Origin of the sequence: Acinetobacter sp. C13 (assembly GCF_016809775.1) — a bacterium.
GTDB lineage: Bacteria > Pseudomonadota > Gammaproteobacteria > Pseudomonadales > Moraxellaceae > Acinetobacter > Acinetobacter pittii.
The window spans coordinates 922,743-973,713 of sequence record NZ_JAFBJL010000002.1 but is presented as its reverse complement, the minus strand read 5'-3'; the positions used below and the strand labels follow the sequence as shown (position 1 = coordinate 973,713).

Genomic DNA, 50,971 nt, shown 5'->3' with positions numbered 1-50,971 from the left:
TAGGAAAAACATATAAATAGTCATTTTTTATGAAAAAAGAGTGGCTCATCAATCAATTCATCAAAACATGCGATGAATTCGACAAATCACTCTTTCATCAAACTTATTACAGAAATAAGTTGCGATATTAATGGTAGTTAATAAGCACGACTTTGTGATTAGAACTTATGCTCTCAATACTTGTGTCCATTTTCTCAGTATGTTGAGCTAATTTAAAAAGACTATCTTTATTTAAATATTCACTATCAAGCTTAATATTTAAATTATTTACCTCAACACATTCTATCTCACTATGTTCTCTTGAACATGTATCTTCAACAACATTTCCTCTTATCATTATCGTGTTACTTGCATAACAAAATAGTGGGGAAGTGGAAAGCACCATCAAAACAAGAAGCTTAAATATATTATTTTTCATTTTATATATACCTATTTATTAAATAGTTAATATAAGAGATACAATATTTTTTATTTAAAAACAATATAAAGATTTACTTTAATAATAAATAAATAAATAACATGTGACCTGTATCTCACTAATTATTTCATTTATATAAATAGTTATTGCTTTACAGGTCTTTAATTAAAAATGATAATTAAATCACACTTTTATACCAATAATGAATCTTGGTTGATATAAAATTAAATTACTGATAATAAATACATTAATTGAAATATCTTTAATTTTTAAAAAACAATTAGGAAGGTTGCAATAATTTAACAATTAATATTATTTAATATAACAATATATGATTGTTAAAAGTTAATTGTATAATTACAATTCCAGCATCAATATTTATGATAATTATATAAATTAAAATAAAAGGCTTTAATTAATTAAAACAACTTTGAATGCATTTTAAACAATAAATAAAAATATTTAGCATTATTAAATAAATTGTCATCATATAGTGTTAAGCTATAATACTGCCTGAAGTCACAATTTGATTCTTAAATAAGTAACTTAAGTGAAATTAAGACCTGATTAGTGTAATGATACTCAAAAAAATAAAGATTATTCAGTTGTCAATAATTTTTTTATTTAATTGTGTTATAGTAAAACTCTATACACTTTACAAGAACTTATAAATGAAACGAATAATAATTAGCTTGATTGGTCTATCATTATTTAACTTGGCTCAAGCGCAGGATTATCCAAATTATGAGGATGAAAAGAAATATCTGCAAATGTTAGAAAAAGTTTATCCACGATTATCTGTGATCGTACATGGAAAACTGATACTAAATAGTGTAGAAAACGACATAAAAAGCCTTTCAGAAAAAGACAAAAAATATGTTTGTGATATGGCAAATGCAGCTATAACTATTGATAGAATAGTTATGAATACGCCAGTTCATGAATATTATTTTGAATCAACAAACTATCTGCAAAATTTCATTACAACTGATTCAGCAAAAATTCTTAAAGCAGAATTACAACTAACGGGATATAACTGTGTTTAAATTAAAATCATTGCATGACTAGATGTAAATCTAATCATGAAATGATTTTACATGGTTACTTCAGGGCAAAGGCGTTAAATACATTGTTGTAGATGTAAAGCCACCGCAACCAAACAAAATTGTTTAAATAAAAAAGCTTTGCGTATGTTTAACTCAACTTATTACTTTTTAGTCTTATAAAATTCAATAGCTTAACTTTATGAGGTAATAAGTACAGTTAAACGTACGGCAACAGAATCAAGGACTTAATAATGAATTATATAACTGTTCGTATAATGTATATTATGTTAAATAAAAGATTTGGAAACCTACGATATATCAGACTTCGCTTCTCTATGTTGTTGTTGCTTCACTACTAATTCTTTACTGTGATGAATACTTAGCTTGGTTAACTGTATGTGTTGTTCTAGCAAATTACTAAACGCCTAAGCTGGTTCTATTGGATGCTTATGTATTAAACCCTATTTCTAATCTTAACCAGAATAATTTTCTAGACAACTTCCTGTAAGTTGTCATTACACTTTTATATTTACCCTAGTGAGCTGAGCTACTTACAAGATGTATTTGCGACTACTGGCTGCTATACAGATTTCTTTTTCTAAATCTCCTTTTAAGCCTCAAAACTTTTAGCCTGTTAAAATTAAAGACCGAAACTTAAATTATTGTGTATGTTATTGAAATTTAAATAAAATATATTAAAAACCTCTTTGCATGCTTGAAAAAAAGGTATAGTACGTGTATACAGCTGTTCTTTAAATTTAGCTCACTGGTAGATCTCAATTCATATACAACATAGCCATACAATTAAAAAAAATAAGGTGCTAATTAAGGCTACCTTTTGACCTTTTCTCTTTAAATTCTTATTGAAATGTCATATCTAATCTAAGCAAGATTCATAAAATAATTTTTATAATTTAAATAATGGATAATTAAATATGGATCGTTTTAAAACTATTTTACTCATTGCAAGCACATGTTTAACAACAACTATTTATGCAAAACAAGTCGTTTGTGTGTATGACCCCATTGGTAAATCGGGAAATGCTTTCGCTTTAGCCAAAGACTATGCACTTGAAGCTAAAAACTGGGGAGCTGATCTATCTTTAAAAGCATATGTAGATGAACGCATTGCGGCTGAAGATTTAAAAGTCGGTAAGTGTGATGGCGCTATTATTAGTGGTTTACGTGGCCGTCAGTTTAATAAATACACAGGATCTTTAGATGCGGTCGGCGCATTAACAAATATGAAAACGGCAATTAATGCCTATAAGCTGTTGTCTTCACCGATGGCCGCAAAAAACATGGTGGCAGGTCCTTATGAAATTGCAGGTTTAGGCACAATTGGCCCTGCCTATTTATTTGTAAATGATAGAAGTATAAATACTCTCGCGAAGGCTGCCGGTAAAAAAATTGGGGTATTTAAATATGATGAAGCCCAACCAAAGCTTGTTCAACATGTTGGAGGTCAGGCTGTATCTGTAGACGTGACCAATGCTGGTGCGAAGTTTAATAATCATGAAATTGATATTGTGCCCGCTCCTATTGTGGCATTTAAACCTTTTGAACTACACAAAGGTTTAGGTGAGAAAGGAGCAATCATTCGTTTCCCTTTAACTCAAATTTCAGCAAACTTCATTATTCGTAAAGACCAGTTTCCAGCAGGTTTTGGGCAAAAGTCTCGAACTTGGGTAGCCAGCCAATTAAATAGAACCTTTGGTATTATTGCTAAATATGAAAGTGATATTCCTTCAAAGTACTGGATGGATATTCCTAAAAATGAACAATTAAACTATATGAAAATGATGCGCGAGGCACGTATACAGCTAACCAAGGCTGGTATTTACGACCCTAAAATGATGAATTTTTTAAAGAAAGTAAGATGTAAAGAAAACCCAAGTAATTTTGAATGTGCGTTAAATGATGAATAAACACTCAAAACATATGCACATCTCATTTTAAGAGGCTCTACCCTCAGTTATTCATTTCCTCTCGGGCTTGTTGTGGTGTTTTACCCGACCACTCTTTATAAGCCCGTGTAAATGGACTGTGCTCGGCATAACCTAACAGCTCAACATATCACTAACTAATATCATTTCAATATTAAGAGAAGTTAACTTAGCGCTATCTTTGACTTAAAGCTATTATGATGAAAAGTGTTGTGCTTTTAATACCTAATTTCTAATAGAGAAAGCGTTTTATGAATGTTTCGCCAATCATTGTACTTGATTTCGAGACCACAGGAGTCAGCCCTGAGGCTGGCGATCGCATTACAGAAGTCGCGGCTTTACGTATTGTAGAAGGTGAAATCACAGAGCGTTTTGTTTCATTAATAAACTGTGGTGTAAATGTTCCATACTACATCACAAAGTTGACTGGTATTACTCAAGATATGGTTAATCATGCTCCTTTAGTGGAAGAAGTTATTCCCTCTCTATTGGACTTTATTGGAACAGATCCTTTACTTGCTCATAATGCAGGATTTGATGAGAAATTCCTAAAAGCAGAAAGTATTCGACAGGAGTTAAGTCCATCACACAATGGACTCATTTGTTCTTTGAAACTTGCTCGCCGTATTTTACCTCATCAACCCAGTTATCGACTTGGGGCAATGGCAGACTTATTTAATATTAAGTTTAATGGCACAGCTCATCGTGCAGAAGCAGATGCTGAAGTTACGGCTCAATTATTCAACTATCTTTGTACGAATATTTGTCACACATATGGCTTCAATAGCATTGATCAAGATTTATTGTTAGCCATTAATAAACTTACGATATCTAGAGTACCGAAATACCTAAAAAATATAGCTGCCCAATCCTTACTTCTTAAATAGTAATCCATAGGCGACATTCCCTGCTAATTTACAGGTGTCCTCATAAATTTAAGATCTCTTTTTTCGACGTAAATCATGAATAGAAAATTAATCAGTACTATTGTTCTCATTTCTCTATTTGGAGTTACTGCTTGTAGCAAGGCATCAAATGAACAAACAAAAGTAGATGCTACTGCGAAAAGCAGTTCTCAAAACGTAAAAACGGAATTATCAGCAAGTGATAAAGCGATTTTAGATAGATATGAAACAATCACAAATGAAGTTGTGATTTCTGGTGAAGATGAAAAGATAAAACAAACTTTAGCACCTTTAATACCTGAAATTAAGAAAGTTACTGCCAAGAAACAAAGAGAAATGGCATTGATGAATATTTATATGCTGTCTGGTATGTACAAAGAGGCTTATGAGTTAAATGAGCAACAAATCAAAGAGAACCCCTTGCCTCAACGGGTAATGTTTAGATGTACATTGCTTGAAAAATTAAATGAGGCCAAAGTAAAAATTCAACTGTGTCACGAAGCTTCAGCCCGACTCATACAAACCGAATTAACTAAATCATCTAACAAAAATGATCCCCAGTACAGAGACGCCGAATTTGTATATTTAACTGAAATGTATAAAGCTGGTCACACTGACTATAAAACAAAAATACAGAAATTTATTGATGAAACTAAAGATGTCACTTCAAAAGATAGATATAAGTCTTTGTATGATGCAGATGTTGAATCATTTTATGGTACTGATTCGCCAAATTATGTACCAGAATCATTAAAGTAAAACTTAAATGAAAAGCCCGAATATTCAGGGCTTTTTTAAATTTTTACTAAATAGAGACATTTACTTTGCACATCACCCCATCCCACTAAAAAATACCTCCAAAACCATCTCATCAACTTCATCCGAGCTTATGGGCCATATTCTATATTTCAGGGTACTTGTATATGCATTTGGATAGTTATTTCTATTTTCAAACAAGCTTTTTATAATAAATCGCTGTGCCGTCATAGTTTCCATTTGAGCTTTATGATATTAGTTTTTCCTCATAATTAGTTTTTAACTCTGCTAAAGCATCCATCAACTCCTCTATTTTAGAAATATTATTTTTAATATTTCTAACTTCTTTATCTTCATCGGACTGGTCGCTATAAAATCTACCTAATAAATTTTCATAAGAATCTAACTCGTCAAACTCTTTGATGAGATCAGAAATTTCTTTATTATCAGCTTCAGTTATAGCATATCCTTTGAGAATACAATTCCTTATCAAGAACCTTGATGCTTTATCAAGTTTGAGTGCATAACTATACCAATAATCTGGACTACTCTGATCTATAGTACTTTCTACATTTCTGAAATCTCTTAAACCTGAGTAGAAAGCATTATCATTATCTAAATTTAATTTTTTTAAAGTTGAGACCAGTGATTCTATATTTTTAAAACTACTTTGAGAGTGAGCGTATTCGTAGCGAAATTTCCACAGCTTGAAAATAGTATCTTTGATCTCTAGAGTTGCTATACGCTTTTCGTCAGGAGACATGGATAGATTATATACTTCAAATAATTCTGCTAAATAATGAAGCATCCATTGAGATAATGTATCGTTTTTATCCTCTAGTTTAAATTCTTGTACTAGCCTTTTTCCTAGTTCAATAAGATTTTCAGTAGACATACATATCTCCATTTTTTTTCAGTAAATAAACACGTTTACTACTTGGTAAATACTCATTAAGTCCTTTTGCATCTTCTTTTGACTGGTAACTACCATATTTATATCTACGATCAATATCTACAGAAATAATCATATCCATGTTAATTTTATGAAGAAGATCTAGAATAAATTCTTTATTTACTTCTAGCTTATAACCATTTGAGTACTCATAATTTTCATTTTTATATTCCCCCCAAATAGTAAGGTTCATAACTTTTTTCTCGTTACAAAACCAATTTTTACCTAATGAATCAGAATCTAAATTCATTAAGGAAATAATCTCTTTTGATGGTTTAGTTGCATCATATCTCAAAGAGGCTCCCCATAAATCATCATCAAAATTTGATAAATCAATTTCTGACTCGGTAATCCATCCTTTTAATATGAATTTATCTTCTTTAATTTCACAGTGTTCATCATTAGCACTAGGTAAATGATAGGAGTAGCTTGATTCGGCACATTGTAAACTTCTCCAAAGAGCATTAGATGTTTCTGGACTCACCAAACTTGAACGGATATGAATATCTTTTGTTTGATCAGAGTTATGTACTTCTGACCATCCCCCCCATAAACAAAACTCTAAATCGCTGTGATAAATCGCATCCTCATAATCAACCAGACCACAACTGTAAGACCAGTTTAAAGAATTTTTTCTATCGTCTTTAGGCCATTCTGTAGTTATTCGAGGAGATGGATCTCTAAAATCACTTAACCAATTGGGTTCTAGACAGGATAAATCATGTCTTTTAATCCATTCATCAAAATCTCTCCAGCAATCTTCATTTACAAGTAATGGTCTTGTTTGCAGTAACTTATCAGCTGTAATCATCATTGCATGGTAAGACAGATAAAAATCTAAATCTTCGACTTTAGGACTAGATCCATGATCATGATTTGTTTGCTTCCAGTCATAAATTTCCATTTTATGACGTGCATCATTGGCTTTACGCTTATCCGTAAATCCAATTTCATTTTTTAATGTTTGAGTTGTTTCAAAGTATATGTGTGTAGGGTGTAACCCAAACATTGAGCCTAATGGATCAAGCCAGTAAGGACCAAAATCAATACCAAATGAATCAATTTCATCTTGATTCATATCTGAATATTTTGAAAGATCAATAGCTTCTCTTTCTACTTTACTAAAATTAGATTTACCAACTCCCTGATAGGCTTTAATTTCTTCTTCATTTAGGGTTATAAGTTTTAAACTAAATAGATTTAGAAGAATTTTTGAAGCAAGAAGTCGAATCATCAAATGTGGTCGATTTGGATCTACTAGCTGTTTAAATATTTCAACATATTCAGCCAAAAATTTATTAGGGCTATATGACACTTTTAATAAAGCATTAAGTAGCCATTGAGTAGCAGAGTATTGATAAAATTCAAATTTGTGATCATAAAAACTTCGGTAATTTTTATCACTAATAAAATTAATTAAATTAGACAATAATTCTCTTTGCTCAAAATCACAAAGTAACTTAACAGTATGCGCCGCTTGCCATTTAACAGTATTGAAAGGAGATGCTAGGCCAGACCAAATATAACCTGATATAGATTTTATTATATTCTCTGGTGGTGCCAATTCCTCACGCCATTGCCCATCTGCGATATCTGATCCCAAATCACTTTCCAGTAAGCCTAGACCATATTCCAAAACCTCACAGGATTGATTAGGTGCAATCATAGGTGTAAGTAAATGAGCTATCCTAAATAAGCTTTCACTTTCTAAAGTAATAGAGCTTTCACTCATACCTTCTAAGAGAGATTGAATATAATCAGTCTTAGATTTCCCTGTTAACTCACTTAAAATATGTAATTTCAGATTGCTTCCATAAGTATCTATATAAAAATCAGCATGATGTGTTTTGAGAAATTTTCTTAATCTTGTATCTAAAACATTTATAAATGACATTCTTTGTTTAAATCGAAGAGGTATAGCCTTTAAGAGATCACTTAAGTCATACATTCCATTTCTAGGATTATCAAACCACCAATTGATCAATGGTAACGCTTGTGAAGCACTTATTCTTTGAAAAAGCTGTAAATAGAAATCTTTTCTAATCCAATATTTATTTTCCAACTTCTCAAAATCATTAAAAGCTGAATCGAAATCGACACTTTGGACTGAATTGGTATATTTTTCAAAAAATGTATCCCAATCAAACACTTCTTGATCGTAGGTTGAGGAATTAGATACTTTCTCTAATTGAATATAAACTTTTGAATTACTGAGAGATAAGAGAAAATCCTGAACAGTTTGAACTGTTATATGAAATGCCTCGACCAAATCCTTAAGGCGACTAATATGTTTTTCTGATGGATTAGGTACAACAATGTAAAGATAGAAGCATTGTAAAACCTTTCTTTTTAGTTCATCACTTAAAGCTAGTGATCTAATAGAGCTTAATAGGTTATTTAAGTCATATGTAGCTCCCATCGCTTTGAAAGCCAATAGTATCAAGGGTGAAATAAGTTGTTCATTAAGCAATTTATCTACCAAACCACCCAATATTCTATCTTCATCTCCAAATCTACGATCACGCCAACGACTAGCAATGGCAAATGCGGAATTAGGATCTAAATCATAAATTGCATCAACTGTGTAATCCCATGGAAAATGTTTATCTCTATATACATATTTATATGTCAATTCAGCACATTGACTAAAGCGATAGCATAACTGTGGTTTCCTATCTTGCTCTTGACCAGCCCTTGTAGCATAACAAAGTAGCGCATTCCATCGTTGTAGATTTTCTTCACCTAGTTTACTACTCACCTCAATCGCTTTACTTAATATTGCAGAAGCTTCTTCTTGATCTAGAGGAAAAATTGATTGTGCAATTGACATATAATCACTAACCAATATTTCTGCATGATCATCACTAGTTTCAAGTGTTTCTAAATTTTTTTCTATATTTTGATAACAATAATCTTCCAATCCATATTGTTTCTGCAAAGCCAAAATAAACGTGAAATGATTACGGGTTTGAGGATAAATTTTTTCTTTGAAATTGTTTTCTATCTGCGGGTAAGTTTCTTGGCTAAGATGATTATTTAAAATTAAAATATCGAACCAAATTTTTGCAATTTCATTCTCAAGATGATTTCCATATTCTCTATAAGAATATCCTTGAGCCTTATTTGAATCTAATTTAGCTTGTTCAATCAATGAATCAAGTTTTTCAGGCAAGATTGGCTCAATGATTGAATGAGCATATAATTTGTACCATGGCAAAACTGCTGCAACATCTCGTTTTAATGTAGTAATTTCCTCTGATGAGCTATAAGAAGCGTCCTTTAAAAACTCATCTTTTACTCTGTCAGGTACTAAATCAATTAATTCTAGTGACTTATTATCCCATGCTTTATGTAAAGCATAAGCTTTCATGTAGGTAGCTCTATCTGAGTTTCCAAAACGATCTGTAATTTCATATGGTATTTGAGCAGGTAGATATTTTGATAAAATTTGATATGCTTCAGTGGAAGAACAAAGTTGTTGCTTAAATGCTACTTCTAAAAAACAAAGAATGGGAGTTAGACCAATATCAAGTTTTACTTTGGCGTAACTCAGTAATTTTAAAATTCGTGAAAAATTTTCAGAATGGATAACATAGTGATTTAATTTAAGTATCTGTACAGCACCCAAAGTTAAAAATAGGTTATTACCTGATTTATCTAATATTTCCTGTATGATTCCATTTTTATTGAGTTTAATTAGCTCTATAGTTGTAAGCTTAGCTACTTCATAACTTATACTTTTTGGACGCCATCTACGAAGCCAATTAATAGCATAGTCAACTCCCTCTAAAGTAATTAAGGTAATAAAATAATCACTAATCTCTTTATATTCTATTTTTTGATTATGTTTTTGATCTTTTGGAAGTTTAAACCAACTAATTAACCATTCATTAGCTATACGAAGTTTACTGCGAGATTCTCCATGGAACTCTTCTCGATATGAGAGAAGTTTAGCCTCAGTAATGTATTTCGAGCCGTGCCATGAACCACCTTTAAATACTTTTTCAGAGATTAATTCTAAAATTTGATTATCATTAAAAGTTGTACCAACTAGATCAATATTTTCTTCCAGTAATTGATGTTGCCTAGTCTCTGCTGCAACCTCTCCACCAGCTTTTAATGACAACTTAGCAACTTCTGTATATTTACCAAGTTTTAGGCCAGCTTTAATTGCAAATTGTAGACGTTGCAATTCGACCTTTCTTTTTTCTAGAGTAGAATTAGTTGGTAACATTTCAGAATTCAAAGATAGTTCAACTAATTCCTCAAAATTACCTGCATCCATCAAGATTTGAGGTAGTACAGAAGCAGCATATACAGAATTTACAGCGAGCGGTTTAAGCTTATGAATAAACTCATTCAGTAAGCCAATATCTTTTGGTTTGTAAATTTCACGGAACCAAGACTCAGTTGGCTCATCAACAAATTGAATATTATTGTCGCTAAGACGAATTGGATGACCACCTATATCAGCAATAATACTTCTTATTTGATCAGCCCTGATATCAGTTAAATCCGATAAAGTTTGAAGTGGAATTAATGGACGTAAAATAGCAATTGAAGTGAGCAGTAAATCAATTTCTTTTGATTCAGAATGATTTTGTTCTTTGAATGTAGAAATTGCCTTATCTAATAAATCTTTGATCGTATCTTCTACACTTTTTGGGGTTCCACCGAAGAATGAAAGAATCTCATACAAACTTAAGTTCTGTTCTAAAGCAATGCTTTGGACGCGTGGGTTTCCACTAGTAAGTCGATGAAATTCTATGGCATCTTGTGTTGAAACCTCAGTGTAGTAGTTAATTAAATGTTGTTTAGTTTCATCTTCTGAAAAGCCTATTAGATCAAGAATTTCAACATCTTGCTTAGGCATCAAAAGATTAACTCTGTAAGGCCTTGATAAAGCAATTATTTTAATGTTTTTTGGTAAAATTTCTTGCAGAAGGTCAGTTATGAAAGATCGACCATAATTGAATTCATCTGCTGCCATTTGTGAATTATCGGCAGCATCAATCACTATAAATAACTGAGCTTTATCAAGAGTGATCCTTTCAGATACTTGTTTTAATCTAAACAAAAATGCCTTGATATATTCAGTAGGACCTGCATTTGTAGTTGGTATTAATGGATGACATAAGCCCAATCCAGCTAACTCATTAGCAATTTGAACTAAAGCAACTTTATGAGAATGTCTAGCTGATGAAGATTGTCTGTAATCTCCGTTACCAAAACAATCATAGATAATTGATAAAGATCCAGATGGGATATAGTTGTGAATTTGCGTACTTAATATCGATTTACCTACGCCACCTTCGGCTTGAATAATAAATTTTTGACCACGTGATTCAGTGATAGTGTCTACTAACGTTTTTACAATAGGTCTATCTACAATTTTTTCTAACTGTTTTATTAAGTTCTTTACAGGAAATAAATCATCTGGGTTAGTTTTGAGTGCACGAAGTACATCGTATCGTGTAATTTCTGGTGATTCTTTATTTTCGCTAAGTGCTTTTCGATGAATAAGATCTTTTAGTTCATTAGGAGCATTAACATCGTCCCCAGGTAAGTAATAAGCAACGTCTTGAGCAAGAATCTCCCGTTGAGCTATATAATTAGGCTCCTGTGATGGAAATTTTACTAACTTAATAAACTCTTCTAAATCCGTGCCCTTCAAATTAGTGTACAGCTCTAATTTTTCCAAATTAGTTGTTTTAGTAACTTTTCCAGTTTCTTGCAGTTCACAAATTGACTTATAAAAGTCTTTACTTATTGCTCTATTAGAAATGAAATGGAATTCTAATTTTTTTAAAACTTCTAACTTAGGCTCAATAGTTAAAAACTTTTGATATCTTTTTGCAAAGCCTTTAAGAGTCTTCTTTAAGTCACTTGGTTGAAAACTATCCTCCTCATGTACAGTAGTATGTTTGAGTTGTGAGTAAATAATCTTAGAAGCATCTGAAAACTTATTAGATCCATAGTATTCACCTACATCGACGATTTCTTCACCATCCTCAATTTCTTTTTGGAATTCAGATTTACTGGGACCTTCAATAGTTAGAACATCTAATCCTGATAAAGGATTTAAAAGTAGAAGAGCTTTTCTTGCCGCCCATAAGTAATGAAAATAGTCCCCATCTCTACTTGCTCTAACTAAATCTGTATTTCCCATAGCTATACCTATTTTTCAGAATACTAAAATTTCTTAATTAATATATTTTTATAATTTTATCATACGTTTAATTTTTATAAAGTTCTAAGAAATTTTGCTTATTTAATTAGAATAGTTGGTTCCTAACTCTTACTTACAAAGTGCTTGCGTCAATTTATGACGCAATACTGACCTTTCTATATAGATACTTTTTAACTTTATTGTTTAGATAAAGACCAGTTAATAAAGAGGATGTTACAGATGGAATGGTTTAAAATAATATTAGAAGCTTTAGTAGGGCTTGGTTTTTTAGGAACAGTTATTAAATGGTTTTTTTTACCAAGATTTCGCATTGAACTGAGGAAGAAAAATTTCGAAAAAGATAAGATAGAGTTGGATAATTATTTAGATTTATGTAAAAAATTCAACGAAAAGCTATTGCAACCGATACAGTTCCAATATGCGACTAATCATTTTTTAGGAACTACTAGATATCACTATAACTTGTTCAATGAGCGAATTAATAATTTATGGAACTTCAATAAGACTTTTTCAAATTTAAATCATGGCTATTTTTTTCTAAAACAAGTAGTAGAAAATAATCAAGCACATTTAGAGTATATATTTAAAGAAAAAACGATCAAGAAAATCAGATCAATTTCAATAACTATACTTATTTGTGCTGCATTTATTTATTTGGGGTTAGTAATATTTGAAGTGTTTTTCCTTAAAGAATTAATTTCAAGTAAAAGTATAAATAAGGACACATATGCATTTTATAAAATTATTTCATGTGTAATATATGTTGTTCTGGTTTTAGGAGCATCATACTTTGGTGGTAAAGCAAGTACAGCCTTATCATTAAAAGATATTTTTGATATTAGGGATAAAGATACCAAAATTGAACAATCCAAGATTAACACTAAGTTTAAATTTTTAATTAAATTATTCAATTTTAGATATTTCATTAGATTATTTAAGAAACTTAATAAATACTAACAATAGTGTTTACAACTTATATTAACTATTGATCAGAATTAAATTTTGACAATAGTTAATATTATAAAATTACAGAACCGAATTTCCATTTCACCCCATCCCCCTCAAAAACACCTCCAACACCCTTTCATCAACTTCCCCCAAACTTAACCGCTGAATAATTGTGCCTTCGATTAGATATAAAAATAGTTTGGCATCGGTAAAAGAAACATCAGGGTTAAGTGCTCTAAGCAGGCTATATATTTCGTTGGTGAGCCATGTTCTATATCGCACGGCGGTTATGTACGCTTTTGGATGGGTCAGTTTTGTTTCAAAAATGGCTTTAAATAATAAGTAATACAGCCCGTCTAGGTCTGTGTGTAAAAGATAGAGCTTTTTGAGTTTGTCGATTGCGTTTGTGCTGCAGTCATATTCAACCACTGAAACCACTTTTTCTTTTAGGCGCTCTTTTTGCACAATCAGACAGATTTCAATCAACCGTTCTTTAGAGTGAAAGTAGTTATAAAAAGTCGCTTTGGTCACTTCACACTCTTTCACAAGTCTGTCGATGCCGACCAGATGAAAACCGTTGTAGTGAAATAACTCTATTGATTTATTTACGACTTGTACTGCACGTGTTGGGAGAACTATTTTTGGCATATTTTTACCATTATAAAAAATTATTGTTGTATATAAATGAGATATAAAAACCGCTGCCTTTTGGGAGAAAAAAAGGCATAGCAAAGCCGTAAAGACTATGCGCAGCACATCTCAAGGTTTAATTGTCTAGGTTGTAAGTAATAACGAGCTAAAGCCTGAAAAAGCCTTACGGCGATCAAGCTGCGTTAAAAGTTTTAAGCTGTGTTGTTATAGCTTTTGGCAAGGGTTGCCAAGAAATAATGGATGTACAAAGCCAACTCCTTATATATGGAGTTCTGCCAAGACATTAGAATTATGGTGGCAGAACGAAAGGGGTTCGCAGACTGGCTTCAAGACCCAGCACACCCGAAGGTGTCCCCCTCCGTTCCGCCATAGAGGGGGCACGAGGGTATACACACTAAAAGAATAATCTTTTAATGCTCTTGAAGAACGGTCTGCGACAACCGACTGACAATGTAGGCCAGCCCGCAAATGGTAATCTCCAATATTTAAGGTGTCAATGTGAAATTGACTAGAAATTATTTAATTAATTATTATTTTTCATTTAATTACATAATTAAGGAAATTCTTAAGTAATATTTATAATCTATTTTTATATCATTAAGTTAAAGTTTAAAATTTCAAAAACTTAAGGTCTGGATTAGTTCATATCAACGAAGAATGAATAAATAAAAAGAGACACTACTATTATTAAGAGATATTTTTAAGAGTCGCTATCCAGTATAAAATTATGACTTAAGCGTCCCATCTCACAAATTAGGCCGCATCATATACTTAAAGTGATAAGAGCAAAAAATGACTCAAAATCAAGTTGAACTCGCAGAGAAATTGTCAAAAGAATCGCATCAAGGTCAAAAGTATGGTCCTCATGATTACTTTGAGTACCATATTAAAGGTGTGGTCAACTCACTAATTGAGCACCGATTTTCAGAAGTCTATATTATTACCGCCCTTCTACACGATAGCGTTGAAGACACGCCTCTTACCCTAGACAAAATCGAAAGTTTATTCGGCAAAGAAGTCCGTGATGCCGTTGATGGATTAACTAAACGCGAAGATGAAACACGCGACGAATATTTAATTCGTTGTAGTTTAAATCCGATTGCTCGAGTCGTGAAACTTCATGATGCAGCTTTTAACGCTCATAACTCACATAAGGACAATAATCACTCACGTGTCGATTATTACCTTCAAACCATGTTAGCTGTTTCAACGGCGCAAGATAGGTTGGGCTAAAGGGTCAAATTCACTAGGTTTATTAAATCCAAAACGATTCACTTTGATTTTGTAACGTAATCAAAATCACCATGAGAAAAGACTCTTGCTCTAGCGAACATTCACCATTTTGCGCATATGTTTGCTCAATCCTATTTAACTTTCCCAAGAATTGAGCAAATTTTTGCGCATTCATGACCTATGGCGAAGCTATATAAGTGTTAAATACGTCCAACTTCTAAGTACGGAATTAGGTTTTTATCAAAATGTAGTCTTGGGTCGCCCTCATAACTAATAAAACCATGCATTCCTGTTAAGCGTTCGCCTTTATAAAACTGGTTTAACTGATAGCGCGGGTCTTTGTGTGAAAGCGTAAAGCTCACCACACCAACACCCTGCTGTTTTGACTTGTTATAGGCATCTTCAAGCATTTTATGATGCAAAGCCAAATCTTGTGGATGGCACATAAGCGTATGCAGCACATGGTACTGAATCGAGTCACCCAGCTTAGGCAAGCGCATGCCTTTAGTAATTGGAGTCAGCAAGTTATAAACGGGTCTAAGCACAGCTATGGCCGAGCTATAATTTAGAATCTTAGTTTGCTTAATACTGTGCTGATCCCACAAGCCAAACATGCCCACTAGTTTTTCACCTCTAAAATAAAGTGAAAAGTCTGAGAGTTTTATTCCTGAAAAATACCGATGACCTTGGGCAAGTTCTTCAAAGTTATAGGCAGGAATAAAGTTATAAAACTCTGCCATGTCGGCAATAAACTGATTCATGGCTTCCACATGCTGAGCTTCGGCAACACATATACGGATTTCTTGAATGTCACTCTGCTGAGAAGTCTGCTTTAAAAAAGCCGTGATTTTCCGTTTTGCGCCAGTGCTCGTCAGGCTAAGTGTCTCTATAAGCCCTTCATCATAATAATCGGGCATTCCCGTTTTGCCCGTTTGTATAGCGGCGCGTGCGGCATGGTTATCATCAAAAATAATCATTTGGCTATAGTTCGGTTCATGCATGGTTTGTTTTACATGCTTTGCCAAAACCTTTACCAGTGATTTACCACGGTAGTTGTGATCTACCCGTAAATCCCCCGCGTACCGTAAGTTTTGAATGTTCCGATCGACATAACACGGGCGGTAACCATTGCTATAACAAGCGACATTCTTTTGACTCTCGGTGTTTTCAATCACAACATGTAGTTTATGTCGATAGACAATGTCAGACGCTTTAAAATAACTCGGTTCGCGCTGAAAGCTAATTTGTATGCCTTTGGTGGTCATCGGTACGGCGATTAAGTCTCTTAGAGCCTGATCATCTGCCAAAGTTGCTTCACGGGTAATCAGCGTATTGTCAGCCAATGGTGGATTTGTTTTATTCATTATTCACCTGTTGTGCGGTCTGCATAGGAACCAAACTGTTTAAACGCCCCATCTGGTCGAGTAGCTGATAGACAAACACCACTTCGTCTTGATCATTCACGGTTTTTTGGGTTTGGACATCGAGTAGCTTTTGCTCGGTATTAAGCAAATCAAATGTCGTTTTGGTGCCGACATCAAACTCTTTACGCGTGTATACAAAGGCAATAGACGCAGCCTCAATGGCATTTGCCAGTGCTTCTTTATTTTGTCGAATGGTTTGAAGCTGTGCATAAGTCGTGCGTGTACGCTTATTTAAATCTAGTTCAAGACTTCGCGTTTTTTGGTTAGCTAAATCGATATCGGCCTGTGCTTTTTTGACGTTAGCGCGATTTAATCCATCGTCATAGAGCGGTACATTGAGCTGCACCCCAACCATGTAGTTATTACTTTCAGAACCAATATAACTCGCTTCATCTTGCTTTCCGGCACGACTCGTCAGCATAACTGTTGGCCAAAGTTCCCGTTTAGTTAAGGCATATTGTTTTTCTGCAGCCTGCTTTTCGTATTTACTGCGCATTAAAGCCGGATGGTTTTTGGTTTGCGTCAAAATTTCATCCAAGCTCGCGGGAATAGCGGGTAGCTGTTTAATCGCAACAAGGTTATCAGGTGTTGTACCCGTTACCTGATAAAACTGTGCTTCGCTTACGGTCAAGTTAGATTGGGCTTGTGTAATATCGGCTTGACCTTGTGCAACTTGCGCCAAAACCTGAGCCAAGTCTGCACGGGTAATCATTCCCACGTCAAAACGGCGCTTAGATTCATATAAAGACCGTTGCAGATTTGCCATGGTCTTTTGTCTAAGCTCTAAAATGGCTTTCTTTTTTAATACGTCGGTATACACCATGACGGTATTTAAAATGGTTTCCGATCTTTGATCTGACAAACCCTGGTTTTGGGCAGAAAGCTGACTCTCGGCAACATCTATTCCTAAACGGTGTCGTCCAGAGGTATAGATCGGATAATCTGCCTGCAATTGCAAACTTCGTCCTTTACGGTTTCCTTCGGTTGGAAACAGGACGTGTGAAGGCGTATCTATTCTTTCATAGTCCAGTTGGCCGACTAAATTGACTTTAAGTCCATCACGCTGTTTAGCCTGTTCAAGCACTGCGGTGGACTGGTTCACGCTTAAACGGCTGACTTCAAGCTGACTTTCATGCCTTAAACTGGCAGATAAAGCCTCATCTAAAGTCATGGCATGCGTATGCGACACCAACAACACGCCTAAATACAAGGCGTGTCGAAGTGTTAAAAACCGAGTATTAAATGGCTTCATCCCTTTCATAGTTGTTCCAAACTATTGAGGGTGACTTTTTTAAGTGGCTCAGGTTTGATATTGCCTTCGATAATGCCATCAAACATGACCAGTTTTTTGTAGGCATTCCAGCCATTATTGGCTTGGCGAATTTGAGGCTGGTCGAGCTGCCCCAAGTTTCGTGCAAGTTCGTAGTGGAAGTTTTGGCGCAAGATACTGTCGATATATTCATTACTAATGCTGTGATGAATATCACCTTCAAAAAGCACGCAGTAAAATGGTTTAACCTGTTGCTGCGTATCAATCGCAAGTAAAGAAATCGCTTTCGATTCGGTTTCATTTAACTGTGACAATAATTGCTGAGCGGTTTCAGGTGCGAGTTTTTCACCGACCAGATCTACCCCAAAACGGCGGCCTTGAAATTCAAAACACGGAATTTGCTCTATAAAGCCAGTCACCCGTAAGCAATCATCCAAACAGTAGCGAAGTAAGCCATTGCCCGAAGTAATGAGCGGGCTGACCACATCGCCTTGTTTAAGCCGCCACGACGGAATAATTTGTCCTTGTTTATCGCCTTCTAAATATTCAAATTCATAGAAGTGACTTTGATATGCGAGTGGGTATTGGTCGTTATAGGGAATAGTCACTACACCTTCAGTCGCCCATAGACCTTTTCCTTCAAACTGAACACTGGGCAATTTCTCTTTTAATTTTTCGGCCCAAGCTTTTGAACCCGCAGTATCCCAACTCGACACCAGACTTAACTTTGGCCAGAGCTTTTTAAAGTCGATCTGTGTGCCGTTTGAACTTGCAATTAAGGCTTGAGCACTTTCAGAGCTACGCGGTGCAGTCACTTCTTTTAATGAAGCCTGACGGTTACCCCATGAACCACTTTGTAAAACCTCAAGCACGTCTTGTTGTAGCAACTCCAAACGTTCCAGCAATTGCAGCGCAAACGTTGGGCTCCACACCGAAATCATGGCTAAATTACGGTTTGCGACCAAATAGCAAATGGTGGCAAAGAGTGCATCATCGGCATTGGCGGCAAAGGCAACATTACTTGGAACCGCTTGGGTAAACTTAGACAAAATGCGCTTACCTACACCAAGTAGCGCACTGTCATCATTTAGGTTTTTGTCTTTTAAAACTTCACGTTGGCTTTCAGGTAACCACGACACCGACCAATAATGCGTACCCGAACTCAAATGTGGGCATTTACGATATAAACTTGCCATCCACGGCGCAATCGCATGGTCAAGCTCATCTAAAAACAGCTTGGTGTATGGAATGAACTTGATTTGTTCACTCGAACCACTTGTTGGCTGGAAACGAACTAACTTACTGCTCGACAGTGAAAGCTTTTGTTCACGGTAACGCTGAATGTCTTCTCGCCATGCGCTGTAACGTGTTGCAGGAAATGCTTTTACAAACTGCTCATAATTTTGAACTTTCTTATCTTTGGCAAAGGTCGAGGTCTGTAATATCGAATGCAAAATTTGACGTTGCGTGGTCTCTAAGGCATTAAACTGTTTTTGAAAATTGCGGTCAGATGCATCACACCATTTTTTTAAAATCAGATGCGAACCCAAAGTTAGCCATTCATTAGATTTCATTGGATGGCCTCTCGACGTTTTGTTTTATGAGTTACGCATGCTTCAAACTTTCCTTTACTGGTCGGTTTAGTCATCAGCTTTACGGGGAAACGGGCTATGTCTTTCCAGCCAAGACGGCCAATACACGGTAGTTCTGTGCCAGCTTTCCATGTCGGATTCTTCTGCTCAAAGAAATGAATATTAGGGTTCTTTTCTCTCATTTCGGCAGTAATTGGTGCGACTTCACCTTTTAATGGTTGATAGTCATCACCAAAATTTAAAAGGCCCGCTTCACGGTCATAGTATTCGCCAAAGAATTTTTCACAGTAGTGCTCAACGACTTCCGAAAGATGCTGGTTTTCGTCTTTAATATTTGGGTAATAGACATAGTAGTTATTGGCAAGTAACAGATAAGTTTTATAGCCTTTAGAAATGAGGAGCCAATAGAGTTCGTTAAATGGATATTTGATTCGAAGCTTAATCATAAGCTTGAGCATGGTACTTTGCAGACTACGCGTGCCCCAAAACTTCTTCAAAATGACAGTATCGCCGCTAAATAACACGGTGTAGTCTTTACCGTTTAAATAGAAATGCTGCACCACCACAGTCGAGAAACCGACAATCTCATCTGTTTCCGAATCAAAAATTAAGATCGCACCGCCTTTATTTTGGAAATCATCTACGAAAATAGAAAATCTCGTATTTTCATAATACTGTTCGTAAATGGAATACATCACTTTTAATCGCTCAGTATCGATTTGCTCTTTTTCAAAATATTGACCATAAGTCGTGTTTTTCAGGTTCAATTTTGAAATTAGTTTATACGTTGTATTAATCATAATCCTTTAACCTTCCACCTCTAATTTGTGAGTTCCCCGATCTCATCAACCGATTTTAGAAAACTCAGATCAATGTTCTTTTTCTATGAAGGGATACGTTTTGATATGCCCTATTGTTTTTCATTCTTTGAAAGCTGCCTTTATTTTTAAAAATCTACATATTCATTTTCTTCCCCCGATCCATAAAGATGGTTAAAAATGCGGTCACAAACATGATGATTGCGAGCATGCGTAATAAATCATTGAAACTGGATGTCAGTGCTTGAAAATGAATGTCGCGGTAAATCACACTGAGCGCGATTTGCTGGGCATTTGAGCCGACTTCTTGATATTGCGCCGTGAGTTCATCGAGTCTTTCTGTAAAAATCCAGTTTTGCGGTGTCATCCCCTGATTAATCTGGGTGACATGAAGCGCAGTCAGCCAATCTAAAGATGAGTTAATAAGAGCTAGTCCAACCGCGCCGCCAATATTACGCATCAGGTTATAAATACCGCTGGCATCGGCTACTTTGCTGAGTGGCAAAGTGCTCATGGCTAAATGTGAAACCACAATCAGGCAGATCATGAGGCCAATACCACGGTAAATTTGCGGCCAAAACATAAAGTCATAATCGCTATGAATGCTCAAATGTGAATTGAGCCAGACACCAAAACCAGCCAGAACCATTCCAACAAATACGGTTTTTCGGGTATCAAAATTGGGAATAAGCCATGCAAGAAATGGCGCAAAGCAGAACATGACAATGCCTGTCACCATCATGACGTGACCAATCTGGCTACTGTTCATTTCACGGACTTGCCCAAGAAATACGGGAATCATATAACCCAAGCCATAGAGCGCCATGCCAATCACAAAAGTCGTGATGGCACTTAAGGTAAAGTTTTTGTTTTTAAATACGGACAAATCGAGTAAAGGCTTAGGCTGGGTAAAACTTCTAGAGAAGAAAATCATGCCGCCCACAATGCAGATCATAAACGCAATCCGAACGCCTGTGTCTGCAAGCCAGTCATGCCGTGCGCCTTCATCAAGGAAATATTCAAGCCCACCCAAAAACATGGCCATACCGACCAAACTAAACCAGTCCATACTTTTGATGAGTGAATAGTTTGCACGGTCGATATTGGGGCCTGAGTAAATGACCGTAGCAATGATGATGCCCGGAATAATATTGATCAGGAACATCCAGTGCCATGAGAAATTATTGGTGAGCCAACCGCCAATGGTTGGGCCAATAGCTGGCCCCAAAGTACTGATCATTCCAAACATCACCAAAGGCAATGAGCGTTTTGGTTCTGGGAAAAGTAAGTACAACGCAGTCATGGAAGTCGGAATCATGCCGCCGCCCATAAAACCTTGTATGCCACGGAACACTAATAAACTTTCTAAGTTCCATGCCAAGGCACAAAGTAAAGAACTCACCGTAAAACCAATTGCACAGATGGTGTAATACACCCGTGTTGAAAGTACCCGTGAGACAATACTCGACATTGGAATTGCAATAATCTCGGCAATTAAATAAACCGTTTGCACCCAAGTGACTTCATAACGACTTGCACTCATGCCAGCTTGAACTTCGTTTAGAGAACTCGCCACAATCTGAATATCAAGAATCGCCATGAAGTTGCCAAAAATCATGGCAGCAAAAATTGCCCATGCAGTTTTTGCTGGGAATCTCCACTCGGCCTCAAGGTGCTTATTCATTTGTTATTACCTAAAATTTTATTATTAAGTTCTTAGGTCAACGGTGGCACTCACCGACATTCCGGGTTTTATCAAATCAATATGTGGGCTTGAATCTATGGCAATACGCACAGGAATACGCTGAACAACCTTGTTAAAGTTGCCTGTGGCATTGTCTGGTGGCATGAGTGAGAAAGTCGCGCCGGAAGCTGGTGAAAAACTCTCAATTTTTCCGGTATAGGTCAGGCTTGGGTAGGCATCAAGTTTTAATTTAACTTTCTGACCAATATGCATTTTTTCAATTTGGGTTTCTTTGAAGTTCGCTTGTACATACAAACTATTTTCAGGAATGATCGCCATTAAGCGGGTTTGCGGAGAAACACGTGAACCTTTCTGGATTGCAAGGCTACCGACCTTACCGTTTACAGGACTGACCACTTTGGATGAAGCCAAATCGACCTGATACAGGTTTAAGTTTGCATTGGCACTTTGAATATCTGCTAGAAGCTGTGCTCGACTGGCTTGTAAGCTTCCCAACTGAGCTTCTGCTGCATTTACTGCGGCTTGCGCTTTGCTAAGTTGAGCTTGGGCCGTTAAATATTGAGACTGAACCCCTTCAAAGTTTTGTCGGGTAATTACCCCATCTTTTAATAAATCTTGATAACGCTCAAACTCTTTTCTTAAACGAGTTAAATCAGCTTGTGCTGCCACTACGCCACTATGAGCTTCAATAATTGAAGACTTGGCAGACTTTTCATTTTGTTGTTGTACACCCAGTGCAGCTTCTTTCAAGCTGACTACTGAACGAGCTTGATCATAACGAGCTTGATAATCGCGGTGATCTAATACTGCTAAAGTTTCCCCTTTTTTTACTACCTGATTATCGTTAATTAATAACTCCATCACTTCGCCTGAAATCTTTGGCATCACCCAAGTGACATCGGCTTGCACATAAGCATTATCCGTAGATTGATAGAATCGATATACAAAAAAATAATATAAGATGCCAGCAACTAAAAATAACAGCAGGACACTAAAAACACCCCAAGTTATTTTCTTTCGACTTTGGAAATTAGTATCAGTTTCTAGCTGAGCTACGTTATCCATATTCATTCCGCTTATTTGTAATATTCGATTTTTTATTTAAGTCAATAAAACTATTGATTTCTTTTTTACGTAACTTTTCACTTGGTTTTATTCAATGAATCGTGACATCGTAAAATTTGGTGCAAATTATGGTTCTTAAGTGAATTAAATATCATTGACCTCTTTGCCAGATATTTTTTCTATTTATGTCAATAAAGTAAGTTATATAAACTATGTTTAAAAATTATGTAATTTTATATTTTTTCAAATAATTGCTTATAAAAACAGCTCAAATATATAAAAATTACCATTAAAATTCAAATAATTACCACAGTTTGAGTTATTTAAAAAATCTTACATATAAAGATGTTTATTTCACTAATATTAAAGATTAACTTTCCATTTGTATTAATTAAGTAGAGTTATTTAAAGATCTATGTAACCGCTAAATAATTATGGAGAAATTTTATAATATTAATAGAAGGATAAAATATAAATATTCTGGTTTAGTCAAAATAGTAAAAAAGCGTTTATTAAAAGACTATTCCGACAACTTTTCATTAATTATATTAAGTAAAATAATATAGAATCTCCCAGCCCCAACCCAACATACACCTAAGAACCCCAATATTATTAAAAAACAAAATTAATGTTAAAAAAGAGTTACTTTTTAACTCTTTTTTATTCAGAAATTAGTGAATTTACGGATTATTTTTTACTGATTTAAATCACTAAAAATTTCTTCTAGAGTTACTCCAATTGCAAGTATTTCACTATCCTGATGAGGTAAACCATCGATTTCCAACCCAATTGGTAGTTTCGATTTCACTCCCTTTCCAATGGGTAAACTCAGCCCTGGTAATCCGATATTACTGCCGGGGTCTGTATTTCGAATTAGTGTTTGGAAATTCTCAATTGAACTGACTTGTTCGTTTGCTAGTGGTGCAACAATCGGTGACGTCGGCAATAATAAAGCATGTAAGTTATGCGCTTTAAATGTGTTTTGGTAGAGTTCAAGCAATTGAGGACGCGCTTCACTGATGGCCTTTTCATAAAAAGGTAAAACAGGAACAAGTTGCCCAGTCTGATCTTGAATTAATTGGGGAAGAATATTCTGTTTAAAAATTGCCTGAACATCTGGGCTTGAGATTTGATCAATTACAGTCTCTAAGGTGAGGTCTATATGATGAAGTTTTAAATATTGAATAAGATCATATTTACCTTCATAGATGACTATAGGAAAAGAAATAGCGTGATTAAGTTGTTCTAAATTCGGCATATCAACAGGAATAATTTCGACTCCCGCATCTTTTAAAAGCTCAAGTGCAATATACGCCTGTTTATGAACGTCTTCATCTAAATGATTCCAAAAATATGGATGGATACCGAGCCGAATTTGATGTGGCTGTAATGGTTCTTTCTTTGGCTCTTGAGTAATAAGCTGATCAATTAAGATAATGTCAGATACTGTGTGTGCAATAGGGCCAGCGGTATCGCGAGTATGTGAAATTGGGGTAATACTGTCTTGTGAATATCGTCCTACCGTGGGACGAAAGCCGACACAACCATTTAACGCACTTGGCAAACGAATCGAAGCACCAGTGTCTGTACCAATCGAAATTGGAACCATTCCCGCTGCTACGGCCACAGCACTACCTGACGAAGACCCGCCAGCGATATGCAATGGATTTACGGCATTTCGTGTACCGACAACGCCTTCGATATGCATAGCAGTATTATAACCTGTTACCCCAAACGCCAATTCGTGCATATTGGTTTTACCAACAATAATCGCGCCGTGATCAATAAGTTTTTGAATAATCGGCGCGGAGCTTTGAGGCTTAAAATCAACTAAAGCTGGTGTGCCTGCACTATTAGGGAAACCTGCAACATGAATATTATCTTTAACCGCAATTAAAATACCCATTAAAGCTGGACATGATTTTCCACTAAGCAGGTATTTATCCCAATATTGAGCTTGTTGAATTGCTGAAGCTTTATCTGTGCTAATAAATGCATTTAAAGATTGCTGTTTTTCAATAGAGTCAAAGTAATGATGCACAAGTTCTTCACAAGATACTTTTCTTTCATGAATCAATTGAGTAATGACATCTACTGAAGCATTTGCTAAACCCTGTAATTCAATCCAATTATTTTTTTCAACTGCATTTGACATGATGACTTAAAATCCATTTAAGTTGTGATCTTAAGAACTTAGTACAAATTGCTCGATAATTCGTATCCTCAAAATTGAGGATTGTTTTTGTTTTAATGTTGAATGAGTAAAGCCATTTCAGTGCGATTATTACAGCCTATTTTTCTCATAGAGTTATTCAGATGGCTTCTTAATGTGGTAAAGCTGATATCAAGTAAATTTGCCACCTCTTTATCACTCAAACCTTTAGAGACTAAATGAACCACTTCTTGTTCTCGTGGAGTCAGACCATATTGTGTAGATAAATCAATGGGTAAAGCTTGAGTAAAATAAGGTTCAAGCAGATTTAATATTCTTTTTTCACGCTCACCAAACATATTAGCGTCTTTTGCACGCCAAATACGTAAATCGCCAATATCTATACCATTTCGGACAAAATAAATATTTATGCCGTGATACAAACCATAGGCTCTCAAAAACTCATTGTAATAGCCTGTTTTTTTAAGGTCAGTAAGAGGCATTACTTCATTTACAAATGTTGGTTTTTGACGTTTGCGAAGCTGTGCCGTAATGGGATCATTAAATTGCCAAACACACTCATAGTCCTCCATCGCTTTTGGGTCGATTTTCCATATCACGCCTTCTCTCGATAGGTTATGTGTTGAATCCCAAATATAAGATGCGGCGAAATCAGCCCGCAATAAGATGGCAATATCTGCAAGGATATTTTCACGTAAATTGTATTGCCCTTTCCCTGAGCCAAGTTTCCATAATATTTCAGAGAACAATGTAAACTCAGATGGGCTGAAATCCTTTTCTAAAAGTGCGGTCATCGTCTACCTATTTAACGAAATCCATCGAATTTTGAGAAGATCGGTTAAGCGCTTCCTTTGAGCTTAGTACCAACCCCATCCTTTTATAATATATCTATCTTTTGATTTGGTAGGTAAATATTAGTTATAAGTTAAAGACGCGGGTTCAACTCCCGCCATCCCATGTAAAAGACCCTATTTTCATCTTAAATCCCAATCTTGCTCTACCCCTCTATTTCTACATTCCAAGAAAGATTTTAAATGAAACTTTCCAATCGCTTTAAGTTTATCTTCATCGCTAGAATATAGGGGGTATTCATATGCCTGAAGAACTATTTGTCGTTGCTTCATTTTCATATCTTCAGGAAGACTTCCTTCATCTGCTGTTTTATATACATAGTCAAAAGACAGTCCATTTTGTCTCCCTTCCATGATTGCTTTTGCTAATTCAGACAGAGTTTTACATTTACTATCTCTTGTTTGTATTTCGTATTTTTGATCAATCATCTTAATAAGCTCTTCCTTGGAAGGAAGCTCTATATTTGTATTTGCGAGACAAATTTTAGGCATCAACACTATGGCAACTAATAAAATTATCTTCTTCACCTCAATCCACCTTATTAAAATTCTTCAAAACTTTGTAAGTGATATCTTGATTAGTAGCGTCAATTACTTCTAATAAAGCGCCTTTATATCCTATTTGTTTAGATTGGCTTAAATCATATTCAACATCATTATTGAATGCAGGACGTGCTTGATTACTTGAAAATTCACGGTAGCCTACATTAATTTTATTTCCAAATTTTCCACTATAAATTAATGTTTGTTGGAAGGAATTATCTGATGCAATTGCTACAGTCTTCATGATAGCTTGATGTTTATCAGTACAGTTTTTTGCATTAAATACTGTTACTACACAGAGCTTACTTTCATTATCAAGCATAACTACTTTAAATGGGTCAGCTAAAGGGTTTTTCTGAACCATACCCCCACCGCTTACAGTATTGAATGGCTGAAAATATTGCCCTTTTTCATTTTGGCCTGTTTTTAAGTAAATGCCCGAAGTAAGTGAATAGGCAAAGCTAATTTTAATATTTTCAGGTACATTTAGAACTTCACGATCAACCACTATACCTTGTTCAAGCATTTGATCCCCTACAAATGCTTTATTAACTGAGCCAATTGGTGGCTTGCTTATATTTTTAGGGACGGCTTGATAGTTGTAGGCTGGAGAAGCACAACCAACTATACCAATACTTAAAATTAGTAAACTAATATTCTTTTTCATGATTTAACCAGTTTTATAAAGTTCACATAATCTAACAAACTGGTTACTAATTGTCACACAAGAAAATAAATAGTAATCTTAAGAATTGCTTAATTTAAAAAATTTATTTATTGGATCAAAATTTTATGCTTATTACTTCCTTTAATAAAAAATTTTTAATAACGATTTGTAGTTCATTAATTGTAGGATGCGCTGCAAATTCAGGTATTGTACCTATGGGAAATAATACTTATATGGTCTCACGACAAGCTGCTACTGGGTTTAGTGGAATGGGAACGCTTAAAGCAGAAGCAATGAGGGAAGCATATCAAGAATGTCAAAAAACAAATAAATTCGTTAATGTCCTAGAAACTATTGATGCAAAACCACCCTATATTTTGGGTAACTTTCCTAAAACTGAAATCAGATTTAAATGTATAAATGAAGAATAAATTGAGTCATAAAGAAGTCTCTTACCTTTTTGGACCACAATTGTTTCATGGGGAGGCAAAGAGATTACTAGAACCAAAAATGAAACCCACTCATTGAGTGGGTTTTTTATTGCTAACCGTTTTGCCTGAGGTGATCTTGGAATTCTTGGTCGTGTATTTTGTTGTAATTAACAGGGTCGTAAACGCATCCAGTTAAAACAACAATTACAGTAAGTACAGCAACCAATTTTTTCATTGAGAGAGCCTTTCCTTTAACGCAAAAGATTTGCTTTAAGTATACTCCTAGGTGATCACTTTGATTGGACATAATTAAGGCAATCGATTGTTATTTTTAAATTATTGCCGTGCTTTAGCCTATCATTGATTTTTTAACAAATTCAAATCACGGGTTAGTACAGAACTTAAGCTTCTGTTGCTAAATAGCAGTTTTTCCAAGAACTGGTCCCTCTCGTTTCAAGTGGTACCGTTGGAATCAATTTCTCTTTTAGTATTTCAGTTTGTTCAAGAGCTTTAGCAACATTGGTGGTAAATACCAAGGATGAGTATTTATACGTTTATGTAGCTCGGCTCTCTTATCTTTCTCAGGATAAAATTGATTTAGTAATCAGTCTCTGAAATCAGTTCATACTTGTCTTTCATCGGATTATATTTAAAACGTTTAATTTTATTATAATTTTCAATCTTTCCTGTTTTTTCATTAAAAACATCACCTTTAAATCTCATTTCAACAGGGTAAACCTGAGAGGTTTGACTTTCTAGAGTTTTATACACAGAACTGTATTCATAAGATAATGGTGAATTACTTTCATATTCTCCATCGTTAGTTCCTGAACTCAAATCAATACTATATCCTGATATTTTCGACTCATTTAGACGAATTAAATAAAGTAAATTGTCAGTGACTCCATAATTGGTATTGCTAAATGAATCATCGAAAAAGCCAACTTCATTAATTCCAGTTTCAACTATACGATCACCCAACCCTTTAATATTTAAGTCTAAATCACCATATGCACTAGGAGGTGAAAAATTTGAAAATGTCCTTGAAACTAAATCATATTTATTATTAACACTTTTCTTAAATATATAAATGTCAGCTTTAGCACTGGAGCATGCGTGACAAGTATCTGAAAACTTATAAGTATTTGAGTCTATTTTTTTCCATTTACCATTAATTATCGTGTAAGAATCTTTATCAATTTCACGCTTTTTAATTAAAACTAAGTATCTATCTTCATGGTTTGCATTCTTATATTGCTCTACAGGATACATTAACGCCAAGTATTCTTTTTTTGTTTCTTTGATTCCTGCTTTTGGCAACTCATTCCCATCATAATCATTATCTTCCATCGAAACATAAAACATGTTTGGATAAAATGTCCTAAAAATAGACTTATAACCTAAATCATCAACAGTGATTGCAAATAAATTAGTGCATACAGTTAAAGATAAAAATAAAATAATCTTCTTCATATAAAAACCTATCAAATATCAATATTTTTAAATTAGCCAATAATCAAAATAAATTTCATTTTTACTTCCTTACGTACTCTGGAAATTCTTTTAATAAATTATTACAAGTTCTATTCTTCCCGTCTTTTTTCACATTACGGTCAAATTCTTTCATGCCAAACATAAGAACTTTTTTCCCATATTCATCACCAAGTTCATACTGAAAACACTTGGCTGAATCCGAGATTAACTCATTGTTATATTCACTATATCCACATTCAAACTGTGCTCTGGTTAGTAAGCCATGCACCGAAACAATTTGCTCACAATAAGTTGGCTTATCTCCATTTTTTGGAGCTAAAGCATGTAAAAATGATGCGGGAAAAGCAGCCGCTAACATACTCCCTAAAATAATTTTTTTCATGAATTTCACCATTTGTTATAAAGTATACCAACTTTAACAAACTGGTTACTAAATGTCACATTAAGAAAAAACACTCTCAGATGGTTAAGCATTTTTTCTAAAATTTAATATGGTTTTAAATCTTAAGCCTTAGTCGCTAAATACCAATTTTTCCAAGAACTGGTTCCTCGCGTTTCAATAGGTACAGTTGGAATCAGTTTCTCTTTTAATATTTCGGTTTGTTCAACAGCTTTAGCAAGTCTTGCTTTGACTGAGTGAATACACTCACGGTCACCAAATTCGCAGCGATCTAAAGTTGTACCGCCACAAGGCCCATTGGCTAAACCTTTTGGACATGTTTCAGGGCAAATATATAAAGTGTCACCTAAACGGCACTGACCACAGGTTTCACAGCCCACTAAGCTATGTTTACTGAGCACTTCTGTTTTAAGTAGGAGTTTGGCGACCAAAGTATTTTCCCAAAATGACGCTTTAAAAATAAAACGTCCAAGCCCTTTGGCAATTTTTGATCCAAACATTGCTTCATGCATAACATGTAGCTGGCGATATTTAATTAATTGTTTAGATGTAGGCTGGCGAGAAAAACGAGCAATTTCAGGCGCAAACTCTTTGCCCGTCGTGACTTGCCAAAGTGAATTCCAAAGCTCTTCTAAGGCCTCAAGCTCCAGATGTCTGTATTGCTCAATGTAGCTTTCAAGCAACATTTGCTCTTCTGGCTTATGGCAGGCAGATAAGTGAATTCCTGCAAACCCTAACTTTTTACATATCAAAATCTGTAAAGCACAGCGCAAATAAACTCGGTCTGTATGTCCTGCCTGTTTTTCGTCTGCCAAAACTTTTAACATGTACGGGGTAATTACAATACCGGCAACTTTATGCTTCACCATAAAATTGGCACGGCTCAAAGTCAGTGGCATGACACAAGCCAGTATTTGCTGCGAATAATTGTTCTTAGTTAAAAATGATTTAGCTTGTTTTAAGGCTTCAATGTCATAGCCCAATTGCGTAATGATAAAGTCTGCACCTGCTTTAATCTTCTTATGCAGTTTTAAATACTGTGCATCACGCTCAGCTTCGACATATTTAAACGGATTAAAAGCAACGCCAATACGAAACCCGCCGTGTTGCTTAGCTGCCATTACGGCGTTTACCGACTCTAGGTAACGACTACGAGGCTGTCCATCTCGCCCATTATGGTGTTCTTTGAGTTTATCGCCTGTAAGCAATAACAAGTTTTGAATATTGGCTGTTTGAGCTTGCTTTAAAAAATGCTCAAAGTCTTGTATGTCTCGGGCCTTACCTGAAAAGTGTAAGACTTTATCAATTGTGTCAGGATAACTTTTGCTGGCCTCAAGCGGCGCAATATCATGATCTGAATGTACACGATCTGCCAATGTCATTGCAGCGGGATACCCTGCAAACTCATGTCTTACAGGATAAATTTCATGTAGTGAAGTGAGGTACTCCACCAACACAAAAAACTGGTTTTGCTGGAAGCAGGGAGAAACGTGTGACATAGGCAAAGTGCTTATCAAAACATGACATCAATCATAAGCGCGGCATTATAAATCAAAAGCGCATAAATATGCGCTAGTCAGAAAGCTCATTGTTTTGCTTATCTTCACCCTCTTTATTTCTGGGTAATTCGAGTGAGCGAGGGAATATAAAATCGAAGGAATCGAGTGCATAACGGTAAAGCTGAGCTGGTCGTTTACCCACAATTTTACTGTGGTTGGTTTCTTCAACTGCGCCTGCTTCTATCATACGGCGCCTGAATGCTTTTTTATCTAAGGATTGCCCAAGAATAATTTCATAAATAGTCTGCAGCTCGGTCAGTGTAAATAACTCGGGCATTAGACTAGCTGGCAATGCGGTATAGCGAGTTTTATTAGTTAAACGCTCTAATGCCAAGTTAAGCAATTCATTATGATCAAACGCCAATGCTAAATCTTTTGCTTTTGCTACAGGCACCCATTCACTGTATTCAGCTAATGCTTGATGTTGATAGGCATTAAAATCAATTAATGCAAAATACAAAATGGTTACTGCCCAGCCACGCGGGTCACGTTTAGCATTGCCCACAGAAGCAACTTGTTCCAAGTAAGGTGAAGCAATCCCTGTTTTTTCGACCAGCTTACGATAGGCCGTTGCCATCAAGTCTTGATCATGAGTTAAATCGGCAAAACCACCCGGCAAAGCCCATTGGTCTTTGGCTGGAAAGTTGGGCCGCTTAATGAGTAATACCTGTAACTGACCATTAAATACCGAGAAAATAGCCATATCTACAGTGAGTAAAGGTGCGTCATAATCTCGGCGATCATAACTGGCAAGGAATTCTTGTTCAGTTTGAATAGTCACGTTCAGCCTCTCAATAAAAATGATGAGCCGATACACACGCAACGGCTCAACTAAACTCAGTTATGCGATGGATAAACGCTCACGAATTTGATCCAAAGTACACTCATATTGAAGTTTACCATTTTCAAAGACGGTTTTTAGTGCTCCGCCTTGTTCTTGCTCGGCCGTTTGCTGATCAAACAAGGTAAAGCCATTTTCACTTTCTTCAATGCGTAATAGACCTTTCGCAGATTTTTTCACACCTGAGTCAGTAATTGGGTCTTTAAACAACTCACGGCCTACACCATTCACTTGTCCCCAAGTCGCTTTCACAGCAAATCCAAAAGTATCGCGAGTTAAGTAGTTATAGGTAAAGCTGCCTATACCAAACACCAAGTTGTTTGAAGCAAAGCCTTTGGCTTCTAGCCCTTCTAAAATACGCTGTGCACGGTCTAGGGTAATTGAGTCACCGTAAATTAAACCAACACGTTCATTCAGTACTTTATAGCCTTGGTCAGTTTTTGTACCGCCAAACACTTCCCATAAACATTCAACTGCACCTTTATATGCTGGGCTGCCGATTTCGGCGTCTGGGTCGCCGCAAATAATTTTAACTGGGTCACCAGAGTCTGGACGGAAAACCAATTTAGCCAAGCCTAAAGCATTCGGTTGTCTTGCCAAAATTTCAGGTTTCAACGCTACTGTAAACTCGGTAATCACTCGCCAAAAGTCCCAAGTATCAGACACGATACTGACAACACCCGCCGGATAAAGTTCGCAAATTAAACGCTTAAATGTTTCTAGCTCACTGTCTTCTGTGCCCATACACATTACACTGTGTTCGGTCGCTGGTACAGATATCCCAATCACCCCTGTGGCATTGTAATATTCTTCTGCGTAGTCAATTGAAGCAACCGAGTCTGTTCCAATAAAACTAGTTAAGTGACCCACACCAGTCTGAGCAGCATCATAAACTCCACTCATGCCACGGCTACTAAAATCGTGTCCTTGCACAGGCACAAAATCGAGTGGTGCGCCAGTTTTTACAGCGTATTGAGTTAATAAACGTTTGTATTCATAGGCAATAGTGGCCGTAGTACAGCTTTTCCAAAGTTCAGCACTTAACACAGTTTCAATATAGTTAGTTAGCCAAAAGAAACGCGGGGCGGTATTAATTACGGTAAGCACGGGTACACGCATATTGACGCGGCTACCTTCTGGCAAAGCTTTAATCCGTAAAGGTAAATAACCCAAGTCGTGTAATGCTTCAATGTGATCAACTGGTACAGCACCTTCACCTAATGAACTATCCATACGGCGTTTATAAGCAGCCACTACTTTGTCTTTAGGTTGTTTGAAAAAGCCTTCATTCCATGTATCGATTAAAAAGTGTTTGATAAAACCCTGAAGACCAAAGAACACCACTTTATCGTCAAAGTCAGGTAACATCTTGGCGAGTCGAGATGAACGCGGCGTAAAGTTTGCATACACGTACTCTGTGCCTTCTGGATACTGACGTCTGTGATCAGCTTTATAAAAATCGATAGCGTTTAATGGATTAAGTTTAATCGTCATCTTTGTTCTCTTTATTTTGCTGCAAAAGCAATTACTGAAATTTTGTCTGATGGTTGTTGTGGAAAGCTGTCTGAGGTAAATAGTTGATCTAGCAGTCCATCAAAAACCTCTATACCTTTACTAAAAATACCGTGGGTCACGTATAGAACGACCTTATGGCAATTGAGGCGACGGAGTTCTTTAGCAATACCAATAAAGGTTGCACCGCCATCACAAATGTCATCGGTAATGACCGCTGTTAGGCCTAATAAATCCTTTGCATGTACATGTGTACCTAAAATTTTGCCAGTCACTGGGTCACGTTTTTTATCACACTGAACAACAGTGATTGGTTGTTTGCGCTCACCATTAAAAGCATCTGCAACCATTTGTGTACGCGCTTTTGCGCCTTTGTCTGGGCAAACCAGCACTGTTTTTTCATCTTTTAACAATGTGCTTAGCGCTTCACTCTTTGCGATGATGTCGACTGAACTGATGTTTACAACTTCGCTAAAAGAAGTATTGGCAGCGAGTAAGGCTGCCGTTACTTCACTATGACAGTCCCAAACAGTGATCTTGCCTTGTTTGCCCGCTTTTTTTTCTGCATTGATGTTGAGTAACTTCGTCATCACATCAAGCGAGAACGCTTGGCCTACTGCACAAATACGGTCCTGACGTGCATATGGAAAATATGGAACTTCTAGGTCAATGGTTAAACCCTGAGTCAGCAATATATTTTCAAGTAACAAATAGTCCATCACATCGTGACTTGAGGCCATCTTTGCACGGATCAATACCTTGCCAGATAGTGAATTCAATGTTTTCTCATCAATTTGAACATGACGCTCGCCACCAGAAAACTGCGTGAATTTCACTGGAATTGCATTTCTTGCCGCATCTAAAAGCTGGATAGCCATATCATCCTCTTTTTGTCTGATGACCTTCGATGAATATATAGTGGCATAAAGCCACTATATATTTCAAGTCTATTTTTCAAACTTTTTTCAAAGCCATTTAAGACATAAAATTTACAGTTTTTAGAGCATTTAGAGATTTGTTATTTAAGAAAAATTATTCTTCAAACAATTGAAATTAAAAATTAATTTACTAAAAGCATGACTAGTAGAACCATTATTAAAAGTAGCGGATACAACTTTGCCCGCCATAAATCAGGTATTTTTGAAATAAATTTTTCTGAAAAATATAGCCCGATCCATGTCCCTGCAACCAAAAATAATGCAGCTTCAAACCAGATTAGGCCGATAAATCCGTTGGGTGTAGATTGCCAAAGTGACAATACACAATAGGTCAGTGTTGCAGTTAAAGACAAAGGCAGCGTGAGAATGTTTGCTATAGCCGCAGCCTCTGCCATAGAACTACCCCGCCGCCGTAATAAAGGAACCGTCATTACACTTCCTCCTACACCTAAAAGTGCCGCAACCCAACCAATAATTCCCCCTTTAATGAGTTCGCTGTTCTGACCATAGTTTTGCTTTTGCCGTGATGTCACCATAAACCCTGGTCGGTAATAACAATCAATAATCGTTACGAACACATAGCTCATAAATATCCAGCGAAGCCAATTTCCATTAAATAATGAGGCCATTACTGCACCGACAATTCCACCAAATGCGATACCACCCCATAAAAAGCGGATTTTTTGCCAATCTATCAGCCCAGAACGATAGTGTCGGAAGGTTGCAAAACTTGCCGAACACAGCATGACAAAAGCTGATGTAGCTACAGCGATTTGCATGGCATATATGCCGATATTACTTTCATTACTCCACTTTTGAATAATGACTGTATAAAGCAAAGGTACAGCCACAAAACCACCACCAAAGCCAAATAACCAAGTGGTTATGCCTGAAAGTAATCCAAATAGAAATAGCTCATATAGCATGATTATCTTCCTCACGTTTATAGAGGCATGATATAAAATAGCTCTATGGCAAACTAACGTAGAAAAGCCATCTTTTTATTTTTTTCAGCCAAAAATATATGCGTAATATTCCAATTAACGATGTAGACCATCTACCACAAGCGGTTTTAGCGTTAGGATCGGACTATCCTGCTGATACTTTGTTAGATACGCATAGCCATCGCCGTGCACAGTTCTTATATGCGCCCGAAGGACTCATGAAAGTTGAGACTGAAGACGGTCAATGGCTCGTGTTACCGTACAGCGGTGTATGGATACCTGCAGGTAAACCACATCGGGTATGGCTATCTAAAGTCAGTACTTATAGTTTGTATATAGAAGCGGGCCATGCACCAAGACAAGCAAACTATTGCGAGGTTATACAAGTCTCGCCTTTGTTACATCAACTGCTCATTCAGGCTAATCAGCTACCTGTTGACTACCAGCACTCAGGACGTGACGGCGCTCTTATCGATTTATTGTTATATGAGTTAGAAGCTGCACCAGCCCTGCCTCTGTTTATTCCATTGCCTCACAACACGTTACTATCTAAACAATGTGCCGAGTTTATGCAGCATCCTGATATTCATAGTAGTCCTAAAGATTGGGCACATGAACACAATAAAAGTGAACGGACTTTTCACCGCTGGTTTAAGTCTGAAACTGGCATGTCCTTTCAGGCTTGGCGTAATCGAGTCTGCATCATCTATGCTTTAAATGCGTTAAAAGCAAATATCTCAATTACTGAAATTGCTTTTAGTTTGGGCTATGAACACTCGGCAGCTTTTACCGCAATGTTTAGTAAAATTATGGGTTATCCGCCTACCCATTTTCAAAAAAGATTTCATGCGCATGATAAAGCACTATAAAGATTTACTCATGTGAATGGTGTCATAGGTATCAATCCATTCCCGTTGAATAACCTCAAAACCTTGGAGCCGCCAAAACTTTTCAGCCGCTGGCAAAAATGGATGAGTGTGCAAATACAAAGTCGTAATTTCATTGTTTTTTGCATGGCTAAACAACATGTCACATAGCTGAGTTGCGATACCATTACGGCGGTATTCAGGCAATACAAACAACTTAACCACTTCCACTGTATTAGATGGCAAATTTAAATCAAAACGATGGTCATACGCCCGATATGCAATAGTACCAATAATACGGTTTTGATCTTTTACCCTAATGAAGCAGCCCAATGGGTCATGGACATAATGTTGCTCAAAATTTTGTAAATCTTTGGGAACTTGCCCATGATAGATTTCTGGGAATAACAACTGTCTTGTATAAAGTGCAAACTCTACCGCAGACTCATAGTCTACTTTGCCCACTACTTGATAATTCAACATATTCATAGCCAAGAATGATCAGGTATCACAATCGTTTTGTCTTGAATCATGGCTTCATGGAACTCAACATCGTAGACACTTTTTAAAAACTTTGGATCAGTTATTCGTGTTTTTGACTCAGGCTTAACCACTTCGTGTTGGCGCATAAAAAACAGATGATCTGCAAATAAAAAAGCTAAATTGGGATCATGCATAATCGCAATCACCGTAAAATTTTGCCGCGATAACTGACGCAACTTTTTCATTAAATAAGACTGGTAATAAACATCGAGATGATTGGTTGGCTCATCGAGCAAAATGACTTTTGGGGCTTGCACTAAAATACGGGCAATCATGACCAATTGTCTTTCGCCACCCGATAACTCGGTATAAGGACGGTCACGCAAATGCTCGATGTCTAAATCAAGCAAAGCTTGATCTACACGCTCCCAGTCTGACTTTGAAGGCCTATATCTGCTGAAAGCGGCACGTCCTGTAATCACTACATCTTTAACCAAAAATGGAAATACGGTTTTATGAAACTGCGGTAAAAAGCCGAGCAATGCAGCCCGATCTTTACCTTTAAAGTCCGATAATGGTTTTCCAGAGTAACGGATTAATCCATCTTTTACGGACTCTAGACCCGCCATCAGCTTAAAAAGTGTCGATTTTCCGCAGCCATTACGTCCTAAAATGACGGAAAACTGATTTTCAGGAAACTCCAGATGAATATTTTTAAGAACCTGTTTATGCCCATAGGCATAATTTAACTGATCAATTTGAATCATGCCCAATGAGTCCTCTGAGTTTTCATTAATAATAAGAAAAATGGCGCGCCAAGTAGCATGGTAAAAATACCAATCGGTATTTCAAACGTAAGTAAAACCCGAGAAAAGTTATCAATCAACAGTAAAAAACTACCGCCCAACACCATATTGGCAGGAATACTATAGCGGTGATCTGGCCCAACCAACATTCTCACAATATGCGGCATAAAGAGCCCATATAGACTAATAATGCCTGCAGCGGCTACAGAAGTTGACGTACATACTGTGACTAGAGCAATTAAAAGCAGTTGTTCCCATCTTGGGTTAACACCCACAGCCTGCGCTTCTTCAGCACCAAGTGCCATCAAGTTTAAGCGCCAACGCATCCCAAATAATCCGGCAAGGCCAATACAGATCGGTAGCACGGCATATTGGACCTTTTGCCAAGACGCCTGATGTAAGTTGCCCATGGTCCATTGCACGATCGCTTGTAATTTAAATGGATCACTTAAGTATTGAATAACTGTAAGTCCTGCTAAAAACAGCCCCGAAACAATCATGCCTGATAAAATCACCATCACTAAAGACGTCTGGCTTTCATGTTTTTGATGCGCAAATAAATACGTTAAGCCAACAGCACAAACGCCAAAAATAAAGGCTGATAGATTGGGTGAAAGCCAACTTAAAGAAAGTGCCAAGGCTGCACCGAACGCAGCGCCAGATGAAATACCAAGTACATAAGAATCGACCAATGGATTACGAAACAATGCCTGCAAACCATTACCCGCGGTTGCTAATGCAGCTCCCACCATAAAAGTCAGTAAAATTCTGGGCAACCTGACATTCACAATAATGTTCTGCATCAGTCTAAATTGTTCTGCATCAAAATAAGGTGTACCAAAAACTGCTTGTACACCCCACAGCGTATAGTCCCATGCACTCAAGGTCTGAGTTGGCCCAATAAGCAGCGAGATAAAAATCATGAGGAAAGGTAAAGGGTAAAACCAATAATATTTCAGTTTTTCCATATTTATTGCACCAACGTTTTTGCAAGGTGCTCACCATACAACTTAGTTAAAATGCGCTGTTGTAAAGCACTTACAGGTAAATCGGACTGTTCGGGATAAATACTATGATTCAAATAAATCGCCGTAATAATGATTTTGATGGTGTGTGGGTTATATATAAATGCAGGACTCAAATTAAATACCTTACGGTTTTGTACAGCGCTTAAACCTTGTAATTCTTTTCGTTCATAAATCAGTTTAGGGTTGGTATTCCAAAGCACAATATTGTCGGGATTCCATTCAATTAAAGTCTCGGGATTTACATTGGGCTGGTTAGCATTGGTCTGAACAATGTTGTAAGCACCTGCGAGTTCAATAAAGTCATTGGTAATAGACTGACGTCCCGAGGTAGAAAAAATTCGGCCACCAGACCAAGCATAGTAAATCGATTGTTTATTTGGCTGACGTGCCGTTTTTGCTGCAACTTCCGCCACAATTTCATCTGAGAAATTTAAAATTTCTTGAGCACGCTTTTGGGCACCGCTCAGAACAGCAATTTCTGATAACTCTTCTTTTACTTGCTGATAAGTGCCGGACTCCATGACATATACAGCAATGCCAAACTGCCGCAACAGGTCAATCGTTTGGGTTTGCCCGCTCCCCAAAATCACCAGATCAGGTTTTAACAATACGAGACTTTCAATATTGGTTGCATTTGCCCCTTGTGAAGGCGTCGCAAGCTGTTTATTGGCGATACGCTTATCTATTTTTGAATAGGCATTAAATAATAAAGGCTGGATGTATACTTCGGCTGGTATACCAATCACTTTATGGCCTTGCCCTAGCATATATAAGCCATCTAAACCCGACTCAAATAAAGAAACAATTCTTTGTGCTGGTTTGGCTACACAGACTTTTGTATCTGTACTATCAAAAACACATATCGAATGGGCTGCCAAGTTTTCTTTAGTTTTTCTACTTTGTTCAGATGAAGAGCATCCGCATAGAATGAGTAAAGTGAGTATTGAAACCAATGACTTCATTACAGCATCCAACGCACAAATATAGTGCAAAATAAAAAGACGTGCCTATTTGGTGCATTTTTCATATAAAAAAGACACTATAAGAGAGCAAGACGGTTTGAATCATCATTTATAAGTTAGTAAATCAAATGTTGTACTAAAGATAAGAGTAATTAAGCAATAAAAATGCCAAAATTACAAAATAAACTTAATAATCATGCAATTGTAATTTTTATTTTAAAAGTCAAAATATAGATAGCCCTATACAAAACCTTTAGAGCATGCATGCTAACCATTCAAATAAAATAATTTTTAATATTTAATTTTAATCAAAAATCTTCACATCTAACATTTCATTTAATAATGAGACTTTAAACCCATAAATTTAATAAAACAAAACAAATTAAGCAAAAATATAATTATTTTTATTTTAAAAAACCTTTTAATTATTAATAAAAAACTATTAGAAACAATATACTAAATACTTAAGTTTTTCTAAAAAATTACAGGATTTAAAATTAAATTTTTTCATTATTAATATTAAATATAAACCTTTAATTAAAACTTCTTTATATGCTAGATTAGATTAAGAATTACCCAAACCAAGGGTAAATTCATACATTACTAATAATCAAATATAAGAATATTAAACATGACAAGGATTTAAAATCATGAAGAGAAATTATTATATTTTAGGAACTCTATTGTGTGGTATGAGCTTAACGACTCATGCTGACTCACTACGAATGAGTGCCACGGAGTTTGCAAAAGATCCAGCCAAAGTAAGCGCATTACAAAAGGGTTTGGAAAAAATGCGAGCAAATAATAATGCTCCCCCTTTATCACCAGAGTTTCGTACAAGCTTTAATTACTGGGCCAATACACATGGCTATTTTGGTACAGGTAAACATGCAACAGACAAAGCTTATTATGTTAATCAATACCGTATGCCACAGTGTTTAGAGATATATAGTAAAGCAGTATGTGACAGTTACTATAAGCATATTCAAAATTCACCAGTCCCAAATGATGGCTTTACCGATGACGTTTGGGGTACATGCCAACATGGCAATTTAAATTTCTTACCTTGGCACCGTATGATGCTTTATTTTTATGAGCGAACAGTACGTAAATATGTTGGGCAAGATTACTCTCTTCCTTATTGGGATTATTACCAAGAAAAAGCTGCTAATGGTAAAGGCTTAGCACTCCCTCAATTGGTCCGGGGTAAACAGGCTGGGACTTTATATGATCAGTACCGTACACCGGGTTTAAATGCAAATATCAGCGCCATAGATCCAGACAATGCCAGCGCTGCTCAAGCATTTAAATGGGATAACTTCACTGACTTCTCTAACCAATTACAGTCTCAACCCCATGGTGTCATGCACTGTGCGGTCGGTAAAAACTGTGTACTACCAGATATGGGATTTGTACCTATTGCAGGCTTAGACCCCGTATTTTATATGCACCATGCAAATATCGACCGCTTATGGCAATGTTGGTTAAATAAAAAAGCAAATGGGCAACCCATTACGCTTGAATGGGCCAAGAAAAATTTAGGTATGCCAGATAGTTGGTATGACACCCGATATACTTTTGCAGATGAAAACGGCAACAAAGTCACCATGACCATTGCTGATGTATTCACCCCCGGTAAAATCCCAGTGCGATATACCAATGAAAATGCTTGTAAAGTTGAAGCTACTGTCATGAGCAGTAAAGGTGCTGAAAAAGCAAATCTATTTAAAATGAATCATAAACCAGTTAGCAGTAATAAAAGCATTAAGCTTATGGGTGTAACTCAAAAAGTAGCTTTAGCCCCTCAAACTGCAAGTTTCCTAGAAAACTCAAGTCAACTTACTCAAACAAAGCTCTCATCAGGACAAACTTATTTAATATTAGATAATGTCCAAATGATTGGTAATCCAAATCTAACTTATAAGATTTATCTATCTCCAAAAAATAAACCTGACCAAAAAATTTATGTTGCCACAATTAACTACTTCGGTGTGTTAGATCATGAACACGGCGGACACCCAGGTCATATTGGCCAATTGGTCTATCAAGTCAGTGATCAAGTTAAGCAATTAGGCATGGCTGCTGAAGACTTAGAAGTTCAGTTTGTTGCTACTGATTTAACGCTTGATCAAGTGAAAGAAAAAGTAAGCTCTCAAGGCTTGAGTATTTCTCAGGTTCGCTTAGAAACGTCAAAATAATAATTAAGGGAGAGGCCTGATTTTTTCAGGCCTACTATTCATTATGAAAATAGTTCATTTAATATTATGCACGCCTCTAACTTTAGTAAGTTGGTGTGTATCAGCAAATGATTCTTCTGACCGTATATTAGAAGACCCACCCGATATGACTGTTGCACGTAAACATGTTGCATTACTTGCTGCACCCAACCCGACAGTGTCATCAACAAATACGCCGCAAATGCAATCTTCAAATGAAGCATTATTTACATGGGAGGTTAAAAAAACGAGGAACAAACTATGGAACCCAGCGACAAATCGTTATGACGAAGTTGTTTTACGTAGTTATCAAGGTACAGATACACAGCCCAATACACCTTATATTGCTCCGACGATTGAAGTATTTCCGGGAGAAACTGTACGAGCAAACTTAGATAATCAACTTGATATAGACCCGATTACTCACAAAAAATTTCCTAAAGACCCAAGTTGTACTGGCGATCATTTTGATGTGAATAAACCCCATTGTTTTGATGGCACTAACATGCACACTCACGGTTTATGGATTAACCCAGCAGGAAATAGTGATAACGTTTTAATTTCGATTAATCCAGGTGTTAATTTCCAATATGAATACAACATTCCACCCGATCATCCAGCAGGAACATTTTGGTATCACCCACATCGACATGGTTCAACCGCTATTCAAGTTGCAAGTGGTATGGCGGGAGCTTTAATTATTCGTGGATATCGTCAGCCTACCCCAAATAAGACAGGTGATTTAGATTTACTCACTTATGGTTTCAAAGAAAGAACGTTAGTTTTTCAGCAAATCCAATATGCTTGCTATGATGCTAACGGAAATATCGAAACCGATAGTAATGGCAACTATATTTGCCAAAACAATCAAATTGGTGAAATTAGAGATTATCAGGGGTTTGGCCCTGGTGATTGGGGGAAATCAGGCCGATATACGAGTATTAATGGCGAAATACAACCTTTCATTACTCAAGCGGTTGCAGGACAAGTTGAGCGTTGGCGAATGGTACATGCAGGTGTCCGCGACAGTATCAACTTAAGCGTTCGGCAAATGCAAAATATTCCTTCCAAACTCGATTTGACCCCAATGGGTGAAAAGAAATTATTAAGTGAGAGCTGTACAGGGCCTATTGTAAACCAACACCTGATTGCAGCAGATGGTCTAACCTTTAAACAGGTTATGGATAAAACAGTTACCGTTTTTCAACCGGGTTACCGTTATGATGCATTAATGCAATTTCCTGAAGAAGGCCGTTATTGTTTAGTTGATGAAGCGGCGTCAGCTTCGGCTAACGTAGACCGTACATTTTCACAAAGACGCTTGCTGGGTATCATTCAAGTTAATAAAGCCACTTCAACACCTCAGTCTTTAACAACGGCGTTAAGCAATAATGCAGTACGCAATATTGCCCCAGATATGCGTCCTGCTGTGCTTCAAGATTTACAACAAAATCTAAAGCTTAGTCATTTTGTTCCTCATCAGGACTTACCAGCAACAGCAAATAAACAATTTTTAGAATTTAATATTGATACAAATGCTGATCCAGTTCAGTTTCAGGTGAATGGAAAACCGTATCAACCAGATCGAATTGACCGTACGCTCGAGTTAGGCAAAACCGATGAATGGATACTCACCTCTAAATTAGCCAGCCACCCTTTTCATATTCATGTAAACCCATTTCAAGTCGTGGCAGTGTATGACCCTAACGGTAAAGATGTCAGTGATATAAATGCCGTGGATGACTATGACAAAACGGCTGCCCCTGATCCACAATATCGCGGTCTAAAAGGGACATGGAAAGACACAATCTGGGTTAAAAACGTACAAGGAGCCAATTATAAAGTCATTGTGAGAACCAAGTACGAACGCTACATCGGTGACTTTGTATTGCACTGCCATATTTTGGATCATGAAGATCAAGGCATGATGCAAAATATTCGAATTAGTCTTCCTGATGGAAATGGTGGAGTTTCACAAGGCCATCACTAGTTTTGGACTGCAGTAAAACTTTATTTTAATAAAACCGTTTATATTAAAATAAGCGGTTTTTTAATACTAATAAGGAAGCAAAACAGTTTGAATTATATGTTGTTGAGTTATCAAATAAGGTCTTAAATAGTAAATAGAAAAAGTTATAAAATTTACCAAGCAATAAAAACTATTTAATTATTGGCTTAAAAAGTGCACATCAGAGCTACTCAAATAATTTAATAATGGTTACTGCACAATCAACATTAAAATAAATAACTCGTTATAATCCAGTCTAAAATCTGATAGACATTATCTTCCGATGCTGACTCAATCATCTTTCTGGCGTAGTCTTTTCCGTTTGATTCATATTTATGCTGGTATTTTTATTGCACCATTTATCTTGTTCGCAGCAATCACTGGTTTACTCTATGCAATTACACCACAATTTGAACAAGCCATTTATAAAGATGTTCTATATGTTGAGCCACTGAATCAAACACCACATAAACTGAGCCAGCAAATTGAAGCCGCAAAGCAAGTAATGCCTAAGTCTGCACAAGTAATTGAAGTTAGACCAGCTCCAAGCTCTAATCAAACAACTCGTGTAATATTTTCAGACCCTATCCACGATTTTACAAGTGAAGCCGTTTTTATTGATCCTTTTACACTTAAAGCTCAAGGCCATCTAGCGGTTTATGGTACGAGTGGAGTGCTACCGTTTCGAACTACCCTTGATCAACTGCATAGTAATTTATTGCTAGGAAAATGGGGCCGCTTTTATAGTGAACTGGCGGCAAGCTGGTTAGCCATTTTGACTTTAACTGGACTGTATAATTGGTTGAAACGGCGTCAAAATCTTAAAATCAGGCAAACAAAAAAAAATAGATTATTAAGATGGCATAGCACGTTGGGTTTAACTTTATTTCCTCTCTTATTAATAATCGCCGTTACAGGTCTTACATGGTCTGAATGGGCTGGAGATAATATTCGAGTTGCTCGTCAGTGGCTCAACTGGCAAACCCCAACTTTAGCAACTTCCCTTCAAACAGATAATTTACCTACAGTAATGCACCATCAACATCATGAGATGCCTCATAGTGAAAATCTTAATTTAAATATTGTCTCTACTGAGTACGATACTGCTCTTTCAATCGCCAGAGCACATGGCATTGATGCAGCACAGATACAAATCAAACCACCGACTAGTGGAAATCAAGCTTGGACTGTAGCCGAAATTCAGCGTAAATGGCCAACTCAAGCAGACAGTATCGCCATAGATATGGAACAACACAAAGTCATCGATCAACTTGCGTTTAAAGACTATTCGCTAGTGGCAAAACTCACTCGTTGGGGAGTTGATGCACATATTGGGGTTTTATTTGGCTGGATAAATCAATTGGTACTCGCACTTTATGCTTTCGCACTCTGTATTATGATTATTTACGGATATAGAGCTGCGTTTAAAAACTCAAATTTAAAACTCATGACAACTCACTTTGTTGGTCAAAGCTTATCAGTTTGGAATCGTGCAACTGGATCACAAAAAATATGGTTAATATTGGGGGGACTCGTGTTAGGTCTCAGCTTACCTGTTTTTGGTTTTAGTATTTTATTTACGCTGTTTATCTTTGCTATGCGTAAATATATTCCGTCTAAATCGTAAATCTTGCTAAAAAGGAGTTCGGTTTCAATTCAACTCCTTTTTTAACTAAAAATTTCAAAGCAAAGATTTTACTAAGCTTTAAATCACTCGAGAATAAAATAATTTTAAAGTATTTTTTTAGATCATTGAATAAAGAAACTAACTCTGACAATACTTAATATTTTTTAAAAACAAATCAACCGCATACTCAACCCAAGTACTAATTTCATTCTCTGATATTAAATAATCAGGATGCGTCAAACATTTTAGATGAGCATCACTTCTTAATAACGATAAAAATATATTCGCAGCAACTTCTGAAGAAGAGCTTAATTCAATTTCGCCCTGTTTAACGGATTTTTCTAGATATCCTGCAATGATATTTGCTAGACGCTGTGGACCCAATTCAAAGAATTTTTCAGATAACTCTGGGAACCTTACCGCTTCTGCAATACAAACCCTAAAAAAAGCCAAGCCTGAATGCGATAATATAAAACACAGATAGGTCTTCCCAATTTCAGTTAGTGCTGAGCGTAAATTGTCGGCTTTTGTTTCAACTAAAATAATTTGTTTTTGCATGTTGGTACATTGACGTTCAATCACCGCTGCAAACATCGCTTCTTTATTCTTATAGCAACCATACATGGTAGCTTTTGAAACCCCCGCTTCCTTTTGAATCATGTCTGTCGTTGTGCCACTAAAGCCGTGGACCAAAAAAAACTTTGTTGCTGCATCCAGAATTTTTTGATCTTTTTCATGAGCTTTTGTTGAACCAGACATATTGACCTTATAAAAAATTTTAGCGATTTCGTTCTAAGTGTAACTCATCGAAAAGTTCAAAATCGAGAATTGACGGAAATTTAATTAAAGAGTAGAGTACCGATCGGTACAGTACAGTAAATATCTACTCCGTGCAATGAATTGATGTTTAAGATTTAAGGTAAAAGATGAATACAAAGCCACTCATCGGTTTAGCAGGTGCAATATTTGCTGCAATGACTGTTGAATTTAATAACCGAATTACCAGCATTACTTTAGTCGACATTCGAGGTGCAATGGGCATTAGTGTCGACTCGGGTTATTGGGTTAACAGTATTTACGCAAGTGCAATGATTATTGGAATGATCCTGTCTACGAGTTGGGCAGTCATTTTTTCTATGCGCAGAGTTCTTCTTTTTGCCATAGGACTTTGCCTTGTTTCTAGTGTTTTAATCCCTTTTAGCCCAAATATCGAAATCTTTTATCTATTACGTGGCTTACAAGGGCTCGCCAATGGTTTAACCATTCCTTTACTCATGGCCTGTGCGCTTAGATTTTTAGGACCTGATATTCGACTATGGGGCTTAGCCTGCTATGCATTAACTGCGACGTTCTTTCCCAACTTAAGTACCGCACTCTCTGCGTTTTATTTAGATGTGGTTGGTTGGAAAATGATATTTTTCCAAACCATTCCGTTTTGTGCGCTAAGCGCTGCACTGGTTTATTTTGGGATTCCCCAAGATCTATTGAATTATTCAAGAATAAAAACTTACGATTGGATGGGTGCCATTTTAGCGATTATTAGCTTAGCGAGCCTGAGCACAATGTTATTGCATGGCAATCATTTAGATTGGTTCCATTCCCAATTAATTTGTGTATTAGCCTTAATTAGTGCGATTACTTTACCTTGGTTTTTCATACATGAGTGGCGTTATCCATCACCATTAATTAAACCGCAAATGCTCGAAATCCGAAATTTTGCTTATGCTGTTTTCGCACTCTTTTGCTTTGTCATTATTGGTATGTCCACCAGCACATTACCAATCAATTACTTAAGCGCTGTACATGGCTATAAACCCACTCAGACCATGTGGATTGGCTTACAAATTGCGGCACTGCAATTTATCTATATTCCTATTGTTGTGAAGCTTTTAAACCAAGCGTGGGTCGATAGCCGATATGTACACGGGTTTGGTTTACTTCTGGTCATTGCAGGTTGCCTAGGTGCAAGTCAACTTGATACCACATGGAATCAAGACCAATTTTATTTTTGGCATGCAATCTCATGTCTGGGGCAAACCTGTGTCGTGCTCTCGCTCTTAATGATGGGGACAAATAGTGTTCACCCAACTATGGCAATTTATGCATCCCCTATGATTAATACCCCGCGTGCTATTAGCGGTGTACTGGGTGTTTGTATTTTGGATTGGATCAATCGAGTACGCGGTGAATACCATTCAACACGACTGATTGAAAATACAGCCCAACATGTTTTCCAAAATATTCAAGGCCCTGTTATTAACCCACTTACTCCACCTGTGCTCACCGCAAATGGTGCAGATCGTGTTTCAGGTGGCTTATCTGCCCTAAATTCTGCAATTCAGGCACAGCAATCAGTTTTGGTCATTAGTGATCAATATCTGATTTTAGCGGGACTTACTGCAATTTTATTCATCGTGATGTTGATTTTGCCAGTTCGAACTTATCCGCCACGTATTGCTCTCATTAAGTTAATGAATAGTCATAACTCAGGAAAATCTTTATGAGTACTCTCGAAGCCCAAGACACCACCCATACCGAACCGCCCAAGTTAACCAAGGTGCAATTTCTCAAAAAGCATTGGGTTATGGCTATTGCGTTTATTATTGTCTTAGCATCTATTTTGTGGGTTTTAAAACTTATATTTTTACCCTCTTCGGTTGTTGAAACAGACGATGCACGTGTAGATGTAGAGTACTCAACCATTGCCCCTAAAGTATCTGGCAATATTGAAGAAATTTATATTAAAGATCATCAGACCGTAAAAAAAGGCCAACTTTTAGCGCGGATTGATGCACGTGATTATCAAGCTGCTTTGGCTGAAGCTGAATCTAATTATGCCAAAGCACAAGCTGACCTGAGTGAAGCAATGCTCGCAGTGGATAGACAACCCACGGTTATTCGAGAAACTGAGGCTCAACTTAGAAAAGTAGAAGCTGGAATTAAACTCACCAAAGACAACACGGCGCGTTATGAGCAGTTGCAGGCACTTGGTGCTGAATCTAGATTGATTACGCAACAGTCAAAAACCACATTGACTGAACAATATGCTGACTTAGACAGCAGTAAAGAAAAAGTGATTGATGCACAGTATCAGCTCAACCAATACAAGATTCAGGTACAAGCCAAACAAGCTGCTCTTAAACAAGCACAAGCCGCACTTGATAAAGCAAAACTGAATTTGAGCTATACAGAGGTTCGTGCACCTATTGACGGAATGATTGGTCAAAAGTCAGCTAATGTAGGTAACTTTGTAAGTGCTGGTAATCCACTCATGGTGGTTGTTCCTTTAGATCAGGTTTATGTTGAAGCCAACTTCCGTGAAATTGAATTAAAAAAGATCAAGATTGGACAATCTGTTAATGTCTATGTAGATGCTTATAACGTTGAGCTAAAAGGTGTGGTAGACAGCTTCTCTCCTTCTACTGGCGCATTTTTCTCTCCGATCTCTGCAACCAATGCGACTGGTAACTTTACCAAGATCGTTCAACGCCTTCCTGTACGCATCAAGCTCATTGAAAATCAAAAAGATGTTAAATTATTACGTCCTGGTTTATCTGTTTTAGTATCAATAGATACGACTAAATAGTTAGTCTAAATCTTGGAACATGAGAGAAAAAAGAGACCTTTTATGGTCTCTTTTTTAATTTAATCTAAATTCATGGCAACCGCTCTGGTTGCTTTACGCTTTCGCGTGACGAACAACCCACAAACCACCACAAGCGAAGTTACCCCTAAAGATAAAGTGGTTTCATAACTATATGCTGGCGATAAGAACATATAAGCCAACACACTTAAAATAATGATGATGACAAACCAAGTCAGCCATGGGAATAACCACATTTTAAATGGTATTTCCGCTCCAGCTGCTTCTAACTTATGTCTTAAACGCAATTGGGAGAAAGCAATAACCAAGTACACCAGTAAAGCAATTGACCCTGTGCTTGAAAGCAATAAGCCAAATACTTTTCCAGGGAATACATAGTTAATGACACAACACACTAAACCAATAAAAGTTGAAGAAAATACTGCAATTGCCGGTACACCCGCATAATTGATTTTAGTTACGGCTTGAGGCGCTTCACTACGAGTGCCCAAACGAAATAACATACGAGAAGACGTATAAATTGCGGCATTCATACAACTCGCAACGGCGATAAATACGACCGTATCAATGATGAGTTTAGTGCCCGGTACATTTAAGCTCATTAAAACGTATTGGAATGTCCCGTACTTCTGTAAATCTGGTGAACGCCAATCGACAAGTGAAACGGCAATGAACATCGAAACTACAAAGAAAAGAATAATACGGTACAGCACCAAGTTGGTGGCACGTCTGATTTTCTGTTTAGGGTTTGATGACTCTGCTGCGGCAATCGAGACAATTTCTACACCAAAGAATGAAAATGCCGTAATTAAAATTGCCGATAAAATGCCTCCCATACCGTGCGGCATAAAACCGGCGTTGTTATATAAATTGGCAACGCCGCTAACATTTTTAGCTAAAGGCCAAATACCTGAAATGGCTAAAATACCAATGATGATGAAACCAATAATGGCAACCACTTTAACTAGAGAAAACCAGAACTCAAACTCACCAAAACTTTTGGTACTAAAAAAGTTGGCCAAGCTTAAGAACACAATAAAACAGAACGCATAGATAGAAACTGAAACGTTCGGAAACCATGAATGTAAAATTTCAGCACCTGCAATGGCTTCAACTGGAATCGCAAGCACCCAAAACCACCAATATAACCAACCAATGGTAAAGCCTGCCCAAGGGCCAATCGCTTTACGAGCATATGTAGAAAATGAACCAGTGTCTGGTTCTAAAACAGCCATCTCACCCAACATTCGCATCACCAGAAATACCATAATGCTGGTAATCAGGTATGCAAGAATTACCGCTGGGCCTGCCTTGGCAATTGCAGAAGATGAGCCTACAAATAAACCTGCACCAATAACACCGCCAATACTAATCATTGTGATATGGCGATTTGAAAGTCCTTCGCCTAATTTTTTTGTTGTATCATTATTCATATTTCAATCCTTAAAAATATATCTATAAAACAATCTATTACATGTTTAAAATCCTACGGTATGAAAAAGGGAAAACTTAATGTTTTCCCCTTGTTGCAATAATTAATTTAAAGTTGGCATTGAAAATTGTTTTGCTTCACGGTCCTGAGCAGATGGCCAACGTTGCGTAATGGTTTTACGGCGTGTGTAAAAACGGACACCATCTGGACCATACGCATGTAAATCACCGAATAATGAACGCTTCCAACCACCAAAACTATGATAAGCAACAGGTACCGGTAAAGGCACATTAATACCGACCATACCGACTTGAATATGGCTACTAAAATAGCGTGCTGCTTCCCCATCACGGGTATAGATACAAGTACCATTACCATATTCATGGTCATTAATGAGTTGCATGGCTTCTTGCATAGTATTCACACGCATAACTTGCAACACAGGACCAAAAATCTCTTGTTGGTAGCTGGTCATGTTTGGTGTGACTTGATCAATTAAAGTTGGCCCAACAAAGAAGCCTTTTTCGTAACCTGTCGGTTTTGCATCACGACCATCAACCACAATTTTTGCGCCTTGCTGTTCTGCACTTTGAATATAGGCTTGTACCTTATCTTTATGTGCTTGGGTAATAAGTGGCCCAAAGTCGTTGCTTGCATCTGCATAGTT

The 50,971-nt window shown here is 36.6% G+C and carries 41 protein-coding genes and 1 pseudogene (1 of these 42 running past the window's edge); 13 read left to right on the top strand and 29 right to left on the bottom strand.

The window, feature by feature from the left end; translation table 11 throughout:
• Positions 1–127 precede the first annotated feature (127 nt).
• On the bottom strand, positions 128–418 hold the full coding sequence (locus tag JGE69_RS09795) for a hypothetical protein (protein WP_060465626.1): 291 nt from the start codon (positions 416–418) through the stop codon (positions 128–130).
• 671 nt (positions 419–1,089) lie between these two features.
• On the opposite strand from JGE69_RS09795, the gene JGE69_RS09790 reads away from it, so the two are divergent.
• Both JGE69_RS09790 and adeT1 read left to right on the top strand, forming a co-directional pair.
• Positions 1,090–1,464 carry a hypothetical protein gene (locus JGE69_RS09790; protein WP_199112564.1) on the top strand — a complete coding sequence of 125 codons (375 nt, stop codon included), beginning with the start codon at positions 1,090–1,092 and terminating at the stop codon, positions 1,462–1,464.
• A gap of 935 nt (positions 1,465–2,399) precedes the next feature.
• Positions 2,400–3,392: a putative multidrug efflux protein AdeT1 gene (adeT1, locus tag JGE69_RS09785; protein ID WP_199112566.1), complete on the top strand. Its 993-nt coding sequence runs from the start codon at positions 2,400–2,402 to the stop codon at positions 3,390–3,392.
• 43 nt (positions 3,393–3,435) lie between these two features.
• Here the strand turns inward: adeT1 and JGE69_RS09780 are convergent.
• Positions 3,436–3,531, bottom strand: a pseudogene (locus tag JGE69_RS09780) (hypothetical protein); the annotation flags it as partial.
• Between the two features lie 130 nt (positions 3,532–3,661).
• Between JGE69_RS09780 and JGE69_RS09775 the strand changes: the two are divergent.
• Together JGE69_RS09775 and JGE69_RS09770 are read left to right on the top strand one after the other, a co-directional pair.
• Positions 3,662–4,297, top strand: coding sequence for a PolC-type DNA polymerase III (locus tag JGE69_RS09775; RefSeq protein ID WP_199112568.1), 636 nt, complete (start codon positions 3,662–3,664; stop codon positions 4,295–4,297).
• A 75-nt stretch (positions 4,298–4,372) separates the two neighbouring features.
• Complete coding sequence (locus JGE69_RS09770; RefSeq protein WP_199112570.1) at positions 4,373–5,074, top strand: hypothetical protein; 702 nt, start codon at positions 4,373–4,375, stop codon at positions 5,072–5,074.
• Between the two features lie 244 nt (positions 5,075–5,318).
• Here the strand turns inward: JGE69_RS09770 and JGE69_RS09765 are convergent, their stop codons facing one another.
• Positions 5,319–5,966, bottom strand: a complete 648-nt coding sequence (locus JGE69_RS09765; protein WP_199112572.1) for a hypothetical protein — start codon at positions 5,964–5,966, stop codon at positions 5,319–5,321.
• Positions 5,956–12,192 carry a hypothetical protein gene (locus JGE69_RS09760; RefSeq protein ID WP_199112574.1) on the bottom strand — a complete coding sequence of 2,079 codons (6,237 nt, stop codon included), beginning with the start codon at positions 12,190–12,192 and terminating at the stop codon, positions 5,956–5,958. The genes JGE69_RS09765 and JGE69_RS09760 overlap by 11 nt, the downstream gene beginning before the upstream one ends.
• Before the next feature lie 240 nt (positions 12,193–12,432).
• On the opposite strand from JGE69_RS09760, the gene JGE69_RS09755 reads away from it, so the two are divergent.
• Complete coding sequence (locus JGE69_RS09755) at positions 12,433–13,170, top strand: hypothetical protein (RefSeq protein ID WP_199112576.1); 738 nt, start codon at positions 12,433–12,435, stop codon at positions 13,168–13,170.
• Between the two features lie 90 nt (positions 13,171–13,260).
• On the opposite strand, the gene JGE69_RS09750 is transcribed toward JGE69_RS09755, so the two are convergent.
• Entirely contained in the window at positions 13,261–13,809 is a 549-nt protein-coding gene (locus JGE69_RS09750) for a TetR/AcrR family transcriptional regulator (RefSeq protein ID WP_199112578.1), read from the bottom strand.
• Between the two features lie 795 nt (positions 13,810–14,604).
• Between JGE69_RS09750 and JGE69_RS09745 the strand changes: the two genes are divergently transcribed.
• The gene (locus JGE69_RS09745) at positions 14,605–15,045 is read left to right on the top strand and encodes an HD domain-containing protein (protein WP_199112580.1); all 441 of its coding nucleotides are present in this window, start codon (positions 14,605–14,607) and stop codon (positions 15,043–15,045) included.
• 200 nt (positions 15,046–15,245) lie between these two features.
• Here the strand turns inward: JGE69_RS09745 and JGE69_RS09740 are convergent, their stop codons facing one another.
• From JGE69_RS09740 to JGE69_RS09695, 10 genes are all read right to left on the bottom strand, one after another.
• A complete protein-coding gene (locus JGE69_RS09740; protein WP_199112582.1) occupies positions 15,246–16,409 on the bottom strand; it encodes a hypothetical protein in 1,164 nt (387 codons plus the stop codon).
• Complete coding sequence (locus tag JGE69_RS09735) at positions 16,402–17,730, bottom strand: TolC family protein (RefSeq protein ID WP_199112584.1); 1,329 nt, start codon at positions 17,728–17,730, stop codon at positions 16,402–16,404. Before JGE69_RS09735 ends, JGE69_RS09740 begins: the two co-directional genes overlap by 8 nt.
• A complete protein-coding gene (locus tag JGE69_RS09730; protein ID WP_199112586.1) occupies positions 17,727–19,313 on the bottom strand; it encodes a GH3 auxin-responsive promoter family protein in 1,587 nt (528 codons plus the stop codon). Before JGE69_RS09730 ends, JGE69_RS09735 begins: the two co-directional genes overlap by 4 nt.
• A complete protein-coding gene (locus JGE69_RS09725) occupies positions 19,310–20,098 on the bottom strand; it encodes a hypothetical protein (protein WP_199113235.1) in 789 nt (262 codons plus the stop codon). The genes JGE69_RS09730 and JGE69_RS09725 overlap by 4 nt, the downstream gene beginning before the upstream one ends.
• Before the next feature lie 187 nt (positions 20,099–20,285).
• Entirely contained in the window at positions 20,286–21,833 is a 1,548-nt protein-coding gene (locus JGE69_RS09720) for a DHA2 family efflux MFS transporter permease subunit (RefSeq protein ID WP_199112588.1), read from the bottom strand.
• Between the two features lie 24 nt (positions 21,834–21,857).
• A complete protein-coding gene (locus tag JGE69_RS09715; RefSeq protein ID WP_086398730.1) occupies positions 21,858–22,919 on the bottom strand; it encodes an HlyD family secretion protein in 1,062 nt (353 codons plus the stop codon).
• 694 nt (positions 22,920–23,613) lie between these two features.
• Positions 23,614–25,074 (bottom strand): indoleacetamide hydrolase, encoded by a 1,461-nt coding sequence (gene iaaH / locus JGE69_RS09710; RefSeq protein ID WP_199112590.1) that lies wholly within the window; start codon positions 25,072–25,074, stop codon positions 23,614–23,616.
• 92 nt (positions 25,075–25,166) lie between these two features.
• Positions 25,167–25,886, bottom strand: a complete 720-nt coding sequence (locus tag JGE69_RS09705) for a response regulator transcription factor (RefSeq protein WP_199112592.1) — start codon at positions 25,884–25,886, stop codon at positions 25,167–25,169.
• A 180-nt stretch (positions 25,887–26,066) separates the two neighbouring features.
• Entirely contained in the window at positions 26,067–26,471 is a 405-nt protein-coding gene (locus tag JGE69_RS09700) for a hypothetical protein (protein ID WP_199112594.1), read from the bottom strand.
• Between the two features lies 1 nt (position 26,472).
• Positions 26,473–27,153: a hypothetical protein gene (locus JGE69_RS09695; protein ID WP_068564349.1), complete on the bottom strand. Its 681-nt coding sequence runs from the start codon at positions 27,151–27,153 to the stop codon at positions 26,473–26,475.
• Between the two features lie 125 nt (positions 27,154–27,278).
• Here JGE69_RS09695 and JGE69_RS09690 point away from each other — a divergent pair, with 125 nt between their 5' ends.
• Positions 27,279–27,584, top strand: coding sequence for a hypothetical protein (locus tag JGE69_RS09690; protein WP_199112596.1), 306 nt, complete (start codon positions 27,279–27,281; stop codon positions 27,582–27,584).
• Positions 27,585–28,181: 597 nt separating this feature from the next.
• Here JGE69_RS09690 and JGE69_RS09685 read toward each other — a convergent pair.
• The 7 genes from JGE69_RS09685 to JGE69_RS09655 form a co-directional block, all read right to left on the bottom strand.
• The gene (locus JGE69_RS09685; protein WP_063098866.1) at positions 28,182–29,057 is read right to left on the bottom strand and encodes a hypothetical protein; all 876 of its coding nucleotides are present in this window, start codon (positions 29,055–29,057) and stop codon (positions 28,182–28,184) included.
• A 61-nt stretch (positions 29,058–29,118) separates the two neighbouring features.
• Positions 29,119–29,460, bottom strand: coding sequence for a hypothetical protein (locus JGE69_RS09680; RefSeq protein WP_199112598.1), 342 nt, complete (start codon positions 29,458–29,460; stop codon positions 29,119–29,121).
• A gap of 122 nt (positions 29,461–29,582) precedes the next feature.
• A complete protein-coding gene (locus JGE69_RS09675) occupies positions 29,583–30,977 on the bottom strand; it encodes a methylenetetrahydrofolate reductase C-terminal domain-containing protein (RefSeq protein WP_199112600.1) in 1,395 nt (464 codons plus the stop codon).
• Between the two features lie 73 nt (positions 30,978–31,050).
• On the bottom strand, positions 31,051–31,818 hold the full coding sequence (locus tag JGE69_RS09670; RefSeq protein ID WP_000155303.1) for an NUDIX hydrolase: 768 nt from the start codon (positions 31,816–31,818) through the stop codon (positions 31,051–31,053).
• Between the two features lie 60 nt (positions 31,819–31,878).
• On the bottom strand, positions 31,879–33,372 hold the full coding sequence (locus JGE69_RS09665) for a nicotinate phosphoribosyltransferase (protein ID WP_199112602.1): 1,494 nt from the start codon (positions 33,370–33,372) through the stop codon (positions 31,879–31,881).
• Positions 33,373–33,383: 11 nt separating this feature from the next.
• On the bottom strand, positions 33,384–34,268 hold the full coding sequence (locus JGE69_RS09660; RefSeq protein WP_199112604.1) for a phosphoribosyltransferase family protein: 885 nt from the start codon (positions 34,266–34,268) through the stop codon (positions 33,384–33,386).
• 182 nt (positions 34,269–34,450) lie between these two features.
• Complete coding sequence (locus tag JGE69_RS09655; RefSeq protein WP_199112606.1) at positions 34,451–35,254, bottom strand: sulfite exporter TauE/SafE family protein; 804 nt, start codon at positions 35,252–35,254, stop codon at positions 34,451–34,453.
• 98 nt (positions 35,255–35,352) lie between these two features.
• On the opposite strand from JGE69_RS09655, the gene JGE69_RS09650 reads away from it, so the two are divergent.
• Positions 35,353–36,141, top strand: coding sequence for an AraC family transcriptional regulator (locus tag JGE69_RS09650; protein WP_199112608.1), 789 nt, complete (start codon positions 35,353–35,355; stop codon positions 36,139–36,141).
• Here the strand turns inward: JGE69_RS09650 and JGE69_RS09645 are convergent.
• Genes JGE69_RS09645 through JGE69_RS09630 form a run of 4 tightly spaced genes read right to left on the bottom strand, consistent with a single transcriptional unit; the run spans position 36,136 to position 39,417 of the window.
• Positions 36,136–36,627, bottom strand: a complete 492-nt coding sequence (locus tag JGE69_RS09645; protein ID WP_199112610.1) for a GNAT family N-acetyltransferase — start codon at positions 36,625–36,627, stop codon at positions 36,136–36,138. The two genes, JGE69_RS09650 and JGE69_RS09645, sit on opposite strands and share 6 nt — an antisense overlap.
• Complete coding sequence (locus tag JGE69_RS09640) at positions 36,624–37,388, bottom strand: ABC transporter ATP-binding protein (RefSeq protein WP_199112612.1); 765 nt, start codon at positions 37,386–37,388, stop codon at positions 36,624–36,626. Before JGE69_RS09640 ends, JGE69_RS09645 begins: the two co-directional genes overlap by 4 nt.
• On the bottom strand, positions 37,385–38,395 hold the full coding sequence (locus JGE69_RS09635) for a FecCD family ABC transporter permease (protein WP_199112614.1): 1,011 nt from the start codon (positions 38,393–38,395) through the stop codon (positions 37,385–37,387). Before JGE69_RS09635 ends, JGE69_RS09640 begins: the two co-directional genes overlap by 4 nt.
• A 2-nt stretch (positions 38,396–38,397) precedes the next feature.
• Positions 38,398–39,417, bottom strand: a complete 1,020-nt coding sequence (locus tag JGE69_RS09630) for an ABC transporter substrate-binding protein (protein ID WP_199112616.1) — start codon at positions 39,415–39,417, stop codon at positions 38,398–38,400.
• Positions 39,418–40,067: 650 nt separating this feature from the next.
• Here JGE69_RS09630 and JGE69_RS09625 point away from each other — a divergent pair.
• The 3 genes from JGE69_RS09625 to JGE69_RS09615 all read left to right on the top strand — a co-directional run bounded on the left by JGE69_RS09625 (position 40,068) and on the right by JGE69_RS09615 (position 45,268).
• Positions 40,068–41,615 (top strand): tyrosinase family protein, encoded by a 1,548-nt coding sequence (locus JGE69_RS09625; RefSeq protein ID WP_199112618.1) that lies wholly within the window; start codon positions 40,068–40,070, stop codon positions 41,613–41,615.
• Between the two features lie 43 nt (positions 41,616–41,658).
• The gene (locus JGE69_RS09620) at positions 41,659–43,623 is read left to right on the top strand and encodes a multicopper oxidase family protein (RefSeq protein ID WP_199112620.1); all 1,965 of its coding nucleotides are present in this window, start codon (positions 41,659–41,661) and stop codon (positions 43,621–43,623) included.
• Between the two features lie 301 nt (positions 43,624–43,924).
• The gene (locus JGE69_RS09615; RefSeq protein WP_063098880.1) at positions 43,925–45,268 is read left to right on the top strand and encodes a PepSY-associated TM helix domain-containing protein; all 1,344 of its coding nucleotides are present in this window, start codon (positions 43,925–43,927) and stop codon (positions 45,266–45,268) included.
• 138 nt (positions 45,269–45,406) lie between these two features.
• Here JGE69_RS09615 and JGE69_RS09610 read toward each other — a convergent pair whose 3' ends face one another.
• Positions 45,407–46,027, bottom strand: coding sequence for a TetR/AcrR family transcriptional regulator (locus tag JGE69_RS09610; RefSeq protein WP_069123410.1), 621 nt, complete (start codon positions 46,025–46,027; stop codon positions 45,407–45,409).
• Between the two features lie 167 nt (positions 46,028–46,194).
• Here JGE69_RS09610 and JGE69_RS09605 point away from each other — a divergent pair, with 167 nt between their 5' ends.
• Both JGE69_RS09605 and JGE69_RS09600 read left to right on the top strand, forming a co-directional pair.
• The gene (locus tag JGE69_RS09605; RefSeq protein ID WP_199112621.1) at positions 46,195–47,772 is read left to right on the top strand and encodes an MFS transporter; all 1,578 of its coding nucleotides are present in this window, start codon (positions 46,195–46,197) and stop codon (positions 47,770–47,772) included.
• Positions 47,769–48,854: an HlyD family secretion protein gene (locus JGE69_RS09600; protein ID WP_199112622.1), complete on the top strand. Its 1,086-nt coding sequence runs from the start codon at positions 47,769–47,771 to the stop codon at positions 48,852–48,854. Before JGE69_RS09605 ends, JGE69_RS09600 begins: the two co-directional genes overlap by 4 nt.
• Positions 48,855–48,913: 59 nt before the next feature.
• Here JGE69_RS09600 and JGE69_RS09595 read toward each other — a convergent pair whose 3' ends face one another.
• Positions 48,914–50,305, bottom strand: a complete 1,392-nt coding sequence (locus tag JGE69_RS09595; RefSeq protein WP_014206843.1) for an amino acid permease — start codon at positions 50,303–50,305, stop codon at positions 48,914–48,916.
• A gap of 102 nt (positions 50,306–50,407) precedes the next feature.
• Positions 50,408–50,971, bottom strand: partial view of a CoA-acylating methylmalonate-semialdehyde dehydrogenase gene (locus JGE69_RS09590; protein ID WP_199112623.1) — the end only. The gene runs 1,005 nt beyond the window's last position; the window shows 564 of its 1,569 coding nt (coding positions 1,006–1,569); its start codon lies beyond the right edge, outside the window — the gene reads right to left on this strand; it ends in the stop codon at positions 50,408–50,410.

Coding starts and splice junctions, on each gene's coding strand:
- JGE69_RS09795 (WP_060465626.1), bottom strand. CDS start 418: ATGAAAAATAATATATTTAAGCTTCTTGTTTTGATGGTGCTTTCCACT.
- JGE69_RS09790 (WP_199112564.1), top strand. CDS start 1,090: ATGAAACGAATAATAATTAGCTTGATTGGTCTATCATTATTTAACTTG.
- adeT1 (WP_199112566.1), top strand. CDS start 2,400: ATGGATCGTTTTAAAACTATTTTACTCATTGCAAGCACATGTTTAACA.
- JGE69_RS09775 (WP_199112568.1), top strand. CDS start 3,662: ATGAATGTTTCGCCAATCATTGTACTTGATTTCGAGACCACAGGAGTC.
- JGE69_RS09770 (WP_199112570.1), top strand. CDS start 4,373: ATGAATAGAAAATTAATCAGTACTATTGTTCTCATTTCTCTATTTGGA.
- JGE69_RS09765 (WP_199112572.1), bottom strand. CDS start 5,966: ATGTCTACTGAAAATCTTATTGAACTAGGAAAAAGGCTAGTACAAGAA.
- JGE69_RS09760 (WP_199112574.1), bottom strand. CDS start 12,192: ATGGGAAATACAGATTTAGTTAGAGCAAGTAGAGATGGGGACTATTTT.
- JGE69_RS09755 (WP_199112576.1), top strand. CDS start 12,433: ATGGAATGGTTTAAAATAATATTAGAAGCTTTAGTAGGGCTTGGTTTT.
- JGE69_RS09750 (WP_199112578.1), bottom strand. CDS start 13,809: ATGCCAAAAATAGTTCTCCCAACACGTGCAGTACAAGTCGTAAATAAA.
- JGE69_RS09745 (WP_199112580.1), top strand. CDS start 14,605: ATGACTCAAAATCAAGTTGAACTCGCAGAGAAATTGTCAAAAGAATCG.
- JGE69_RS09740 (WP_199112582.1), bottom strand. CDS start 16,409: ATGAATAAAACAAATCCACCATTGGCTGACAATACGCTGATTACCCGT.
- JGE69_RS09735 (WP_199112584.1), bottom strand. CDS start 17,730: ATGAAAGGGATGAAGCCATTTAATACTCGGTTTTTAACACTTCGACAC.
- JGE69_RS09730 (WP_199112586.1), bottom strand. CDS start 19,313: ATGAAATCTAATGAATGGCTAACTTTGGGTTCGCATCTGATTTTAAAA.
- JGE69_RS09720 (WP_199112588.1), bottom strand. CDS start 21,833: ATGAATAAGCACCTTGAGGCCGAGTGGAGATTCCCAGCAAAAACTGCA.
- JGE69_RS09715 (WP_086398730.1), bottom strand. CDS start 22,919: ATGGATAACGTAGCTCAGCTAGAAACTGATACTAATTTCCAAAGTCGA.
- iaaH (WP_199112590.1), bottom strand. CDS start 25,074: ATGTCAAATGCAGTTGAAAAAAATAATTGGATTGAATTACAGGGTTTA.
- JGE69_RS09705 (WP_199112592.1), bottom strand. CDS start 25,886: ATGACCGCACTTTTAGAAAAGGATTTCAGCCCATCTGAGTTTACATTG.
- JGE69_RS09695 (WP_068564349.1), bottom strand. CDS start 27,153: ATGAAAAAGAATATTAGTTTACTAATTTTAAGTATTGGTATAGTTGGT.
- JGE69_RS09690 (WP_199112596.1), top strand. CDS start 27,279: ATGCTTATTACTTCCTTTAATAAAAAATTTTTAATAACGATTTGTAGT.
- JGE69_RS09685 (WP_063098866.1), bottom strand. CDS start 29,057: ATGAAGAAGATTATTTTATTTTTATCTTTAACTGTATGCACTAATTTA.
- JGE69_RS09680 (WP_199112598.1), bottom strand. CDS start 29,460: ATGAAAAAAATTATTTTAGGGAGTATGTTAGCGGCTGCTTTTCCCGCA.
- JGE69_RS09675 (WP_199112600.1), bottom strand. CDS start 30,977: ATGTCACACGTTTCTCCCTGCTTCCAGCAAAACCAGTTTTTTGTGTTG.
- JGE69_RS09665 (WP_199112602.1), bottom strand. CDS start 33,372: ATGACGATTAAACTTAATCCATTAAACGCTATCGATTTTTATAAAGCT.
- JGE69_RS09660 (WP_199112604.1), bottom strand. CDS start 34,268: ATGGCTATCCAGCTTTTAGATGCGGCAAGAAATGCAATTCCAGTGAAA.
- JGE69_RS09655 (WP_199112606.1), bottom strand. CDS start 35,254: ATGCTATATGAGCTATTTCTATTTGGATTACTTTCAGGCATAACCACT.
- JGE69_RS09650 (WP_199112608.1), top strand. CDS start 35,353: ATGCGTAATATTCCAATTAACGATGTAGACCATCTACCACAAGCGGTT.
- JGE69_RS09645 (WP_199112610.1), bottom strand. CDS start 36,627: ATGAATATGTTGAATTATCAAGTAGTGGGCAAAGTAGACTATGAGTCT.
- JGE69_RS09640 (WP_199112612.1), bottom strand. CDS start 37,388: ATGATTCAAATTGATCAGTTAAATTATGCCTATGGGCATAAACAGGTT.
- JGE69_RS09635 (WP_199112614.1), bottom strand. CDS start 38,395: ATGGAAAAACTGAAATATTATTGGTTTTACCCTTTACCTTTCCTCATG.
- JGE69_RS09630 (WP_199112616.1), bottom strand. CDS start 39,417: ATGAAGTCATTGGTTTCAATACTCACTTTACTCATTCTATGCGGATGC.
- JGE69_RS09625 (WP_199112618.1), top strand. CDS start 40,068: ATGAAGAGAAATTATTATATTTTAGGAACTCTATTGTGTGGTATGAGC.
- JGE69_RS09620 (WP_199112620.1), top strand. CDS start 41,659: ATGAAAATAGTTCATTTAATATTATGCACGCCTCTAACTTTAGTAAGT.
- JGE69_RS09615 (WP_063098880.1), top strand. CDS start 43,925: ATGCTGACTCAATCATCTTTCTGGCGTAGTCTTTTCCGTTTGATTCAT.
- JGE69_RS09610 (WP_069123410.1), bottom strand. CDS start 46,027: ATGTCTGGTTCAACAAAAGCTCATGAAAAAGATCAAAAAATTCTGGAT.
- JGE69_RS09605 (WP_199112621.1), top strand. CDS start 46,195: ATGAATACAAAGCCACTCATCGGTTTAGCAGGTGCAATATTTGCTGCA.
- JGE69_RS09600 (WP_199112622.1), top strand. CDS start 47,769: ATGAGTACTCTCGAAGCCCAAGACACCACCCATACCGAACCGCCCAAG.
- JGE69_RS09595 (WP_014206843.1), bottom strand. CDS start 50,305: ATGAATAATGATACAACAAAAAAATTAGGCGAAGGACTTTCAAATCGC.